This window comes from Streptomyces sp. NPDC034084 (assembly GCF_055575535.1).
Genome location: NZ_JBVISK010000002.1, coordinates 670,156 through 727,826 on the forward strand (window position 1 = coordinate 670,156; position 57,671 = coordinate 727,826).

Consider the following 57,671-nt stretch of genomic DNA (forward strand, 5'->3'; position numbering starts at 1 on the left):
CGAGGACGTGCGCCGGGTTCTTCAGGTAGTGGGCGCGGCGGGGCGGCAGGATCTCGGTCCAGTCGCCGTAGCGCTGGCTCCAGAAGTCGGTGCCCCAGGCGGTGTTGAGCGCGTCGAGGGTGCCGTACCGGTCCTCGAGCCAGCGCCGGAAGGTGCGGGCGGCCTCGTCGCCCCAGTCGTAGGTGCAGTATTCGTTGTTGATGTGCCACATGGTGAGGGCCGGGTGGCCGGCGTAGCGGGCGGCGAGGTCCTCGGTGAGGGCCGCCGCGTGGTGCCGGTAGGCCTCGCTGGAGTGGGAGAAGTGCTGGCGGGAGCCCCACCACTCGGTCCTGCCGTCCTCGTCGCGGGGCAGCGTCTCGGGGTGGAGGCGGCCCAGCCAGGGCGGGGGCGAGGAGGTGGGGGTGGCCAGGACGACGCCGACGCCGTGCTCGTGCGTCAGGTCCATGAGCCGGTCGAGCCAGCCGAACTCCCGCGATCCGGGGGTCGGTTCGAGCCGTGACCAGGAGAAGACGCCGAGGGTCACGGAGTTGACCCCGGCGCGTCGCATGAGCCGGAGGTCCTCGGCCCAGGTGTCCTCGGGCCACTGCTCGGGGTTCCAGTCCCCGCCGTACAGGAGGCGGGGCGGGTGGCCGGGCGGGCGGGTCAGGTCGTCGAGGCTCGGCATCGGACTCTCCGGTAGGGGGTGTCTTTCGGGTGCTGGGGGGTCAGCCCTTGACGGCGCCGGTGAGCATGCCCTTCCTGAAGTGCTTCTGGACGAAGGGCGAGAGGACGGCGACCGGGAGCAGGGCGAGGACCATGACGGCCATCTGGACGGCGAGCCCGGAGAGGTTCCCGGCCTTGACCGCCTGGCCGAGGCCGACCGGGATCTCCTGCTTCTGGACGAGCTGGATGAGGACGTTCTGCAGCGGCATCATGTTCTGGTCGCTGAGGTAGAGGGAGGCGTTGAACCAGGCGCTCCAGTAGCCGACGGCGTAGAAGAGGGTGATGACGGCGATCACCGCTCTCGACAGCGGCATCACGATCTGCCAGAGGATGCGCAGGTCTCCGGCACCGTCGATGCGGGCGCTGTCGACGAGTTCGGGCGAGATGCCCATGAAGAAGCCGCGCAGGACCAGGATGTTGAAGACGCTCACGGCGCTCGGCAGGATCAGCGCGAGATAGGTGTCGGTGAGCCCCAGGGTCTGCACGAGGAGGTACGTGGGGATCAGTCCGGCGCCGAAGAACATGGTGGCCATGAGGGCCAGCAGGATGAAGCGGTGTCCGAGCGAGCCGGGCCGGGAGAGACCGTAGGCGCAGAGGACCGACACGGTCATCGAGAACAGGGTGCCGGTGACCGTGACGGCGACGCTGACGACCGCCGCCCGGGTGACCTGGCCGCCGCTGAGGAGCTCCTGGTAGGCGACGAGGGTGAGGTCCCTGGGAATGATGACCAGGCCGCCGGTCTCCGTGATCGTCTTCTTGGACGAGAGGCTGGTGACGACGACGATCCAGAGGGGGAAGAGGACGGCGAGGCAGGCGAGGGCGAGGACGGTTCCCTTGGCGGCGAGCCCGGCGCGGCCGGGCGGCTCCTCCCAGACGGGGCGGGTGGGGGCGGTCCACCGTGAGGTGCGTGGTCGGGTCACTTCCGGTACACCCCCTGCTCGCCCATCAGGTGGGCGGCCTTGTTCGCGGAGAGGACGAGCGCGAGGCCGACGACTCCCTTGACGAGCCCGGCGGCGGCCGCGTAGCTGAAGTCCTGGCTGCGCAGTCCGGTCCACCACACGAAGGTGTCGAGGACCTCGGCGGCCCCGGGGCCGACCGCGTCGCGCTGGAGCAGCAGCTGCTCGAAGCCGACGGTCAGCGCGTCGCCGACGCGCAGGACGAGGAGCAGCGCGATGACGGGCCGCAGCGCGGGCAGGGTGATGTGCCACATCCTGCGCCACCGCCCGGCGCCGTCCATGGCGGCGGCCTCGTACAGGTCCGGGTTGACGGCGGCGAGCGCGGCGAGGAAGACGATGAGGCCCCAGCCGGCGTCCTTCCAGATGCCCTCGGCGGTGACGAGGAACTTGAAGATCTCCGGGTCGGTCATGAGGTCGAAGCCCTCGTGGCCGTGTTCCCTGAGGGTCTGGGCGATGATGCCGGCGCCGCCGAGGATCTGCTGGAAGACGGTGACGACGAGCACCCAGGAGAAGAAGTGCGGCAGGTAGAGGACGGCCTGGACGACCGCGCGGACGCCGGGGCGCAGCACGCTGTTGACGAGCAGGGCGAGCGCGATGGGCACGGGGAAGAACAGCAACAGCTGGAGGAGGAAGAAGACGAGGGTGTTCTCGACGGCGTGCCAGAACCCGGGGTCGGAGAAGACCCGTTCGAACTGGGCGAACCCGACCCAGGGGCTTTCCAGGATGGCGGTGACGCCGTTGGTGGAGACGTACGGGTCGTAGTCCTGGAAGGCGACCACGTTCCCGAGGATCGGGACGTAGTTGAAGACCACGACCAGGGCGAGGGCCGGCAGGGTCATGAGGAGGAGGGCGCGGTCGCGGCGGAACCGGCGACCGAGGGGGATCCTGCCGGCCTTGCGGGCGCGATCCTGTGCGGACCGGCGGGCCGGGCCGGCGTCGGGGGGACCGACGGCCGGGCCCTTCGTCCTGGTGTCGAGCGTGCTCACGGTCAGCTCGCCGCGGAGCCGGTGGTGTCGAGGAGCTTGCGGTACCAGTCGCGCAGCTGGTCCCCGCCCTTGCTCCTCCACTCGGAGACGGCCTGCTGCATGTCGGAGACCTTCTTGCGGCCCCGGACGATGTCCTTCTCCAGCTGCTCGAAGTCGTTCATGAGGCCGGTCCACCGGGCGGGTTCGGTGACGGTCATCCCGTAGAAGGCGGACTTGGCGGTGACGGCGCCCATGCGCTGCTGCCACTCGACCATGGCCCGGGTGACCTCGGGGGTGTCGGGGTGGGCCACGTACGGGGCGGGGCTGGCGATGAACATCCAGGAGCTGTTGACCTCCAGGTTCCCCGCGTCGGTCTTGACGGGCAGCCCGTCCTTCACGGTGTGGTGGACGCCCTCGACGCCGTAGTCGGTGAGCATCCGCTCCTTGGTGCCGTAGGGCGCGGCGGTGAAGTCGGCGATGGCGAGGACGTCCTCGACGACCGCCTGGGAGCTGCCCTTCTTCACGAAGGCCCAGATGTTGGCGGGGTTGGTGGCCCAGAGCTTCGGGGCTCCGCCGGCGTGCCCGGGGATGTCCATGGCGGCCATGGCGAACGCCGGGTTCTGCGCGGCCTGTTCGGCGGTCTTGGCGTACCAGTGGGAGAGGTCGTTGTTGTAGATCATGACCTGTCCGGCGGTGAAGCGGTTGCCGGCGTCGCCCTGGTTCTGGGCCTTGGCGTCGGGGTGGACGACCCCGGCGTCGAACAGCTTGCGGGTCCACTCCAGGGCTTCGAGGTACTCCTGCGTCTCGATGCGGTTGACCAGCTTGCCGTCGACGAGGTTCCAGCCGAGGGCCTTGTCGCTGCCGGAGAGCACGCCGAACATGTTGTACGCGGTCCAGGTCAGGTCGTCGCAGGCCCAGACCTTCGCCTTGGCGCTGGTGATCTCCTTGGCGAGGGCCAGGAACTCGTCCGCGCTCTGCGGCAGTTGCCAGCCCTTCGCCTGGAAGAGGTCCTTGCGGTAGAAGGGCGCGATGTTGGTGACGTACGAGGCGGGCATGGGCAGGCCGCGGAGCTTCCCGCCGAAGATCGAGCGCTGCCAGGCGTCGGTGGGGATCGCGGCGAGGTTCGGGTAGGCCTTGACCTTGTCGCCGGAGAGGTACGGGCCGAGGTCCTCGAACTTGGCGTCGATCGCGCTCGGGATCTTGCCGCCGAGGTTCCAGCCGGGCACGACGACCACGTCGGGGATGTCGCTGGAGGCGAGGACGGCGCCGAGCTTCTGGTCGTAGGTGTTGCCGTCCTGGTTCTGCCAGGTGACGTGGGTGCCGATGGCCTCGTTCATGGCCTTGTAGTACGGGTTCCCGGGGGAGGGCGGGGTGCCCCAGAGCGGCGCCATGACGGTGAGCGGGGTGCCCTTGCCCCTCTTCGCGGTCACGGAGGCCTTGAGCCGGCCGACGGGGATGGCGCGGGTGAAGCCCGCGGCGGAGCCGTTCTTCGCGGCGATGTCGGGCGCGACGACCGTGCCGGCGACGAAGGCGGGGAGGAGCTTCGCCGCGTCCTTGCCGGTGGTGGTGCCGTCCTTCTTCCCGGTGTCGGTTCCTCCGTCGCAGGCCGTGAGGAGGGGCACGCCACCGGCCACGGCCGCCACGGCGACGGCGGAGGAGGCGAGGAAGCCCCGGCGGCTCTGCCCGGAGGTGCTGCTCGGGGTGGATCTCCGGGAGCCCGTGGAGACGGCGTTCGGCGTCATTGCGTCAACCCTTCATGGCCGCGCCGGACAGACGGCGACCGAGCGGGTCGCCGGGCGGCTGCGGTGGTGGAGGTGGAGCGGCTGCGGTGGGGGGAGCGGGCGGGACGGAGCCCCGCGGTGTCGAGCGGGCACTGTCGACCATCGAGTCGAAGCGCTTCGATATTGCTGCGAGGTTAAGTGAACGGCACAGGCGCGGCAAGGGCCGCTCCCGAGTTTCTCGGGTCTCGGACCGTTTTGCCGCGCTACCAACGTCCCCCGGGCATAGGGGAAGTGGCTTATCACCATGCCTTGACACCCCTGCTCTGCCCGCAGAGCATCGAAGCGCTTCGAAATCCTCTCCCCTCCTCTCTGCCAAGGGACTCGCACGTGACCGCAGACCGGCCGCCCTTCCGTGACCCCGCCCTCCCCGTGGCCCGCCGGGTCGACGACCTGCTCGACCGGCTCACCGCCGACGAACGTCTCGCGCTGCTGCACCAGTTCACGCCCGGTGTCGAACGCGTCGGGCTCGCCGCCTTCCGCACCGGTCAGGAGGCACTGCACGGTGTCGCCTGGATGGGCCCGGCGACCGTGTTCCCGCAGTCCGTGGGCCTCGGCGCGACCTGGCATCCGGAGCTGGTGCGCCGGATCGGCGAGGCGGTGTCCCGGGAGGCGCGGGCGATGCGCGCCAAGGACGACCGGGTCGGGCTCAACGTCTGGGCGCCGACGGTGAACCTGCTGCGCAACCCGCTGTGGGGGCGCGGCGAGGAGGGATACGCGGAGGACCCGGCGCTGACCTCCGCGATCGCGACCGCGTACACCCGGGGACTGCGCGGCGACCACCCGGTGTACTGGCGCACCGCGCCCGTCCTCAAGCACTGGCTCGCGCACAACAACGAGGCCGCGCGGGACACGTCCTCGGCGTCCGTACGGCCCCGGGTGCTGCACGAGTACGACCTGCGGGCCTTCCGCGGGGCCGTGGAGGCGGGCGCTGTCGCCGGGGTGATGCCCGCGTACAACCTGGTCAACGGCCGGCCCAACCACCTCTCCCCGTACCTGGAGGAGGAGTTGCGCCGCTGGACGGACCAGGACCTCCTGGTCTGCTCGGACGCGGGCGCCCCGTCCAACCTGGCCGACTCGCAGGGGTACTTCGCCACGCACGAGGAGGCGGTGGCGGCGGCGCTGCGGGCGGGCGTCGACTCCTTCACCGACCACGGCACGGACTCCTCCGTCATCCTGGGCCGGCTGCGCGGGGCCCTGGAGCGCGGCCTGATCGACCAGACGGACGTGGACCGGGCGGCGCGGCGGCAGTTGACCGTACGGTTCCGGCTCGGCGAGTTCGATCCGGAACTCGATCCGTACGCGGGCGAGGAACGGTTCGACAGCCCGGAGCACCGGGAGCTGGCCCGCGAGGCGGCCGAGGGGGCGATCGTCCTGCTGCGGAACGAGCCCCGGGGCGACGGGAGTCCGGGCGGGGAGGGTCCGCTGCTGCCGCTCGGTCCCCGGCCGGGCCGGATCGCCGTGGTCGGTCTCCTCGGCGACGCCTGCAAGCTGGACTGGTACAGCGGGGCGCTGCTCCACCGTTCCTCCCCGCTCGACGGGCTGCGGGAGCGCTTCGGGCCGGACCGGGTGGACTTCGCCGAGGGCGTGGACCGGATCCGGCTGCGTACCGCCTCCGGCACCCGGCTGCGCGTCCCCGAGGCGGGCGCCGGGGAAGCCGTACGGGACACCGGGGGCGCGCTCGATCCGGCGCTGGTCGCGGGCCGGACCGACCTGCCGCCGCTGACCGCCGACGCCGAGGGCTCGGAGCTGGCGCTGATCGACTGGGGCGGCGGGGTGCTGACGCTGCGGGCCCCCGACGGGAGGTATCTGTCGGTCGCCGAGGACGGCTTCGTCCGCGCCTCGGCGGACGAGCCCGGTGGCTGGGTCGTTCAGGAGACCTTCCGTCTCGAAGCCCACGACGGCGGTCACCTCCTTCTGCACCTCGGGACGGGGAGCTACGTCTCTGTCGCCGCCGACGGCGTGAAGGTTGCCGCCGACCGGGAATCCGCCGAGGTGTTCTCCGTGGAGACGGCCGAGCGGGGCGAGGAGGCGGTCGCGCGGGCCGCGGCGGCGGCGGACGTGGTGGTGGTGGTCGCCGGGAACGACCCGCACATCAACGGGCGCGAGACCGAGGACCGCACGACGCTCGCCCTGCCGGCGCAGCAGGACCGGCTCTGGCGGGCCGCGCACGCGGCGAACCCGCGTACCGTCCTCGTCCTCGTCTCCTCCTACCCGTACGCCGTGCCCGAGGCGGCCGCCGCGCTCCCGGCCGTGCTGTGGACCGCGCACGGCGGGCAGGCGGCGGGCACGGCGCTCGCCCAGGTCCTGGCCGGCGACGTCTCCCCGGCGGGCCGGCTCCCGCAGACCTGGTACGCGGCCGACGCGGACCTGCCCGGAATGCTCGACTACGACGTGATCGGTGGCCGTCAGACGTACCTGTACTTCGACGGGACGCCGCTCTTCCCGTTCGGACACGGCCTGTCGTACACGACCTTCGCGTACGGCGAGCTGTCGGCGGCCGTCGACGGGGAGACGGTACGGATCGGCTGCACGGTCACGAACACCGGCGCCGTGGCCTCGGACGAGGTGGTCCAGGTGTACGCGCGGGCCGTGGCGCCCTCCGTCCCGCGCCCCCACCGCGAACTGATCGCGCACGAGCGGACACCGCTCGCCCCGGGCGCGTCCGCCGTCCTCTCCTTCGACGTCCCCGTCTCGGCCCTCGGGTACTGGGACGTGGCGCACGGGCGGTGGACGGTGGAGCCCGGGGAGTACGAGATCCAGGCGGGCGCGTCCAGCGCGGACGTCCGGCGCACGGTCCGCGTCGAGGTGGCCGGCGAGGCGCCGGGCCCGCGCCCGGTCCTGGTCGACGGCCTCGCCGCGGCCGACTACGACGAGCAGTCCGGCACGGTCATCGTGGACCGCACGAAGGCCACGGGAGACGGGGTGGCCCCGGCCGAGCCGGGCATCGCGGGCGAACTCCTGTACAGCTCCTGTGACTTCGCCGGCGGTGCCACGGAGACGGCGGTGACGGTCGCGGGCGAGGGCACGGTCGAACTGGCCCTCGGCGACGGCACCGTCCTGGCCCGGATCGAGGTCGCGCCGACGGGCGGCCCGTACGCCTACCGCACGCTGGGCGCCTCGCTGCACCTCCGGGACGCGAGGGACCTCCGCGTCCGCCTGCACGGACCCGTGCGCCTCGCGCACATCGGCTTCGCCGGCTGAACGTCCCACCGGCGGGGGGCCCGGCACCGGAGCGATCCGGTGCCGGGCCCGCGTCACGTCAGGCGCCCGCGACCACCTGCCCGCGTTCCGAAAGCCGCGCCTCACACCCCCGGCATCTCCCCGGGCCCCCTCCCCAGCGTCCGTACCTCGTACGGCAGGGTCGTGCCCGTCGCCGTGGCCGTGGGCCCGTCCGGGGTGCGCGTCACCGCGTACGTCGCCGCCGGGGTGCCGTCGTGGGCCGGCACCGTGAGGGGCGTCCGCACGGGGCCCGGGGTCACGAGCAGTGTCAGGCCGTTCAGCCAGTCGCCGTCCGGGCGGGTGTCGTCGGCGCTCAGGGGGAGGACGGCGCCGGGGCGGACGTAGAGGGGGAGGCTGTCCAGGGCGTGGGTCTCGCGGCGCCATCCGGGGCCGGTGACCGTCTCGCCGGTGAGGAGGTGCGTCCATTCCCCTTCGGGGACGTACAGCTCGACCTCGCCGCCCGGGGTCAGGACGGGGGCGACGAGGAGGTCCGGACCGAGCATGTACTGCCGGTCCAGGGTCCGGCAGGCGGGGTCCTCGGGAAACTCCAGGAGCATGGGCCTCATCACGGGGACGCCCGTCGTGTGGGCCTCGGCGGCGGCCCCGTACAGGTAGGGCATCAGGCGGTGCTTGAGGCGGGTGAATCGGCGCGCGACCTCGACGGCCTCCTCGCCGAACTCCCACGGCACGCGGTACGAGTCGCTGCCGTGCAGCCTGCTGTGCGAGGAGAGCAGCCCGAAGGCCAGCCACCGGGTGAACACCTCCGGCGACGGCGTGCCCTCGAAGCCGCCGATGTCATGGCTCCAGAAGCCGAAGCCGCTGAGCGAGAGCGACAGGCCGCCGCGCAGCGACTCGGCCATGGCCTCGAAGGAGGCCCAGCAGTCGCCGCCCCAGTGGACGGGGAACTGCTGGCCGCCGGCGGTCGCGGAGCGGGCGAAGAGGACGGCCTCGCCGCTGCCGCGCTCCTTCTCCAGGAGTTCGAAGACGGTCCGGTTGTAGAGCTGGGCGTAGTAGTTGTGCATGCGCTCGGGGTCCGAGCCGTCGTGCCAGACGACGTCGGTGGGGATCCGCTCGCCGAAGTCGGTCTTGAAGCAGTCGACGCCCTGCGCGAGGAGCGGGCGCAGCTTGTCCTGGAACCAGGTGCGGGCCTCGGGGTTCGTGAAGTCGACGAGGGCCATGCCGGGCTGCCACAGGTCCCACTGCCAGACGTCGCCGTTCGGCCGGCGGACGAGGAGGCCGCGGTCGGCGCCCTCCGCGAAGAGTTCCGACTTCTGCGCGATGTACGGGTTGATCCACAGGCCGACCCGCAGGCCCCTGGCCTTGAGGCGGGTGAGCATGCCGTCGGGGTCGGGGAAGGTCTCGGGGTCCCAGCGGAAGTCGGACCACTGGTACTCGCGCATCCAGAAGCAGTCGAAGTGGAAGACGGAGAGCGGGATGTCCCGGTCGGCCATGCCGTCGACGAAGGAGGTGACGGTCTCCTCGTCGTACGGGGTGGTGAAGGAGGTGGTGAGCCACAGGCCGAAGGACCACGGGGGCGGGAGCGCGGGTCGGCCGGTGAGGGCCGTGTAGCGGCTGAGGACCTCCTTGGGGGTGGGGCCCGCGACGACGAAGTACTCGACGGTCTGGTCCTCGACGCTGAACTGGACCTGGCCGACGGCCTCGGAGCCGAGCTCGAAGGAGACCCGGCCGGGGTGGTTGACGAAGACGCCGTAGCCGCGCGAGGAGAGGTAGAACGGGATGTTCTTGTAGGCCTGTTCGCTGCTGGTGCCGCCGTCGGCCTGCCAGATGTCGACGCTCTGGCCGTTCTTCACGAAGGGCGTGAAGCGTTCGCCGAGGCCGTAGAGCTGCTCGCCGACGGCGAGCGCCAGCTGGACGGCCATGTGGTGGGCGCCGTCGGGGGTGGTGACGAAGGCGGTGCCCTTGCGGCCGGCCTCGGTGAGCGTCCGTCCGCCGGCCTCGAGGAACTCCAGGGTCCAGGGCTTCGAGCGGTCCAGGCGCAACCGGAGCGGGCCCGAGGCCAGTTCGACGACGGGGCCGTCCTGGTGGACGGTGCCGTGGCCGGGTCCGCCGGTGGAGAGGGCGAAGTCGGGGCCCCGGTGGGCCTTTCCCGCGTGGTGGGTGACGCGGACCCCGATCACTCCCTCGGCGGGTGCGTGGCACTCCACCGTCAGCAGGGCCGAGTTCAGGGTGTCGCCGCGGGTGGCGACGCGCTTGACGGAGGCGTGGGCGGTGAAGCCGTCGGCTTCCGAACGCAGATCGCGGACTTCGGTGGCGTACGAGGCGTGGACGCCCTCGCGCATCAGCCAGAAGCCGTCGGTGAACTTCATACGGGTCCTCGGGACGGGGTGGGGACGGGGGCTGCTCCCAGCCCCAATAGTTATCCCAGAAAACAAATCGGGGGGCCAGCCCCACGGGGGCGTCGGCCCCGTGTTTCCAGAAAGCGCTTGCGCGATCCATTGACGAAACACGAACGCCCCCTTAGCTTCATGCCCGTTGCACTTCGTACGTCATATATGAGACGCGATACATGAGATCTGAGAGTGCTCCATGGCCTTCGCCCCCAGCCCCATCCCCTCCAGGACCCAGTACGTCCTGGAGGCGATCAAGCACGACATCCTCACCGGGGGTCTCAGACCCGGCCAGGCCCTCGTGGAGACCGAACTCGCCGCGCGCTTCGGGGTCTCGAAGACCCCGGTCCGCGAGGCGCTCAAGACCCTCGCGGGCAGCGGGCTCGTGGTGATGAGCCAGTACAAGGGCGTCACGGTCCGGATGGTCGACGCGGACATGGCCCGCGCGGTCTACGACGTCCGTCTGCTCCTGGAGCCCGAGGCCGTCCGCCGGGCCGTCGCCTCCCGCGCCCCGCTCGACGCGGCGGACGAGGCCCTGCGCCGCGCCGCCTCAGCCGAGGACCCGGCCGAACGGTCCCTGGCCAACCGGGACTTCCACCGGGCGCTCTACCTGCCCTGCGGGAACCCGCTGCTCGGCCGGATGCTCGACGAGGTCCGCGACCAGGCGGCCCTGGTCTCCACGGTCGCCTGGGCCGCCATCCCCTCCTGGGAGCGCGAGGCCGCCGAGCACGAGGAGATCCTGCGCCTCGCGGTCGCCGGCGACGTCGACGGGGCCGGCCGGGCCGTGCACGACCACATCGCCTCGTTCGTCGAGCGCGCCTTCCCCTCATCCCCCCTGGACAGCGAGTGAGCATGGAATTCGAGACGATGAGGGCCGCCCTCGCCGACGTCGTGGCCATCCCCGTCACCCCGTTCGCCGAGGACGGCTCCGTGGACACCGCCGCGCACCGCGCGCTCCTTCGCCGGCTGCTCGACGCGGGGGTCCGCACCCTCACGCCGAACGGCAACACCGGCGAGTTCTACGCCCTCACCCCGGAGGAGCGCCGCTCCCTCACCGAGGTGACCGTCGAGGAGGCAGGCGGCCGCGCCGCGATCCTGGTCGGCGTCGGACACGACGTGCCGACCGCCGTGGAGGCCGCCCGGCACGCCCGCGCCACCGGCGCCCACATGGTGATGGTCCATCAGCCCGTCCACCCGTACGTCTCCGAGAGCGGCTGGGTCGACTACCACCGGGCCATCGCCGAGGCCGTGCCCGAGCTGGGCGTCGTCCCCTATGTCCGCAACCCGCTCCTGAGCGGGGCCCGGCTCGCCGAACTCGGCACCGCCTGCCCCAACGTCGTCGGCGTGAAGTACGCCGTCCCGGACGCGGCCCGGTTCGCCGGCTTCGCGCGCGACGCGGGGCTCGACCGGTTCGTGTGGGTGGCGGGCCTCGCCGAGCCGTACGCGCCCGCGTACTTCGCGAGCGGCGCGACCGGCTTCACCTCCGGCCTGGTCAACGTCTCCCCCGCGCTCTCCCTGGAGATGCTGGGCGCCCTGCGGACGGGCGACTACCCGACCGCGATGAAGGTGTGGGAGCGGATCCGCCGCTTCGAGGAGCTGCGCGCGGCCAACGCGAGCGCCGACAACGTGACCGTCGTGAAGGAGGCCCTCGCCTCGCTCGGCCTGTGCCGCCGCGACATCCGCCCGCCCAGCCGGGAGCTCCCGGAGGCGGAGCGGGCCGAGGTCGCGGCGATCGCCGCCGGGTGGCCGATATGAGCAGGCGCCCGGAGGAGCTCCGCAGCCACCAGTGGTACGGCACGGACGGGCTGCGCTCGTTCAGCCACCGCGCCCGCACCCGGCAGCTCGGCTACCTGCCCGAGGAGCACCTCGGCAAGCCGGTGATCGCGATCCTCAACACCTGGTCCGACATCAACCCCTGCCACGTCCACCTGCGCGACCGGGCGCAGGCCGTGAAGCGGGGCGTGTGGCAGGCGGGCGGCTTCCCGCTCGAGTTCCCCGTCTCCACCCTGTCGGAGACCTTCCAGAAACCGACGCCGATGCTCTACCGCAACCTCCTCGCGATGGAGACGGAGGAGCTGCTGCGCTCGTACCCGGTGGACGGCGCGGTCCTGATGGGCGGCTGCGACAAGACGACCCCGGCGCTCCTGATGGGCGCGGCCTCGGTCGACCTGCCGGCCGTCTTCGTCCCGGCCGGTCCGATGCTGCCGGGGCACTGGCGGGGCGAGACCCTCGGTTCCGGCACGGACATGTGGAAGTACTGGGACGAGAAGCGGGCCGGGACGATCGGCGACTGCGAGATGGCCGAGCTGGAGAACGGCCTCGCCCGCTCCCCCGGCCACTGCATGACGATGGGCACGGCGTCCACGCTGACCGCCGCCGCCGAGACCCTGGGCGTGACGGTTCCGGGTGCCTCCTCGGTGCCCGCGGTGGACTCCGGGCACGACCGGATGGCCGCCGCGTCGGGGCTTCGGATCGTGGAGCTCGTCCGCCAGGACCTGCGCCTCTCCCGGATCCTCACGAGCGAGGCGTACGAGGACGCCGTGGCCGCCGTCCTGGCCCTCGGCGGCTCCACCAACGCCGTCATCCATCTGATCGCGATGGCCGGCCGGTCGGGGGTGAAGCTGACCCTCGACGACTTCGACCGGATCGCGCGGACCGTGCCGGTGCTCGCGAACCTGCGGCCCGGCGGGCGCTATCTGATGGAGGACTTCCACTTCGCGGGCGGCATGACCGGCTTCCTGTCCCGGCTCACGGACGTGCTCCATCTGGACCGGCCGACCGTCTCGCACGCCACCCTGCGCGAGCAGCTCGCCGGCGCCCTCGTCCACGACGACGAGGTGATCCGGGAGCGGTCGAGGCCGCTGGCCGCGGAGGGCGGGGTCGCGGTCCTGCGGGGCAACCTGTGCCCGGACGGCGCCGTCATCAAGCACATCGCGGCCGAGCCGCGGCTGTTGCAGCACACCGGCCCGGCGGTCGTCTTCGACGACTACCGGACGATGCAGCGGACCATCGACGACCCGGCGCTCGGGATCACGGCCGAGCATGTGCTCGTGCTGCGCGGCGCGGGCCCGAAGGGCGGGCCGGGGATGCCGGAGTACGGGATGCTGCCGATCCCCCGGTACCTCCTGGAGCAGGGGGTGCGGGACATGGTCCGGATCTCGGACGCCCGGATGAGCGGGACGAGTTACGGGGCGTGCGTGCTGCACGTGGCGCCCGAGTCGCATGTGGGCGGACCCCTTGCCCTCGTCCGTACCGGCGATACGATCACTCTCGACGTCGCGGCACGCTCCCTCCACCTGCACGTCACGGACGAGGAGCTGGACAGCCGCAGGGCGGCGTGGACACCGCCTCCCGCCCGGTACGAGCGCGGCTACGGCGCGCTCTACATGGAGCAGATCTCCCAGGCCGACACCGGCTGCGACTTCGCCTTCCTGGCCAGGCCGGGGACCACCCCCGATCCGTACGCGGGCTGAGCCCCGCCCGAACCTCTTCTCGCCCGCCCGCACTCTCCTCACCGCGCCTGCCCGAAATCTCGAACGTCGTTCGCGAAGCGCTTCACCGAGAACGGAGCCGCCGTCATGGCCTCAGCTGTGACCCCCTCACGCCGAGCCGCCCTGCCGTACCTGCTGATCGCCCCCGCGGGCCTCCTGATGCTGGGGTTCATCGCGTACCCGGTGCTCAGCGTCTTCTACTACAGCCTGCGGAACCACAACCCCACCAAACCGTGGCGGAACGGTTTCGCCGGCCTGGACAACTTCACCCGCATCTTCACCGACGACCCGCACTTCTGGGGCACGCTGACGTTCAGCCTCAAGTGGGTCGTCGTGGAGGTGACGCTCCAGCTCCTCTTCGGGCTCGCGCTCGCCCTCATCGTGAACCAGACGTTCGCCGGCCGCGCCCTCGGCCGGGCCCTGGTCTTCTCGCCCTGGGCGGTGTCGGGCGTCCTCACCTCGGCGATCTGGGTCCTGCTCTACAACTCCCAGACCGGTATCAGTCGTTACCTCGCGGATTTCGGCATGGGCACGTACGGCACGTCCTGGCTCTCCGACACCGCGACCGTCTTCCCGGCGGCGATCGTCGCCGACCTGTGGCGCGGGGTGCCCTTCTTCGCGATCCTCATCCTGGCCGACCTCCAGTCCGTCCCCCGGGAGTTGTACGAGGCGGCCGAGGTCGACGGGGCGAGCAGGGTCCGGCAGTTCCTGCACATCACGCTCCCCCACCTGCGGGACGCGATCGTCCTGTCCACGCTGCTGCGCGCGGTGTGGGAGTTCAACAACGTCGACCTGCTGTACACGCTGACCGGCGGCGGCCCCGCGGGCGAGACGACGACCCTGCCGCTGTACATCGCCCACACCAGTGTCGACGCCCACAACTTCGGTTACGCCTCCGCCCTCACCACGGTGGCGTTCGTGATCCTTCTCTTCTGCTCGATGGTCTATCTGCGCCTGAGCAAGTTCGGAGGCGACGGCAAGTGACTGCCGCGATACCCCTGATCGCCGTCCCCGGCCGCCGCAGCCGGGCCTGGGACGAAGTACCCCGCTGGCAGATCTATCTGCCGCTCGGCATCTACCTCCTCTTCACCCTCGTCCCCTTCTACTGGATCCTCCTCTTCGCCGTGCGTCCCGCGGGGTCGACCTCGCTGCTGCCGTGGCCGATGACGACGGCGCACTTCGAGAAGGTGTGGACCGAGCGGAACTTCGCCGTCTTCTTCCAGAACAGTCTGCTGATCGGCGTCGCCGTCCTCGTGATGACCACCGTCGTCGCCCTGGCCGGCGGTTACGCCCTCGCCCGCTTCGACTTCCGGATCAAGAAGGGCTTCCTGCTGGCCCTGCTCTGCTCCCAGTTCGTGCCGGGGGCCCTGCTCCTCGTACCCCTCTTCCAGATCTTCGCCGAACTGCGGATGATCAACTCCCTCGGCAGCGTCATCATCGCCGAGACCGTGTTCCAGCTTCCGCTGTCGATGATCCTCATCAGCGGATTCATCCGGAACGTCCCGTACTCCCTCGAAGAGGCGGCCTGGGTCGACGGCTGCAACCGGTTCCACGCCTTCCGGATCGTCGTCCTCCCGCTGCTCCGGCCCGGCCTGGTCGCCGTCGGTTCCTTCGCCTTCGTGCACGCCTGGAACCACTTCCTCTTCGCCCTGATGTTCCTCAGCAGCCAGGACAAACAGACCATCCCGGTCGGCCTCAACACCCTCATGGGCGCCGACAGCGTCGACCTCGGCGCGCTCGCCGCCGGCGGCGTCATCGCCGCCGTCCCCGTGGTCGTCGTCTTCGCCTTCATACAGAAGTGGCTGGTCACCGGCTTCAGCGCGGGGGCGGTGAAGGGATGAGCGGCCTCCCCACGAACAAGGAAGACATGAACACCCCACGCACCCCGCTGCCCGTCGTCCTCGCCGGCGCCCGCGGCCACGGCCGCAGCCACCTCCTCAACATCCGCCGTCTCGAAGAGCGCGGTCTCGTCCGTCTCGCCGGGGTCTGCGAGCTCCGCCCGCTGGACGCCGTCGAACTCGACGGCATCGGCGACCCCGAGCAGTCCGCCGACTTCGAGGCGCTGCTCGTCTCCACCGGCGCCCGGATCGCCGTGCTCTCCACCCCGATCCAGACCCACACCGACATGGCGCTGACCGCCGCCCGGCACGGGGCGCACATCCTCCTGGAGAAGCCGCCCGCCCCCTCGTACGCCGAGTTCCGCCGGATGGCCGACGGTGTCGAGGCCGCCGGGGTGGCCTGCCAGATCGGTTTCCAGTCGCTCGGCTCGCACGCGGTGCCCGCGATCCGCCGAATGGTGGAGGAGGGCGCGATCGGCGAACTCCTCGGCGTCGGCGCGGCCGGGGCCTGGGTCCGCGACGAGGCGTACTTCCGGCGCGCGCCCTGGGCCGGTCACCGGCGGCTCGACGGCGTGGACGTGGTCGACGGGGCCCTCACCAACCCGCTCGCGCACGCCGTCGCCACGGCGCTCGCGCTCTCCGGCTCCACCCGCGCCGAGGACGCCCCGCACATCGAGACGGAGCTGCTGCGCGCCCACGCCATCGAGTCCGACGACACCTCGGCCGTACGGATCGTGACCTCCGCCGGCACCCCGGTCACGGTCGCGGCGACGCTGTGCGCCGAGAAGCCGGCGGAGCCGTACGTGATCGTGCACGGCAGCCAGGGCCGGATCACCTTCTGGTACCGGCAGGACCGGGTCCTGGTGCAGCGTGCCGGGCACGGGCCGGTGGAGACCGAGTACGGCCGCACCGACCTCCTGGAGAACCTGGTCGCGCACGTCACCGAGGGCGAGGGCCTGTGGGTGCCCCCGGCGGAGACCGGTGCGTTCATGCGGGTCGTCGAGGCGGTACGGACCGCTCCCGAGCCCGTGGACGTCCCCGCCGCCCACTGGCACACCGAGCCCGGCGAGAGCGCGCCGCGCCGGGTCGTCGACGGCGTCGACGCCCTCGTCGACGCGAGCGCCGACACCCTCCGGCTCTTCTCCGAACTCGGCGCCGCCTGGGCGCCGTCGAGCCAGGCGGAGGCCCGATGACCCCCGAAGCCCCCACGGTCCTGCGCTGCGCGGGCCGCGCCGTCGCCCGCTACACCACCCGGCCCCAGCTGTCCGCCGGCCACTCCCCACGGCCCTATCTCCACCCCGTCACCACCCTCGCCGGGCTCCCCGTGACCGAGACCCTGCCCGAGGACCACCCGCACCACCTGGGCGCGGGCGTCGCCGTGCCGGACGTCGCCGGCCACAACTTCTGGGGTGGCCGCACCTTCGTCCGCGGCCGGGGCTCCGTAGAAATCGACAACCACGGGACGCAGCGGCACGACGGTTTCAAGCTGTGCGACCCGGACGGCTTCGTGGAGGAGCTGAGCTGGACGGCCGGCGGCGAACGGCTGCTGCGGGAGCACCGCACGGTGGCGGCCACCGCCCTCACCGACACCGCCTGGGCGCTCGACCTCACCTTCTCCCTCGCCAACGTGTCGGGGCGGGAGCTGTCGATCGGCAGCCCGGCGACGAACGGCCGGCCGGGCGCCGCGTACGGCGGCTTCTTCTGGCGCGCGCCGAAGGAGGCGACGGTACCCGCGGTGTTCGGGTCGGAGGGTGGCGACGAAGCATCGGTCCACGGCTCCCCAGCCGACTGGGTCGCCCTCGCCGGGGACGGCTGGACCCTGGTGTTCGCCGGGGTGACCGCGCAGACCCGCCGTGACCCGTGGTTCGTGCGCGCCGCCGAGTACCCGGGGGTCGGGTCCTCCCTCGCGTACGACGCGCGGCTCCCGGTGGCGGCCGGGGAGACCCTCGTACGCCGGGTGGTGACCGTGGTCGCCGACGGCCGGCTCGACCGGGCGGACGCCGCGGCCCTGGTCCGCAAGGCGGTGGCCGCATGAGCGCCACCGCCACCGGCGACCTGGGCGACGGCACGTACCGCAATCCGGTCCTGGCGGCCGACTGGTCGGACCCGGACGTGCTGCGGGTCGGCGAGGACTACTACCTGACCGCGTCCAGCTTCGGCCGCGCCCCCGGGCTGCCCCTGCTGCACTCCCGGGACCTGGTCAACTGGACGCTCCTCGGCCACGCCCTGCAGCGGCTCGAACCGGCCGCCGCGTTCACCGCGCCCCGGCACGACCGCGGGGTGTGGGCGCCCTCGTTCCGCCACCACGACGGCCGCTTCTGGATCTTCTGGGGCGATCCGGACCACGGGATCTTCCAGGTCAACGCCGCCTCGATACGCGGCCCGTGGACGGCGCCGCACCTGGTGAAGGCGGGCCTCGGGCTGATCGACGCCTGCCCGCTGTGGGACGAGGAGTCGGGCGAGGCGTACCTCGTGCACGCCCTGGCCAAGTCCCGCGCGGGCGTCAACAACCGGCTGATCGGCCACCGGATGAGCCCGGACGGCGGCAAGGTCCTCGACGAGGGCCGGATCCTCGTCGACGCCGACCGGATCCCCGGCTGGTTCACCCTGGAGGGCCCGAAGCTGTACCGGCACGACGGCTGGTTCTGGCTCCTGGCGCCGGCCGGGGGCGTGGCCACCGGCTGGCAGGGCGCGTTCCGCTCGCGGTCGTTCTTCGGCCCGTACGAGGAGCGGATCGTCCTCGCGCAGGGCGACACCGACGTCAACGGCCCGCACCAGGGCGGCTGGGTCCGCACCCAGCGGGGCGAGGACTGGTTCGTGCACTTCCAGCAGTCGGGCGCGCACGGCCGACTCGTCCACCTCCAGCCGATGCGCTGGGGCGCGGACGGCTGGCCGGTGCTCGGAGCGGACGGCGCGCCCGTCCGGGTCCACCGGAAGCCGGACCTGCCGGAGCAGCCTCCCGCGCGGCCGGCGGTGGACGACAGCTTCCCCGGCGGGCGCTTCGGCCGGCAGTGGCAGTGGACCGCCAACCCGGCGGAGGGCTGGGCCAGTCAGCACAACGGTGACGGCCTGCGCCTCGACTGTGTGCGTACGGGACACCTGGACGATCTGCGGGGCGTGCCGCACGTGCTCACCCAGCGGCTGCCGGCCGGGGCCCTGACCGTCGAGGTCGGGCTGCGGCTCGACGCCGGGGCGCCGGGGGCCCGCGCCGGCCTGGTCGTCCTGGGCGACGCGTACGCCTGGCTCGGTCTGGAACGCGCCCCGGACGGCTCGGTGCGGCTGGTGCACCGCTTCGCCCCGGCCGGCTCCGATCGGGAACGGGACGCGGCGCACGCGCTGCCCGTGCCCGGCGACCGGGCCCTGCTGCGGATCGAGGTCACGGCGGACGCGCGCTGCCGGTTCTCGTACTCCGTCGACGATGCCGCCGGTCCGGTCCGGCTCGGGCCGGAGTTCGCCGCCACGCCCTGGCGGTGGGTCGGCGCGCTCCTCGGCCTGTTCGCGGGCGCGCCGGCGGGCGCGGGGCACGCCGGGACGGCCGTGTTCTCCGCGTTCCGCGTCACCGCGTCCTGAACTCCCCTACGAACTCCCCCACGTCCCCATCACCCGCAACACCCCGAGAGAAGAGAGCCGACGATGACCATCTTCCCCGGCGGACGGCGCAGAGCCGCCCTCGCCCTCGCCCTCGCCCTGTCCTGTGTCCTCGCCCTGACCGCCACCGCCTGCGGTGACGACGGCAGCGGCGCGGGCGGTGACAAGGGCACGGAGGGATCGGGCAAGGGAAAGATCACCTTCTGGGACAACAACGGCGGTGTCCGCACCGAGGTCTGGAAGGAGATCATCGCGGACTTCGAGAAGGCGAACCCCGACATCGACGTCGAGTACGTCGGGATCGCCTCCAAGGAGGTCCAGTCCAAGTACGACACCGCCATCCAGGGCGGCGGCCTGCCGGACGTGGGCGGCGTCGGCGCGGCGATGCTCGCCGGGATCGCCGCGCAGAACGCCCTGGAGCCTCTGGACGCCCGCGTCGAGGGCAGCTCGCTCAAGGGCAAGCTGAACGCGGGCATGCTCGCGAGCGTGAAGTCCGCGGGCGGCCAGGACAAGCTGTTCACCGTCCCCACCTCCGCCAGCAACGGCGTGCTGTACTACCGCACCGACCTGTTCAAGGCCGCGGGCCTGCCCGCGCCCACCACCTGGTCGAAGTTCTACGCGGCGGCCGACAAGCTGACCGCCACCGACAAGAACCGCTTCGGCTACACGATCCGCGGCGGAGCCGGCTCCATCGCCCAGGCGCTCGACGCCATGTACGGCCAGAGCGGCATCACCAGCTTCTGGAACGGCGACAAGACCACCGTCAACGACCCGAAGAACGTGGCCGCGCTGGAGAAGTACGCCGCGCTGTACAAGAAGAACACCCCGGCCGCCGACGTGAACAACGACTTCACCAAGATGGTCGCCCAGTGGGACAGCGGCGAGATCGGCATGCTCAACCACAACCTGGGCTCGTACCAGGACCATGTGAAGGCACTCGGCACGGACAAGTTCCGGGGCATCCCGAACCCGACGCTCGACGACGGCACCCGGGTCCAGGTCTCCAACCCGGTCGACGGCCTCGGCCTGTTCTCCTCCAGCAGGAACAAGGCCGCGGCCTGGAAGTTCATCGAGTTCGCGGCCTCCCACGCCTCCAACAGCAAGTGGAACAGGTCGGCCGGCGCGATCCCCGCCAACACCGAGGCAGCCGCCGACCCGTGGCTCGCGGAGGCCGAGCCGACCAAGCTGGGCGCCGAGGTCCTCTTCAGCGGCAAGGCCACGATCGTGGAGCTGCCGTACTACCTGCCCGACTGGAACACGATCTCCAAGGCGGACAACGAGCCCGGCTTGCAGAAGGTCCTGCTCGGCAAGTCCACCGCGAAGGAGTTCCTCGACCACCTGGCCGAGCAGCTGAACACCGCCCAGGCCGAGTGGAAGCAGCAGAACAGGTGAGCGTCGGCCGCCGCGCGGTCGTCACGGCCGGGGCGGGCCTCGCGCTCGCCCTGGCCGGGGCCCCCGCCGCCCGAGCCCAAGGACACCCCCGTATGCGCACCGTCTTCCTCGCGGGCGACTCCACGGCCGCCCAGAAGTACGCCGACGCCGCACCGGAGACCGGCTGGGGCATGGCGCTCCCCTTCTTCCTCCACAAGGGCCTGAGGGTCGCCAACCACGCCGTCAACGGACGCAGCACCAAGAGCTTCCTCGACGAGGGGAGGCTCGATCCGATCCTGGCGGCGCTGCGCCCCGGCGACCTCCTCCTCGTCCAGTTCGGCCACAACGACGAGAAGGTCGCCGACCCCACCCGCTACACCGAGCCGTGGACCACCTACCAGGACAACCTGCGGGTCTTCGTCGAGGGCGCGCGCTCCCGGGGCGCCCTCCCGGTGCTCGCCACCTCCGTGGAGCGGCGGAAGTTCGCCGTGGACGGCACCGCCCTGCGCACCCACGGCGCCTACCCGGCGGCGATGCGGGAGGCGGCCGCGGAGTGGGACGTACCGCTGCTCGACATCGAGGCGCTGTCCCTGGCCCTGTGGCAGCGGCTGGGTCCGGAGGCCACGAAGACGTACTTCAACTGGACGGCGACCGAGCAGGACAACACGCACTTCAACCCGCCGGGGGCGATCGAGGTGGCCCGGCTCGTCACCGCCGAACTGCTCGCCACGCACGTCCTCACACCGCGCGAGACCCGTCGCCTCGACGACGCGATCGACCCCGCGCGGATCACCTGGCCCGTTTCCGAAGAGAGCCGCACATGAACCGACGCACGCAGCTGGGAGTGGTGGCCGCGGCCGCCCTCGTCCTCACCGTCACCGCGCCCGTGGCCGGTGCCCACCCCGCCCACCGGCCGGCCGCCGACCCGGCCCGCGCGACGCTGCCGGCCGGTGACGGCTGGGCGTCCGACGGCACCGGCACCACCGGCGGATCGGCCGCCGACGCCTCCCGGGTCTTCACCGTCACCACCTGGGAGGAGTTCCGCGACGCGCTCGCCGTGCCGGGCACCGAGCCCCGCATCGTGAAGGTGGCCGGCGTCCTGAACGCGACCGCCGCCGGCTGCGCCGCCTTCGAGGCCCCCGGCTACGACTTCACCCGCTACCTGGCCGACTACGACCCGGCCGTCTGGGGGTACGAGAAGGAGGTCAGCGGCCCCCAGGAGGAGCTGCGGGCGGCCTCGGCCACGGCACAGGGGCAGGCCATCAAGGTCAAGGTGCCCGCCAACACCACGATCGTCGGGGTGGGACGGCACGCGGGGATCACCGGCGGCAGCCTCCAGGTGCAGGGCGTCGACAACGTCATCGTCCGCAATCTCACCCTGGAGTCCCCGCTCGACTGCTTCCCGCAGTGGGACCCCACGGACGGCGCGACCGGCGCCTGGAACTCCGAGTACGACAGCCTGGTCGTGTACGGCTCCAGCCACGTCTGGATCGACCACGACACCTTCACCGACGGAGCCCACCCGGACAGTTCGCTGCCCTCGTACTACGGGGAGGTGTACCAGCAGCACGACGGCGAGCTGGACGTCGTGCGCGGCGCCGACCTCGTCACCGCGTCCTGGAACGTCTTCACCGACCACGACAAGACGCTGATGATCGGCAACAGCGACAGCGCGGGCGCCACCGACCGGGGCAGGCTGCGGGTCACCCTCCACCACAACCTCTTCGACGACGTGGTGGAGCGCGCGCCCCGGGTCCGCTTCGGCCAGGTCGACGCGTACAACAACCACTTCAGGGTGCCGAGTCCGCGATACGTCTACAGCCTCGGCATCGGCCTGGAGTCGCACCTGGTCGCCGAGAAGAACGCGTTCACGCTCGCCGCCGACGTTCCCGCCGGGAAGATCCTGAAGAAGTGGAAGGACGCGCCGGTCACCACCTCCGGCAACTACGTCAACGGCAGCCCGGTCGACCTGCTCGCCGTGCACAACGCGCAGTACCCCGCCGAGCAGCTCCGCGCGGACGCCGGCTGGACGCCCGTCCTGCGGACCCGCGTCGACCACCCGAAGGCCGTCCCCGCCCTCGTCGGCCACTACGCGGGCGCCGGCCGCCTCCGCTGAGTCCCTGGAGGACCTTCCGATGCCCACGCACCCCACCGCAGCCGGCGGCCCCGGACGCCGGACGCTGCTCACCGCAGGCCTCGGCGCCGCCCTCGCCCTGGCCCTGCCCTCCGGGACCGCCACCGCGGCACCCCGGACTCCTTTCGGCCGCCTCGGCTCGCCCGCCGACCGGCTCACCCCTCGGACGCTCTACGTCCACCCCGGAGGCCTGGGCGACCACACCACGGTCCAGGCGGCGGTCGCCTCCGCCGAGGGACCCGGCTGGACGCTGGTGCTCGCCCCCGGCACGTACCGCGAGACGGTCGCCGTGAGCCCCGCCCGTACGGACATGACCTGGATCGGCGCGAGCGGGGATCCCCGGGACGTCGTCGTGGTGTACGCCAACGCGGCCGGCACGCCCCGGCCCGGGGGCGGCACCTACGGCACGAGCGGCTCCGCGACCACCACCGTCCAGGCCGACGGCTTCACCGCCCACGGGGTCACCTTCGCCAACGACTTCCTCCGTACGGACCTGCCGGGGAACTCCGGCACCCAGGCGGTCGCGCTCAAGGTGCAGGGTGACCGCTCGGCCTTCTTCCACTGCCGGTTCCTCGGCCACCAGGACACCCTGTACGCCGACTCCGCGGCGCTCACGGCCGTGGCCCGCCAGTACTTCGCGCACTGCTACGTGGAGGGCGACGTCGACTTCGTCTTCGGGCGGGCCCGGGCGGTCTTCGAGCACTGCCACTTCCGCACCCTGGTCCGCCCGGACCTGGCGGCGGCGCCGTACGGCTTCGTCTTCGCGCCCTCCACGGCCCGGGACAACCCGTACGGTTTCCTCGCCGCCCGCTGCCGGGTCACCAGCGAGGCCCCGGACGGCTTCTACAAGCTGGCCCGGCCCTGGGTGCCGAGCTCGGATCCCACGGCCTGGCCGTCGCTCGTGGTCCGGGACAGCGTCCTCGGCCCCGGCATCGACGCCGTCGCCCCGTACGCGAACATGCGGGACGCCTGTCCGTGGCAGGAGCAGCGGTTCGCCGAGTACCGCAACACCGGCCCGGGCGCCGTGACCACCGTCCTGGAGAACCGTCCCCAGCTGGACCCCGCCGGGGCGGCCCCGGCGACCAGGACGACCTACCTGGGCGACTGGGCTCCCCGAAGACCCCGCGTCTGACGCGTGGTCGCCGCGCTCACGGGCGCAGGAGGGGGAAGGCGGCCGGGGCCCAGAGCGCACGGAGCTCGGCCGGCTCGGCCCGTTCCTCCCCCTCTCCTTCGGTCCGCCACACCCTCGTCTGCCGGGTGGCGTCGTCGTACGACGGCCAGCCCGGGTCTCCGGTGGCGGTGAAGGCGGCCCAGGCGCGCACCATCCGGCCGGCCAGTTCGTGGTCGGCGGAGGTGGGGGCGCCGCCGATGAGGAAGGCCGAGCAGTCCTTGTCGACGTTGCCGAAGGCGAAGGGGACGTCCGCGTTGTGCCAGGCCCGCACGGCGCCGTGCGGGCCGGTGCGCCGGCGGTCGAACCGCGACAGGAAGGCCCGGCCGCCGCCCCGGGCATGCTGCTCGGCGAGCCGGTGGGTGTACTCCCCGAAGAGGAGGTCGCCGAAGACGGCCAGGTAGACGTCGAGCACCGGGGCGTCGGGCATCACGGCGCGATACCCGGGTACCAGACCCTCGGGCAGTCCGAAGTCGGCCGCGAACCGCCCGAGTTGCGCCTCCGTGGTGACCTTCGCGCTGCTGCCGACGGCGTCGAGCAGCCAGTACTCCTCCGTGGTGTGGCAGACGAGGAGGTCAACGTCCCGGCTCGCCCCGGCGGCAAGGCCCGTGAGGGGGTCGACGGGCAGGACGTCTCCGTCCAGGACGGGGGCGTAGAGGGAGGGGTCGTAGTGGCGGGATCCGGAGGCGGGGTCGCGCCGGTACTCCTCGACGACCTGGTCGGACGCGGTGACCAGGTCCTGCGGGCTCGCCGATGCCAGGCCCTCGGGGGTGGCCGGGCAGCCGGCCGCGGCGGCGACCTCGCGGGTGGTCGCGGCGGCGATGTCGCGCGTGTGGCAGGGACTGGCGGGGCTGTGGGCGATGGCCCGGTGGAACAGGCCGCGCGCCCGGTCCATCACCATGAGGCAGGCGACCGACGCGGCTCCGGAGGACTGGCCGGCGACCGTGACGTTGCCGGGGTGGCCGCCGAACGCGGCGATGTTCTCCCGCACCCAGCACAGGGCGGCGACCTGGTCGAGCAGGCCCCGGTTGTCGGGGTGTTCCCCCGCACCGGCCTCGGGAACATGACCGAACCCCTCGAAGCCGAGACGGTAGTTGAGGGTGACCACGACCAGACCCGCGCGGGCCAGGGCGTCACCGTCGAAGTCGGGCTGGGCCGAGGAGCCGAAGGTGTAGGCACCGCCGTGGATCCAGACCAGGACGGGCAGGGCGCCGCCGTCCGGGGCCGGGGTCCAGACGTTGACGGTGAGGATGTCCTCGTCGCCGGCCGACCACACGGGCGAGCCGGGCAGCTCGGCCGACTGCGGGGCGACGGGGCCGAAGGCCGTGCAGTCGCGCACTCCGGACCACACGGCCGCCGGCGCGGGCGCCCGGAACCGGTGGGAGCCGAACGGCGGTGCGGCGTACGGGATTCCGAGCACGGCGACGACGTCGGCGGACGCCCGGAAGCCCCGTACCGCACCGTTCGTCGTCTTGAAGATGTCCATGGACCTCAGCCTGCCATCACGCCCCTGACCGGCACCAACACCAAGATCATGACGATTCACCCTCCGTCGAGGTCAATGCCGGTCGAACAGCGGCCGGGTTGACCTCAGGGCAACAGGTCCACGCAGTCGATCGAGGTGCCGGGGCTGAGGTAGCCGGTGCCGGAGGAACCACTGACGATGTTCAGCTTGAGCACGTTGTACTGGCTCGGGTCGGTCTTCCAGGCGCTCGCCGGGACGACGTACGTGAAGGTGTGGTTGTTGCCCCGGTAGGAGCCGTTGGTCAGGGACCGGGTCGACGGCTGGGCCGGGGGTGAGGGGATCGCGGAGACCCAGTCGTTGACGGTCACCTGGGGGCGGCCGTTGAGGAAGGCCGTCGTGACGCCGATCCGCAGCGTGTGCGCGGCGGCGGCCTGGGCGGCGGTGAGCCGGAAGTACACGAGGAGCCCGTCGTTGACGTCCTTCCATAGGTAGCAGGGGAAGGCGCTCGCGACGTCCCCGCCGTCCACGACGACGTTCCCGGTCCAGGGCGCGGCCCGCACGTCGCCGGGGTGGGCGGACGTCATGAGGGCCGCGTTCTTGAACGCGCCGGGGGTGCCGTCCCAGTCTCCGATGCGCCAGATCGCGGGGGCGGTGCTCGGATCGTTCGCGAGGGTGATCGTGTGGAGCGCGGCGGCGGCCCCGGCGGTGACGGTCACCGTGCCGGTGTGCACGGCCAGTTCGCCCTTGTACACGGTGAGGGTGTACGTGCCGGGCAGCATCCCCCGGCAGGAGAAGGCGCCGGTGCCGGCGGCCGCGCGGGCCCAGTACTGGGCGTCCGCGCTGGCGAAGCCGACGGTGTACGGGTGGCCCGGGTCCATGCCGGCGAGGCCGACGCCCGCGACCCGGCCGCGACCCGCCGCGCCCACCCAGTTCGGGATCCCGAGGCCGTCCACCCAGGACGTGTCGTGGTTCGCGGCGTGCAGCGCCGGATCGGGAGCGCCGCCGTCGGTGAACGCGAGGACGTACGGACCCTGGAGGCCGAAGCGCATGGCCTCGGTCTGCGACTGGCTGTAGTGGAGGATCTCGTAGAGCCCGACGCCGAGTTCGTTGGAGTGGCGGAGCAGCGACCGGTAGAAAGGCCCGCCGGAGGCCTTCTCGTGGTTCGAGCGGACCATCCAGAGGCCGACGGAGCCGGTGGTGTGGCCGACGTGGGTGTAGTCCATGACGCGGACGCCCGAGTAGTGCTTGGAGCGGGTCTGCCCGTCCGCCCGCCGCCACACGTCCCCGGCCTCGATGACGGTGTCGGCGCCCTCGACCCAGGAGTCGGGGCCCTCGTTCGGGAAGATGCCGGGTTTGAGGCGGGCGATGAAGCGGGTGGCGGTGACGGAGGTGTCGGCCTTGTCGGTCCACAGGTACACGTTGTTGAGTCCGGCGCGGGCGGCCAGGTAGTGGCGGAGGGTGCCGTGGACGACGGTGACGAGGACGGTGGAGCCGGTCTGGGCGAGGGTGACGGTGGAGGCGCCGAGGCCGGACTCGACGTGCGAGTGCTTGCCGCCGTAGCCCTCGTACTCCTTGCCCCGGTAGACGAGCGACGTGACGTCACCGGTCGACTTGGAGACCTTGAAGACGAGTCCGGCGCCGGTGTCGACGACGTACTGGCCGCCGTCGTCGCTCCAGCCGAACCCGGCGGCCGCGGCGGCGGTGCCGACGGCTGTGACGGCGGCTCCGGCGGCGGCCGCGCCGAGGACGGTACGTCGGCGGAGGGTGCGAGGCGGTGTGTCGTACGAGCTCATCGGCGACTCCTTCGATGGGCGGTGCGGTCACCCGTAGGTCGCCGCGGGGTCCCGAAGGGTTGCCGGGGTGGAGGCCCGGACCGCGGTTCGCCTGCCGGGCCGGGCCCCTCCGCCGCGCGGGCGAGAGAGGGCCGGTCCGGAGTCGCGGGGAAACCGTCCTCAGCTCAGCCGGGTGTCCGCGTAGACGTCCATCGCCTGCCGCTGGTACGCGGCGAGGCCCTCGGCGATCTTGTCGAAGTTCTCGCGGAAGCGCGGGTCCTCGACATAGGTCCGGGCCAGGCCCCGGTACGCCTCGGCGTTCGGGGTCCAGAAGCGGCAGACGCTCCGGTAGTGGACGTCCACCTCGGCCTGGACCGCCGGGTCGGCGGCGGGCGTGCCGGCGGCCATGTGCTCGGCGAAGCGGATCATCTGGGCGGTGACCTCGCGCTGCCACTGCTCGGTGGCCTCGGGGGTCAGCCCTTCGACGGCCTGCCGGGACTCCTCGTACGCCTCGGGCCACCGCTCCCGCGCCTCGGCCTCGATCGCCGGGTCGGCCTGGAAGCCCTCGAAGAGGTTCTCGGGACGGTTGATGCTCACCATGTCCTGGCTCTCGCTTTCCTCGAGTTCGGCGATGGTGCGGGCGACCGTACGGGCCAGCGTGCCGAGCCGGTCCTGCTCGGCGAGCAGCCTGGCGTGGTGCTCGCGCAGGACGGTCACGCGGTCGGCCCCGCTGTCCAGGACGTCCCGGATCTCACGGAGGCCGAGGTCCAGCTCCCGCATGAGCAGGATCTGCTGGAGGCGCAGCAACTGGGGCTCCTCGTAGTGCCGGTGCCCGTCGCTCGCGGTCCACGCGGGCGTCAGCAGGCCGATCTCGTCGTAGTGCCGCAGCGTCCGGGAGGTCACCCCGGACATCCGGGCCACATCCGCGATCGACCAGGCCATGACGGTGTCCTTCCCTCGCCGGGGGCCGGCGTCTCCGGCCCCGTACGAGGACCGTACGAGTTGACGTCGCGTCAACCGCAAGTCGTTCAGGACCCGCCGCCGGGACCGAAGCCGCCCCGGAGCGTGGTCCGGCCGCCGTCGGGGGCGGTGAGGAGGACGGTGTACGTGTCGGCCGAGGCGTCGCGTACGCCCTCGGCGTGGTTGTACTGGGCGGCGAAGGTGTGGGGTCCCGGCGGCACCGCGCGGCCCGGCTTGAGCGTCCACGTGTAGACCAGGGCCCCGGGCTTCTCGGTCACCGTGACGGTGAAGTCCTCGGCGGGCCGGGTGCGCCAGTTGCCGGTGCTCACGACGCCGGGTGTGCGGGCGATCCGCAGCTCGACGGTGAGGCCGGCCACAGGTGATTCCGTCGTCACGGCGAGGTCGCTCTGCGCCCACCAGCGGTTGCTGCCGGGGTCGATCGTGCCGGCCGCCCGTGCCCTGGGGCCGGGCGCGGGCAAGGTCGTGGCGGGTCCGGCGGGCCGGTCGGCCAGGGTGGTCACCGCGAGGCCGCCGAGGCCGACGACCCCGGCGACGGTCGCGGTGACCGCGACGACCGCTGTCCAGCGGCGCCGTCCGGTCCATGGGCCCGGCGACCGCGTGCGACGGCCGGCCGGAGCGGGCGCGGCCATGCCCCGCTCGACCCGGGCGAGGATACGGGCGTGGTCGGGCCGGTGCGCGAGCGCTGCCTCCCGCAGCTCGCGGCGGAGCTGTGCCTCGTCCATCAGCGCCTTCTCCCGGCGAGTTCGGTGGCGGCCCGGTCGCCGAGCAGCCGCTGGAGTTCCGCCATGCCCTTGGCGGTCTGGCTCTTGACCGTGCCGACGGAGACGCCGAGTGCGAGGGCGGTGTCGCGTTCGGAGAGGTCGAAGGCGTGCCGGAGCACGACACAGGCGCGCTTGCGGAAGGGCAGGGCGCGCAGCGCGGTGCGGACGTCGAGGACGGCGGGGACGTCCGGACCCTCGGTGTGCTCCGGGCGACGGTCCCAGAAGGCGGCGATGCGGCGCCGTTCGCGGACGGTGCCCCGGATGCGGGTACGGACGAGGTTGGCGACGACGCCCCGGGCGTAGGCGGCGGGGTGGTCGGCGGCGCGGACCCGGTCCCAGCGGTTCCAGAGGGCGAGCATGGCGTCGGCGGCGAGGTCGTCGGCGGCGTCGGTCTCGCCGGTCAGCAGGTGGGCGAGGCGGGCGAGTTCGGCGTAGTGGCGCTCGAAGAAGGCCCGGAACTCCGTCGCGCTGTCGTCGGCCTCAGTGTCCGCCGTGATCACGACGGTCCTCGGTGTGGGAGGCGGGCCCCGTGCTCGCGCGGGACGTCAGGCGGGGCGCGATGAGTTCGGCGCCGCGCGGGGCTCCGCCGGCGAGGCGCGCGACGAGCCGTTCGACGGCCAGGCGGCCCATCTCCTGAGCGGGTACGGAGACGGCGGTGAGCGGTACGGAGGCGTGCACGGCGACCTGGTCGGGGCAGATGGCGACGACGGAGACGTCCTCGGGCACGGCGCGGCCCTGGTGGCGCAAGAGCGCGAGGAGGGGCTCGACGGCGGCCTCGTTCTGGACGACGAGGGCCGTGGTGCCGGGGCGTTCCTCGAACACGCGGGTGACGGCGGCGGCGACGGCCGCGTAGGTGCCCTCGACGGGCCGGTGGAGCAGCCCGACGCCGTGGGCGCCGGCGGCGGCGCGCAGTCCGGTGAGGGTGCGGGCGGCGAAGCCCGTACCCCGTGCGTACACGGCGGGTGGTTCGCCGAGGACGGCGATCCGGGTGTGGCCGAGGCCGGCGAGGTGCTCGACGCAGCGGGCTCCGGCGGCCTCGAAGTCGAGGTCGACGCAGTCGAGTCCGGTGCCGTCGGCGGCTTCACGGGTCTCGGCGGGCAGGCCGATGAGGACGGAGGGCCGGACGGCCTCCTGGAGGAAGGGCAGCCGGGGGTCGTCGAGCCCGACGTCCATGACGATCATGGCGTCGGCGACGGCGCTGCCCTCCACGCGGCGGACGGCTTCGGGGCCTTCCTCGCCGGTGAGCAGCAGGACGTCGTAGCCGTGGGAGCGGGCCGTGGTGGTGACGGCCATCGCCATCTCCATCATGACGGGCACGTAGAGGCCGGTGCGGAGCGGCATCATCAGCGCGAGGATGTTCGTCCGGCTGCTGGCGAGGGCGCGGGCGCCGGCGTGCGGCCGGTAGCCGAGGGTGTCGATGCTGCGCTGGATGCGCTCGCGGGTGGGCGCGGATATGGAGCGCTTGCCGCTGAGCACGTAGCTGACGGTGCTGGCCGAGACGCCGGCGTGGCGGGCGACATCGGCGAGGGTGACCACGTGCGTGCTCCTGGACGGTTCCCGGTGTTCCGGGCGAGAGCCCGAGGATTCGGCTCCCGACCCTAAGCGTCGCCGCGACGACCTGTCCAGACGAGCCCTCTCGCGGTCCGGCGCACCGGGCGCACGCGTGGACACGGCATGGGGCCGTCAGGGGAGCAAGTGCTGGGAGCGGAGTTCGGCGGCCACCAGCGCCGCGTACTCCGTCGCCCCCCGCACCGACGTGTGCGTGTTGTCTCTCTTCTCCGCCGTCAGATAGAGAGCCTTGGACGCCTCCGGGCCCAGCCGTTCGACCCGCGCCTTCGTCAGGGCCGTGAGGTCGATCAGCGGCGTGCCGAGGGAGCCGGCCAGGGCGCGGATCTCGGCCGGGTGGTCCACGCCGAGGCCGTTGACGAGGAGGGCGGTGCCGTTGTTCAGGGTGCCGTCGGCGTTGAACCAGCGACGGACGATCGGCGTGACGAGGACGGGCGTGCCGCCCCTGGCCCGTACCCGCGAGACCAGGGCCGTCAGGTTGGCCCGGTATGTGGCCGCGTCGGTCTGCTTGTCGTTGTGGGCGAGCTGGATCAGGATCGGGTCGCCCGGCCGGATCGCGGCTTCGACCCGGTCGAAGAGCGCGGGGTTCGCCAGGAAGGTGACGGTGCTCTCGCCGGAGTCGGCGTGGTTGGCGACGGCGGTCCCCCGCCTGAGGTGGACGGGCAGCATCTGGCCCCAGCCGGTGTACGGATCGGCCGGCTGGTCGCAGACGGTCGAGTCCCCCACCAGGAACAGGCGCCGGGCGGCGGGGGCCGGAGTGACCCGCAGCGAGGTCACGCGCGGGGCGGACCCGCCGAGGACCAGGTCGAGTCCGGGGCTGCCGGTGGGTCCGGTGGGCTCGCCCTCCGGGTCACGGACGTCCACGGTGAAGGAGCGCCGGAGCCGCTCCCCCGCCCCGGTGGCGGTCTCCGCGAGGAGGGCCCGCCGGGTCTCGCCGGTGACGGCGGTCGCGCCGGCGGTTCCTCCGCCGAGGGTCACGGTCACGTCGTACGTACCGGGGGCGACGTCGAAGTGGCAGGCGAGCGCCCCGTCGGCCCGGGTGGCGCAGTGGTCGCGGCCCTGGCCGAAGGGGCCGTCGGCCTGGGCGGCGGGTGTGGCGGCGAGCGTCCCGAGCAGGGTCGCCGCCGTGGCGAGCAGGGCTGTTGTTCTCATCGTGGGCCTCACTTGGGGAGGTGGTCGCCGACGAGGGCGAGGTTCTGGATGGCGGCGAGGCCGTACAGGGCGGTGGTGTTGGTGCTGATCCACAGGTGCTCGTAGCCGGGTTCGAGGGCGGCGGAGCCCTGGACGGGGGTCTTGTCCCAGACCATGGCCGCCGTGTAGCCGTCGCTCCTGTCGAACTTGGCCCAGGCGCGCTGGGCGAGCTTGGCGTCGTTCAACTGGGCGGCCGCGTAGGCGTCCTGGCGCGAGTGGCCCTGGAAGAGGAGGAGGGTGCCGAAGTTCTGGCCGTAACGGGCGGCCTGTTCGGCCTTGGTGGCGTTGAAGTACCGGCAGTAGTCGAGCCAGGCGCTCCTGAACGCGGGCATGTCGATCAGGTCGATGAGCTCGGCGCACATCTCGACCAGGCCGAACATGGCGGACAGGTGGGAGACGCCGACGACGGGCTTGTCGGCGATCGCGAAGCGGCCGGTGTCGAGGTCGTAGAGGCCGGTGCCCTGCACGAAGCCGTTGGGCTGGGCGGCGATGGTCTCCATGGTGGAGCGCAGGCGGGCCTCGGCCTTGGCGGCCTTGGGGCCGCCGCGTTCCCACTCGGTGAGCCAGGCGGCGGCGAGGCCGCTCCAGTCGGTGCCGAAGCCGACGGAGAGGGCGTGCCGGTCGGGGGTGTAGGGCTCGGTGCGGATCTTGCGGATGGGGTCGAGGACGAGGAACGTCTCGTCGGAGTCGACCTGCTCGTGCATGAGGTCGCCGACGCGTTCGTCGGCGGTGAGGAAGTAGTAGGGGCGGCGGTAGACGGCCGTCGAGATCCGCTGCTGCTTGGCGCTGTCGGCGAAGTGCTGGACGCCGTGGCGGGTGCCGAGGCCGGCCCACTGGCCGAGGTGGTAGACGTCGACCTCGCCGGTGTGGCGGGTCATGGCCTCGGCGAAGCGGAAGATGTCGGCGCGGCCGGAGCGCAGGTAGGCGTACCAGAGCCAGAGGTCGGGCGAGAGTTCGGAGTTGTCCCAGGCGTAGCCGCCGACGTCGTACCGCCACTGGTGCCGGTCCTCGTCGTAGGTGTGCATGATGTCGCCGTAGTCCCAGAAGCCGTACCAACGGCGCTGTTCGGCCTGGTCCTTGTAGTAGGTGAAGAGGTAGTCGAGGTGGTCCTCGATCTTCGCCTTCGCTGGGGTGGAGCGGTCGACGGGCGAGAAGAGGCCGCCGAACACCCGGGCGCGGGCGAGCTCTTCGGGGCTCGCGGCGAGCTGCGGTGGGGTGCGGACGGCGGCGGCCTGGGCGACGAGGGTGTCGGCGGTGGGGGTGGCGGCGTTCGCCCAGAACATCAGCTCGCTGGTACGGGCGATGCCGTAGGGGGTGCCGAAGCCGGGCTCGTGGTCCTCGTAGGTGATGTTGAGGCCTTCGAGCTGTTCGGGGTAGGTGTCCTGGCCCATGCCGTCGTGGTAGAAGCGCAGGTCCATGGGCTGGGCCTCGGGCGACCAGAGCCAGAGGGTGACCTCGGCGGCGTCTCCGGCGGCGCCCCGGATGTCGAGCTGGGCGGGGTGCTTCTGCCAGAAGTCCCTTAGTCCGAAGGAGAGTCCGCCGGTCACTCCGCCGACGTAGCCGAAGCCGCTCGCGCGGCGGCCGCCGCCGGCCGCGATCCAGCCGTGGCCGGGCTTGGTGCGCTTGCGGAGCGCGAAGCCGTCGGCGGAGAGCTGGGACAGCGTGTAGTCGCCCCAGGTGGGAACGTACGGGAGCCGACTGGTGACGCGCTGGTCCCAGGTGGCGGGGTCGGGCAGCTTCTCGCCCTTGACCTGTGCCGTGCGGACGGCGGCGCCGGGGTCGCGGCGCAGGCCGGTGACGCCCTGGACGGCCTCGGTGAGGAAGCCGGCGCCCTCGCCGGCGATGCGGACGTGGCGGTCGTGGGCGGCGTCGCGCAGCGGGACGGTGAATCGGACGCCGAGGCCGCGGATGAAGTCCTTGTTGTGGTCACCGTCGTAGGTGATGGTGTGGACCATGCGGAAGGACTCGGAGCCGGCGTAGAAGTACAGCCGCACGGAGAACGGCAGCCAACTGCGGCTGCCCTTGCGGTGCTTGCCGTCGACGCGGACCACGGCACGGACGGGGCCGCTCTGCTCGACGGTGGCTCCGGAGATCTCGCCGTCGAAGCGCTCCCACTTCGCGTTGCCCTGGTCGCCGTCGTCGAGGTCGCTCTGCCGGAGGAGCACGAGACGGCCGTCCGTGGCGATCTTCACGCCGTCGCGGATGACGGACTCGACGAGCTTCCCGCCGTCCTTGGAGACGACGGCCCGGACGGTGCCGGTGTCGACGGTGATCCGGCGGCCGGTCTCGGTGACGGAGACGGTCTTCGCGGCGGACGCCGGGGTGCCGGGGGCGAGGGTGAACCGCTCGGCTCCGGCGGCCTCGGGGCCGACGGCGTGCGCGGTCCACTTGAGGGAGCCGTCGGGCCAGCGGGCAGTGGTCCACGTCTGTACGGGGACGGCGCTGCCGTCGACGGTTCGGAGGGCGAACGCGGTGTCAGCCGCGTGAACGCCCTTGGGCCAGGCGACGCCGAAGGTGGACCCGCCGGCGGCCCCGAGCCCACCGGGCTCCAGCCAGGTGACGGTCGCGGGCCGGTCGGCTGCGGGCACCTCGGCGCCCGCGGCGGCCCGGGCGTCGCCGCGCCCGAGCGCCCAACTGAACTGCGCGGCGGCCCCGGCGACGGCGGCCGCCCGCAGAAGGGAGCGGCGGGGTATGGCGGACATGGACGATCCTCTCGACGGAAGACGGACAGAGCGGGCGACGGACAGAGCGGAGGACGCGCAGAGCGGGCGACGGACGGAGCGGGCGACGGACGGAGCGAGGGCCGGGCAGGGGCCCGCACGGCACCCCGAGGGGTCACGGCCGGAATTCGGCCGCCGCGGTCGAGGCGACGAGGATGCCGAGGGCCGGGAGGGCGAGCGGGGCGGAGAACCAGGCCGAGGCGGCGATCACGGCCAGGCCGCACACGACGAGGAGGGAGCCCACCGGGTCGCGCAGGGCACGCCGGGCGGCGGGGCCGAGAAGCACCCGCCAGCGCAGCTCCGGGCGCCAGGCCGTGGCCGCCCGCAGGACGGTGACCGTGAGCCAGAGCGCCGCGAGGACCGCGAGGGCCCCCGTCAACCGCCCGCCGGGCACGGGCAGCGCCCGTACGAACGCGAGGTCGGCGCCCACCAGGGCGAGCACGGCGAGATAGCCGAGCCCCACCGACCAGCCCCCGCCCCGCAGGGCGCGGCGCAGGTCGGCGGCGAAGTACCGCAGCCCGGCGCGCTCGTCGCCGGTCCAGCGCCGCAGGTGCGCCGCTCCGGCCGCGAGGGCCGCCGGAAGGGTGACCAGCGGCAGGGCGGCCACGGCGATCCAGACCCCGACCAGCAGGCTCTCGGCGAAGACCCCGAAGGCGGCCCGGAAGCGTTCGCTCCTCATTTGAGCCCCGACGTGGCCATGCCGTCGATCAGGTACCGCTGGAAGGCGAGGAAGAAGGCGATCACCGGGATCAGCGCCACGAGCGACATCGCGATCATGCCGCCGTAGTTGGCGACGCCGTCCTGGTCGACGAACATCTTCAGGCCCAGCGAGACCGTGTACTTCTCGGGCTCGTTGAGGTAGATCAGCGGCCCCATGAAGTCGTTCCACGCGTTGATGAACGTGAAGATCGCGCTGGTGATCAGCGCCGGCCGGCACAGCGGCAGCACGATCGACCAGTACGTCCGCAGGTGCCCGCAGCCGTCGAGGCGCGCCGCCTCGTCGAGTTCCCTCGGCAGTCCGCGCATGAACTGGAGCATCAGGAAGACGAAGAAGGCGTCCGTGGCGAGGTACTTGCCCAGCAGCAACGGCGTGTACGTGTTGATGAGTTCGAGCTTCTGGAAGAGGACGTACTGCGGGATGAGCAGGACGTGGTACGGCAGCAGCAGCGTGCCGATCATCAGGGTGAAGAGCGGTCCGCGTCCGGCGAAGCCGATCTTGGCGAAGGCGTACGCGGCGAGTGAGCTGGAGATCAGCACACCGATCACCGAACCGACCGCGAGGAACAGGGAGTTGCCGAAGAAGGTGGAGACGGGGATGTCGGCGATGCCGTCGGCGAGGCGCCGGTAGTTGTCGGTGATGGGGTCGGTGGGGAGGAGGTTCAGGCTGCCGACGATCTCGTCGTTCGGTTTGAAGGAGCCGCCGATCACCCAGAGCACCGGGTAGAGGATAACCGCGAGGACGGCGAGGGCGCCGAGGTGCCAGGCGATCGAACCCGCCGTGCGCGACCTCCCGGCCGCACGTGTGGTGAGGCTCATCGGCCCGCCTCCTCGTAGTGCACCCAGCGCCGCTGTGACCAGAACAGGACTGCCGTGACCAGGCCGACGGCGAGCAGCAGCATCCAGGCCATCGCCGAGGCCAGGCCCATCCGGCTGTTCTCGAAGCCCTGGACGTACAGGTAGCAGGTGTAGACGAGGGTGCCGTCGGCCGGCCCGCAGGCGTTGCCCTGGCTGCCGATGATGTAGGCGGAGCCGAAGATCTGGAAGGAGTGGATGGTCTCCAGGAGGACGTTGAAGAAGAGCACCGGCGAGATCATGGGCAGGGTGATGTGCCAGAACCTCCGCCAGGGGCCCGCCCCGTCGACCTGCGCCGCCTCGTACAGCTCGCGCGGCACCTGCTTGAGCCCGGCGAGGAAGATGACCATCGGGGCGCCGAACTGCCAGACGGTGAGGGCGACCAGGGCGTAGATGATGCGGTCGGGGTCGCCGATCCAGCCGCCGGCCTCCATCCCGAGGAACTGCTGCGTGCGGTCGACGACGGCGCCGTCGGAGAAGAGGGCGCGCCAAACGATGGCGATCGAGACGCTGGCCCCGATGAGCGAGGGCGCGTAGAACGCGGCCCGGTAGAAGCCCTGTGCGCGCCGGCTCTGGTGGAGCAGCAGGGCGACGCCGAGGGCGGCGGCGAGCTTGAGCGGGGTGCCGATCACCACGTACCAGCCGGTGACCTCGACCGAGGTGCGCCAGCGGGGATCGCCGAACATCTCGGTGAAGTTGTCGAGGCCGATCCACCGCGGGGCGTCGAAGAGGTTGTAGTCGGTGAAGGCGAAGTAGAGCGAGGCGACCATGGGTCCTGCGGTGAGCAGGAGGAAGCCCGCGATCCACGGGGACAGGAAGAGGTACCCGGCGAGGTTCTCCCGGCGGGCCCCGCCCCTGCGGGAGCCGCCGCGCGGGCGCCCGCCGCCCGGGGTGGAGTCCGCGGGTGCGCTCTCCCCCTCGGGGCGGGCCGGGCGCGCGGAACGCGGTACGGAAGTCACGGCGGTGTCCATCAGGAGGACAGCGCCGTCTTCGCCTCGGTGAAGTACTGCTTCACCGCGTCCGCGACGGGCCGCTCGCCCAGGGACATCTCCTCGGCGAGCCGCAGGAAGGCGGCCTCGCAGACGTCGGCGCCGGCCGGGTGCGGGGTGATCGGCTCCAGGACGCGGGACTCGACGAGCTGCTTCTCGTACGCGGCGATCTGCCTGCCGACCTCGTCGGTGGGCACGTACGCCCGGTACTGGGCCTCGGTGGCCGGGACTCCCCGGTCGTAGCCCATGATCTTCCCGACCTCGGGGTCGTGGACCATGAAGTCGATGAACCGGGCGACCTCCTCGGGGTGCTTGGTGCGCTTGGAGCCGCTGAGCATGAGGGAGCCGAGGTACTGGCCGGTCTTGTGGCCGTCGGTGGTGGGGATCGGCGCGAGACCGTACCGGCTCTTGCCCTCGGCGGTGTAGCGGACGGCGAAGTTGTCCCAGGTGAACTCGGCGCCCGCGAGTTCGGCGGTGACCGCCGACTTGGGCTTGGCCTGGATGGTCTTCCGCGGGTCGGCGTAGGCGCCGGACTTCACGCGCTCGAAGGCCTTGGTCCACCAGTCCGTGAGGTCCGCCTCGGTGAAGCCGAGTCCGGAGGTGGTGAAGAAGGCCTTGCCGTGCTGGCGCAGGTAGAGGTCGTACAGGTACATGATCCCGTACGGGCCCGCGTCGCCGGCCCGGCCCTGGCTGTCGTGGATCTTGGCGAGGGCCGCGTGGTACTCGTCCCAGGTCCAGCCGGGCTTCGGGGTGACACCGGCCTTGGTGAAGACGGTCTGGTCGACGACGAGGGCCATCGAGTTGCTGCCGACGGGTATGCCGAGCAGCTTGCCGTCGACCTCGCCGAACTTCTCCAGGCCGGCCCGGAACCCCTGGAGGCGGAGGTGGCCCGCCTCGGCCTGCGCGCGCAGATCGAGGAGGACGTTCTTCGCGTCGTACTTGCGCAGGAAGCCGATGGCGTTCTGGAAGACGTCCGGGGCGTTGCCGCCCGAGGCCTGGGTGTTGAACTTCTTCCAGAAGTCGGCGTAGGGCTGGAAGTCGGTCTTGATCCTGATCTTCGGGTACTTCTTCTCGAAGAGGGCGATCGACTGGTTGATCCGCTTGGCCCGGTCGTCGGAGCCCCACCATGCGTACCGGAGGGTGACGGTGCCGTCCCCGGATCCGGAGCCGGTTCCGCACCCCGCCGCGGTCAGGCCGAGGGCCGCGACGGACCCTCCCGCGAGCTTCAGCAGACCTCGGCGGTCAACAGTGCCTTGAGTACGCACAGTTCGTCCTCCGCGCGTTATTGGAACGTTTCAGGAAAGCGCTTGCTGGGACAAAGTAGGGTCGCCCGCCAGCCACGTCAACGCTTCGGACAGAACCTTTCGAAGCGCTTCGAGGACAGGCTGACGGTCCGCTTCGCTGAAAGGATTCAACAACAGGCGTGTCAGATCAGCCGGATGACGTTCCAGGACATCGGCTCCAGGACCGCCCGCAGCACCCCGTCCGCGACGCGCGCGCCCTCCACCGCGTGGGGCACGACCCGCTCCGGCTCGTCGACGGTGTTGTGGGCCTCGGGGTCCGCGTCGGCGAGCGCGCTGTGCTCCACGACCCGGCTCAGGTCGAGACCGCGCAGCGCCACCTCCAGGGCGAGGGGCGTGTTCCGGCCACGGTTGGCCGCGAAGACCGTCACCCCGCCGTCCTCGCCCCGCACGGCCGTGGCGTGCAGCAGCGGGACGTCCCCGAACCGGTCCGTCGGGTACGTCGGCGAGGCCACGCGCACATCGAGCACGGTCCCCCTGCCGTACCGGGACGCCTGGGCGAAGGGGAAGAAGGTCGTCTGGCGCCAGGCCGGTCCTCCGGGCTCGGTCATGATCGGGGCGATCACGTTGACCAGCTGCGCGAGACAGGCCACGGCGATCCGGTCGGCGTGCCGCAGCAGGGCGATCAGGAGGGTGCCGAGGACGACGGCGTCGGTGACGGTGTAGACGTCCTCCAGGAGGCGCGGCGCCTCCTGCCAGTCCTCCACGGGGTGCGGGTTGGGCCGGCTTTGGTACCAGACGTTCCACTCGTCGAAGGAGAGGGTGAGCTTCTTCGGGGACTTCAGCCGGGCGCCGACGTGGTCGCAGGTGGCGACGACCTCCTCGATGAAGGCCTCCATGTGGACGGCGGAGGCGAGGAAGGAGTCGCGGTCGCCGTCGGTCTCCTCGTAGTAGGCGTGCAGCGAGACGTGGTCGACGACCTCGTACGTCTCCGCGAGGACGGTGGCCTCCCAGGCGGCGAAGGTCGGCAGGTCGCGGGCCGAGCTTCCGCAGGCGACGAGCTGGAGACCGGGGTCGAACCGGCGCAGGGCGCGGGCGGTCTGGGCGGCGAGCCGGCCGTACTCCTCCGCCGTCTTCTGGCCCGTCTGCCAGGGGCCGTCCATCTCGTTGCCGAGGCACCACAGGCGGATGCCGAAGGGGTCCTCGTCGCCGTGCGCGACGCGGCGGTCGGAGAGCTCGGTGCCGCCGGGGTGGTTGGCGTACTCGACGAGGTCCAGGGCCTCGGCGATGCCCCGGGTGCCGAGGTTGAGCGCCAGCATCGGCTCGGCCTGCGGGCCGACCTTCCGCAGGAAGGCCATGAACTCGCTCAGTCCGAAGCGGTTGGTCTCGGTGGACCGCCAGGCGACGTCGAGCCGGCGCGGCCGGTGCTCGACCGGGCCGACGCCGTCCTCCCAGCGGTAGCCGGAGACGAAGTTGCCGCCGGGGTAGCGGATCGCGGTGACGCCCAGCTCGCGGACGAGTTCCAGGACGTCGGTGCGCGTCCCGTCCTCGTCGGCGGCGGGGTGGCCGGGCTCGTGGATGCCGGTGTGGACGCAGCGTCCGAGGTGCTCGACGAAGGAGCCGAAGAGCCGGGGGTCGACGGGGCCGACGGTGAAGTCCGGGTCGAGGGTGAAGCGGGCGGTACGGGTGGCGCGTTCGGCGTGGGACACACGATTCCCTCTCGTTCAAGGCGTTCGACATATCGACCGACGGTCGGCTTTCCGAACGAGAAGGTAGGAGTGGAGTTCGCGCGCGTCAATGGACCCCGGCGGTACCGGTTCGAGAAGCGGCCGGCGGACGGAGGACCGGTGGGCAGCCGGGCGTCCCCGCCGCACCTGAGCGGGCGGCCGGGCGGAGTCACGGCTCGGTCCGGGAGCGGCGGCACCGCCACCGCGACGAGGAGGGCGTCGATCCGGTCCAGCGGGCCGCCGGAGCCGGGAAGCCGGCGTCCGGCGTCCTTCGCGCCGACGCCCCACTTGACCATCGCACGCAGGTCCCCCAGCGGTCCGCCGACCGCCACGGCCACCGCCGTCCGCCACTTCAGGGACGACAGCGCGGCGCGTGCTCAGAGCCCGGCGGCCGCCCGGCGAGCGTGCCGCTCCACCGCTTGGCGGGCGACAGCGGAGGGAGCCGGTGGCCGCCGAGACGGCGACCCGCCGCGCACGCGACGATGTCGGCGATCGACAAGGTCACGTCCCGGCCGCGAAACCGTCGCTCCGCCGCCCCGACGGATCCGCCGGACGCTGCCCCAGCTCCTCCGCGTACAGCCGATGGCGCGACTCGAGGATCCCGTCGTGATCGCGAGACGTGGCAGCACGCAGCGGGCCGAAGGCCGGGCGGACCTCCTCGGAGGAGGGCCGCCCGGCCTCGTCGTACGCGGAGCCCGCTCTCGCGGGGCGGGCTGTTATTCGAGCAGCTCCGCGTACGAGCCCATGGCCAGGGCGATGTCCGCCTGGGCCCAGAACCGGTGGTAGGTGAAGACGGGGGCGGCGCCGCCCGCCAGATAGGCCTCGATCTTCGGCCAGGCCGGGTCGTTCTTGTAGAAGGAACGGATCGAGGCGAAGGTGGACGAGGAGTTCACCGTGTCGCCGTTCGGCATGGTGCCGGTCCAGCCGCTCGGCACGTACACGGGGTCGTCGAAGCGGTTGTAATCGGCGCGGGTCTCCGGGACGGCGATGCCCAGCGGGTCCTGGTGGTGGTCCCACATGCCGTCGAGGAGGGCCTTGGCGACGCGCTTGGCCTCGGCGTGGCCGGACTTGGCCGCGTAGTAGGTGAGCGTCTTGGCGTAGGCGGCGGCGACGCCGACGTCGTCGGTGTAGTCGGCGACGGTGACGTGGAGTCCGGCGTTGGCGCCGGGGCTCGCCGCGTTCCAGGTGTCGGGCGCGCCGGACCACTGGAGGGTGGAGGGGATGCGGTAGGTGCCGTCCGGGTTGATCGTGGTCTTGGAGAGGGCCCAGGAGACCCACTTGTCGAGGACGGTCTTCGCCTTGGCGTCACCGGTCTGCTGGTAGTACTCGGCGACCCGCTCCATGGACCAGGCCTGGAAGCCGAACCACTGGTTGGACGCCGGGTCGTGGTAGACGGGCTTCTCGTCGTAGTACATGCCGTGGAAGGTGGGGGTGCCGGCCGGCGGGGTGGCGTATCGGCCCTGCCAGCTATTGGTGGCACCGCCCGCGATGGCGCCCTCGTTCGACTGGAGCCACCGGTAGAACCCCAGCTGCCGGTCGAGGCTGGTCGCCCAGTCCGCCGCGCCCGTCGCCGACTTGGGCTTGAGCGGGGCGTAGGAGCTCAGCGCGTAGGCGGCGAGGGGGTTCTGGTAGCCGCCGTGGGCGTGGCTGGAGCCGATGCGCCAGGACCAGCCGGCCGAGGTGTCGGTGGCGCCGCCCCACGCGTAGTACCAGGACAGCAGGTAGTGCGCGCTGTCCTTGCCGGTGCCGGCCGGGCAGGCGCTCGGTCCGACGCAGTCGCCGACCTTCTTGAAGTACTTGTCGAACATGGCGTACCGCAGGTAATCGCCCATCTTGGCGGCCTTGCCGACGGTCGCGGACACCTGGCCGCCCTTGCCCTGCTGCTTGGCCCAGAGGTCGGCCCAGTAAGCGGCCTGGACGGCGCGGGCGTCGGCGTCGGGGGCGTCGGTGAACTTCCACTGCTTGGCGTAGGAGGCGTCGCCGGTGAAGAGGTCCAGGTAGCCGTTCCTGCCGCCGTACGAGAAGTTGTCGCAGGTCGGGTGGGTGACGGTCTCCCAGACGGACTCCTGCGGGCCGCGCTGGAAGGTGTTGATGTACGAGGGGCCGGTCGCCGTCGGTCCCGCGGAGCACTTGCCGGGCTCGTTGCCGTAGCCGTAGACGTTGTCGACGTCCTGGATCCAGTGCATGCCGTAGATGTCGGAGGTGCCGTAGGCGGTCTTCAGCTCGCCGGCGATCGGGTCGGATCCCGAGGTCACGCCGGAGTCGAGCCGCGCCGGGTACTGGGAGGGGAGGTCCCACTCGGGGGCGTACGTCGCCGGCTTGGAGGCGTTGTACGAACCGGTGGTGGGCGTGTCGGCGTGGGTGGGGATCATGAATTTCTCCATGGTCTCCCAGGCGCCGTTGAACTTGGTCCAGTCGCCGGTGATCTTGCCGTACATGGCCTGGAGCCAGATGAGGTAGCTGTACGCCTCCGAGGTCGTCTCGTGCCCGTGGTCGGGGGCCTCGACGATCAGGGTCTCCACGGAGTGGTACGGGATGCCCTCGGGCGAGAAGTAGCCGTTGGCCGGGTTGGTGATCTTCCCGTGCAGGTCCAGGAAGCGGGCGTCGTACGTGGAGTTCGCGGCCAGTTGGGCCACGGTGACCTCGGCCTTGGCGTGGCCGGGGGCGGTCGCGGTGAAGACGGCGGAGCCGGTGCCGGTGGCCGCGGCGGCGACGGTCACCTTCTGGGCGGTGTTCCAGTTCGCCGGGGTGAAGGTGAGGGTGGCCGGGGTCGCGGTGAGGTTGGTGTTTCCCGAGGTACGGGCGACGCTCACGGTGACGTTGGCGGTCGGGGCCGTGGAGAGCTTCAGGTCGAAGGTGCCCGTGCCGCCCTGGCGTACGCCCAGCTGGCTCGGGGAGGCGACGAGAGCGGGACCGGCGGCGACGGTGATGCCGACGGGCGCCGACTCGGCGGAGGCGCCGAGGCTGTCGTAGGCCTTGGCGTAGAGGGAGTGCGCACCGGTGGCGAGACCGCTCGCGCTGTAGGTGAAGGGGGCGGTGGTGTCGGTGCCCAGGAGGGTGGTGTCGCTGTAGAACTCCACCTTGTTCACGGTGGCGCTGTCGGCCGCGGCGGCGGTCGCGGCGAGCGGCACCGCGTCGCCCTGGCTGTAGACGGCCCCCGGGGCCGGGCTGGTCAGCACCGCGACCGGGGCCTGATGGGCGCCGGCGCACCGCGTGCCGTTGACGGCGAAGCCGGTGGGGGCGGCGTTGGCCCCGCTGTAGGTGAACTGGGCGCCGGTGGTGGTGGCGGCGCCCGCGGCGAGGGTGCCGTTCCAGGACGCGTTGGTCACCGTGACGTTCTTGCCGGACTGCGACCAGACGCCGTTCCAGCCGTTGGTGAGCTTCTGGTCGCCGGCGTAGGAGTAGGTCAGTGTCCAGCCGTTCAGCGGCTCGGCGGCCCGGTTGGTGAGGGTGAGTTCGGCGGTGAAGCCCGAACCCCAGTCGTTGGTCTTGTAGTCGACGCTGCACTGGACGGCGGCGGCCTGGGCGGTGGTGGCGCCGACGGCGGTGAGGCCGAGGGGGAGGGAGAGCGCCGCGGCCAGCGCGGTCAGCTGCCGGCGTGGGCGCGTTCCCGGTCGGATTCTCGGCCGGATCATCGATCCGGCTCTCGGTCGGAGGGGTGACATGCGGGTGGTTCTCCTCGCGGCTCGGAGGTCGGGGATGCGAAGAGCTCGAAGGTGCGACAGTCAAGCTTTGAACCAGTGGGAGCGCTCCCACTGTGCAGTTGGGGCCCTACGCCGTCAAGGTGTGTGAGGAAGTCGACGTCAAAAGCCGGGGAATTTGCCCAACTCCTCTTTTGCTTGGCGCTCGTTGGCGCTACGGTCTGCCCCGACCCAGTGGGAGCGATTCCATCCAGTCGGCACACCGTCAGGGGTGTGCCCTCGCTGTGAGGACTCGCTCATGCGACATCCCCCACGTCTGTCCGCGCTGTTCGCAGGAGCAGCGCTCACGATGGCGAGCACCGCTCTCGCCGTCGTGGGTACGGCCGCCGGAGCCTCGGCCGCACCCGCCTGCACGGTGGAGTACTCGGTCGTCGGCCAGTGGTCCGGCGGCTACCAGGGCGCCGTGACCGTCACCAACAACAGTGCCGCGCTGAACGGTTGGAGCCTCGCCTTCGACTTCCCGGCCGGCCAGGTGGTGAGTCAGGGCTGGGGCGGGAAGTGGTCCCAGTCCGGGACGTCCGTCACGGTCGTCAACGAGAGCTGGAACGGCGCGCTCGGCACGGGCGCGAAGGTCTCGGGCGGCTTCATCGCCTCCTGGACGGGCTCCAACACGGCACCCACCGCGTTCACGCTCAACGGCACCCCGTGCACCACGGCCGGGCCGACGCCCACCCCCACTCCGACCACCCCGACGACCCCACCCACCACACCACCGACCACCCCGCCCACGACTCCCCCGACGACACCCCCGACCCCCGTCACCGGCGCACCCGAACTCAGCGTGTCCGGCAACAGGTTCACCGACCAGAACGGCGCCACCCGGCGCCTCCTCGGCGTCAACCGCTCCGGCGGCGAGTTCATGTGCGTCCAGGGCTACGGCTTCTTCGACGGTCCCGTCGACGACGCCTCCGTCAAGGCGATCGCCGACTGGAAGGCCAACACCGTCCGCATCCCCCTCAACGAGGAGTGCTGGCTCGGCCTCGACAACATCAAGCCCGAGTACCGGGGCGCCGACTACATCGCCGCCGTCAAGGACCTGGTGGCCAAGGTGCTCGCCCACGGCATGACCCCCGTGGTCGAACTGCACTGGACCCACGGCCAGTACACCGGGAACTCCGCGGGCTGCTCCGACGTGCACGCCTCCTGCCAGAAGCCGATGCCGGACGCCCAGTACACCCCGGCGTTCTGGACCTCGGTGGCGAACACCTTCAAGAACGACAAGCGGGTCGTCTTCGACCTGTTCAACGAGCCCTACCCGGACCGGGCCACCTCCACCGCGGCCCAGGCCTGGTCCTGCTGGCGCGACGGAGGCACCTGCCCCGGCATCGGCTACGAGGTCGCCGGCATGCAGGACCTGGTGGACGCCGTCCGCGCCACGGGGGCGAAGAACCTCGTCCTCGTCCCGGGCCTCGCGTACTCCAACGACCTGAGCCAGTGGCTCACGTACCGCCCCACGGACCCGGCGGGCAATCTGGCCGCCGCCTGGCACGTCTACAACTTCAACACCTGCTCCGACGAGACGTGCTGGAACAACACCCTCGCCCCGGTGGCCGCCGAGGTACCCCTCCTCGCGGGCGAGATCGGTGAGAACACCTGCGGACACGCGTTCATCGACCGCGTCATGAAGTGGTTCGACGACCGCGGCCTGTCGTACCTGGGCTGGACCTGGAACACCTGGAACTGCAACACCGGCCCCTCGCTCATCACTTCGTACGACGGCACCCCCACCGCCTTCGGCATCGGGCTGCGCGACCACCTGCGCGCCCTCGCACCCTGACCGCACCCCCGAAAGGAACACCCACTCGCATGAGCCGCACCAGTCGCACCAGCCGCACCGCCCTTCTGGCGGCACTCGGCCTGATCACCGCCACCGGCGCCACCGCCACCGTCTTCGGCACCGCCACCGCCGGCGCCGCCACCCCCGGCTGCAAGGTCGACTACCAGATCACCAACCAGTGGAACACCGGCTTCGGCGCCAACGTCACCGTCACCAACACCGGTGACCCGGTGGCCGCCTGGACCCTCGAGTGGTCCTACGCCGGCAACCAGCAGGTCACCCAGGGCTGGAACGCCACCCTCACCCAGTCCGGCGCCGCCGTCACCGCCAAGAACGTCTCCTACAACGGGACCCTGGCCACCGGCGGTTCCACCTCCTTCGGCTTCAACGGCTCGTACAGCGGCACCAACGCCGTGCCCGCGACCTTCAAGCTGAACGGGGTCGTCTGCAACGGCGCCACCCAGCCGACGACGCCCCCGACCACCCCGCCCACCACTCCCCCGACGACACCGCCGACCACGCCTCCCACCACCCCGCCGGCCGGCACCAAGGCGGACAACCCGTACGCCGGCGCCAAGGTGTACGTGAACCCGGAGTGGTCCGCGAAGGCGGCGGCCGAGCCCGGCGGCACCAAGGTCTCCAACCAGCCCACCGGCGTCTGGCTGGACCGGATCGCCGCCGTCAACGGTTCGAGCACCTCCATGGGCCTGCGCGCCCACCTCGACGAGGCCCTGAAGCAGAAGGGCTCCGGCGAGCTCGTCGTCCAGCTGGTCATCTACAACCTGCCGGGCCGCGACTGCGCCGCCCTCGCCTCCAACGGCGAGCTCGGCCCGACGGAGATCGGCCGCTACAAGACCGAGTACATCGACCCGATCGCCGCGATCCTCGCCGACTCCAAGTACGCGGGCCTGCGGATCGTCACCACGGTCGAGATCGACTCGCTGCCCAACCTGGTCACCAACGTCTCCGGGCGTCCCACGGCCACCCCCAACTGCGACGTCATGAAGGCGAACGGCAACTACATCACCGGCGTCGGCTACGCGCTCAGGAAGCTCGGCGCGATCGCCAACGTCTACAACTACGTCGACGCCGGCCACCACGGCTGGCTGGGCTGGGACGACAACTTCGGCGCCTCCGCCGAGCTGTTCAAGCAGGCCGCCACGGCCGAGGGCTCCACGGTCTCCAACGTCCACGGCTTCATCGTCAACACCGCCAACTACAGCGCCCTGAAGGAGGACCACTTCAAGATCGAGGACTCCGTCAACGGCGTCTCCGTACGCCAGTCCAAGTGGGTGGACTGGAACCGCTACACCGACGAGCTGTCGTACGCCCAGGCCATGCGCGCCAAGCTGGTCTCCATCGGCTTCGACAGCAACCTCGGCATGCTGATCGACACCTCCCGCAACGGCTGGGGCGGCACCGCCCGGCCCACCGGCCCGGGCGCGACGACCAGCGTCGACACGTACGTCAACGGCGGCCGCTACGACCGGCGCATCAACCCCGGCAACTGGTGCAACCAGTCCGGGGCGGGCCTCGGCGAGCGGCCCCAGGCGGCCCCGGCCGCGGGCATCGACGCGTACGTCTGGATGAAGCCCCCGGGCGAGTCCGACGGCGCCTCCAAGGAGATCCCGAACAACGAGGGCAAGGGCTTCGACCGGATGTGCGACCCGACGTACACGGGCAACGTCCGTAACGGGAACAGCATGTCGGGCGCGCTGCCGAACGCCCCGCTCGCGGGCCAGTGGTTCTCGGCCCAGTTCCAGGAGCTCCTGAAGAACGCCTACCCGGCGCTGTAACACCCGGCGCACCACGCGACCCCGAGGGATCCGGATCCCTCGGGGTCGCCCATCTGCGCGACGTCAGGACGAGTCGCGCACCACCAGCTCCGTCGGCAGCACGTGCCGGGACGGTTCCGCGGGAGCGGCCGCCGTGCCGTCGTGGATCTCCCGGAGCAGCATCCGGGCCATCGTGCGGCCCATCTCCTCGATGGGCTGCCGCACGCTCGTCAGCGGCGGGTCCATGAGCCGCGCCACCGGCGAGTCGTCGACGCCGACGAGGGCCACGTCTCCGGGCACCCGGCGGCCCGCCTCCCGCAGGGCTCCCCGCGCGCCGGCCGCCATCACGTCGGAGGCGGCGAAGACGGCGTCCAGGTCCGGTCTGCGGTCGAGCAGCAGCCGCATGGCCCGCCGGCCGCCCTCCTCGGTGAAGTCGCCGACCGAGACCAGGGATTCGTCGGGCGGGAGCCCGGCCTCCGTGAGCCCGGCCCGGTAGCCACCGAGCCGGGCGCGCGCCACGTACATGTCGAGGGGCCCGGTGACGGTCGCGATACGGCTCCGGCCGCGCCCGACCAGGTGGGCGACGGCCGCCCGCCCGGCGCCGATGTTGTCGGAGTCCACGTACGGCACGGGTTCGGCCTCCGCCCGGCGGCCGTTCATCACGACCGGGAGGCCCAGTTCCCTGATGCGGTCGGGCAGCGGGTCGTCCCCGTGGACCGAGGCGAGCAGCACCCCGTCGACGCGCTGGGCGGCGAGGTACTGCTCGAAGCGCTGCCGCTCCTGCTCGCTGCGGACCAGGGTGAGCAGGAGCTGTTTGTCGGCCTCGGCGAGTTCGGCGCTGACCCCGCGGATGAGGTCGAGGAAGTAGGGCTCGGCGAAGAGGCGGGCCTCGGCCTCGGGGATCACGAGCGCGATCGCGTCGGTGCGGCTGCCCGCCAGGGCGCGGGCGGCCTGGTTGGGTACGTAGCCGAGTTCGGCGACGGCTCGGGCGACGGCCGTTCTGGTCTGCTCGCTCACCCGGGGGGAACCATTGATGACCCGGGAGACCGTGCCCCGGCCGACCCCGGCCCTGGCCGCGACCTGCTCCAGGGTGGGTCTGCCGCTCTGCCGTCCGCTCACGACTGCCGAACTCCCCTCGTAGGACTGCACGCCGCTCACCTGCCCGGACGGACAGCCACAGGCATGGGAGCGCTCCCACACTAGTCCACGACGACCTTCCCGCGCCACGCGTCCGCGTTCAGGAGATGACGGCCGGATGACCGCCGGGCGGCCCGAAACCCCCGGAAAACCTTCTGGTAACGAATCCGCGTTCATGTCTTGACACCCGCACCCGCCAGGCAGCAACCTTCCGGCAACGACGTGGGAGCGCTCCCATCGGGACGCGACACAGCATCAGGTCCTGGCAGGCGCCGCCGAGCCGCGATCAGCCGGCCGGGCCTCTTGGCGCACAAAGAGCACCACCTTGGACGAGGAGAGTGGAATGCGCACTTCCAGCAGCAGACGCGGACGCCGGGCGGCGATCGCGGCGGTCGCCGTCGTCGTGACCGGTACGACCCTGCTCACCGGTTGCGGCAGCGACGACGACAACGGCGCCGGCAAGGACGGCCAGGGCGCCGGGAAGATCACGCTGCGGATCGGGACCTTCGGTTCCTTCGGCTACGACGACAAGACCGGCGCCAAGCTCTACGCCGAGTACGAGCGGCTCCACCCGAACATCAAGATCGAGGAGTCGAACGTCTCCGACGGCCAGAAGTACTGGGACACGCTGAAGCTGCGTCTCGCCCAGAACAGCGGCGTCGCCGACATCCAGGCCGTCGAGGTGGGGTACATCGCCGAGGCGACCGGCCCGGCCATGGCGAACAAGTGGGTCGACCTCGGCAAGGAGGGCGGCGCCGACCTCGGCGACTTCCTCGACTGGAAGGTCAAGCAGGCGACGACGGCCGACGGCAAGGTCATCGGCCTCGGCACCGACATCGGCCCCATGGCCATCTGCTACAACAAGGACCTCTTCGCCAAGGCCAAGCTGCCCACCACCCGCGAGGAGGTCGCCAAGCTGTGGACCGGTGACTGGTCCAAGTTCCTCGCGGTCGGGGAGAGGTACAAGGCGGCCGCCCCCGCCGGCACCGCCTTCCACGACTCCGCGAGCGGCCTCTTCAACGCCGTCGTCTCCAGCGACCCGGTCCAGTACGCCAACGCGAGCGGCGAGCTCGACTGGGAGAACAGCCCCGGTGTGAAGAAGGCCTGGGAGACCGCCGTGAAGGCGGCCCAGGGCGGACTCACCGCCAAGCTGCGCCAGTTCGACGAGAAGGGCACGTGGAACGCGGCCTTCAAGAACTCGAGGTTCGCCACCGTCGCCTGCCCGAGCTGGATGACCGGCATCATCAAGGACCAGGCCGGACCCGCCAACAAGGGCAAGTGGGACATCGCCGCGCCGCCGGTCGCCGGCAACTGGGGCGGCTCCTTCCTCGCCGTGCCGAAGGCCGGCAAGCACACCAAGGAGGCGGCCGAGCTCGCCGCCTGGCTGACCGCCCCGGAGCAGCACGCCAAGGTGTTCGCGGTCAACGGCAACATCCCCTCCTCCAAGGACACGCTCCTCTCCTCGGCGGTCCAGGAGGCGAAGCTGCCGTACTTCGGGGACACGCCGGTCGGCAAGATCTTCTCCAGCGCGGCGAACGGCATCACCCCCGCCACGATCAGCCGCTACGACGGCCAGGTGAAGACCTTCCTCACCGACAACGGCATCCTCGACATCGAGCAGCGCGGCACCGCCCCGGCGAAGGCCTGGGAGAACGTCAAGAAGCTGGTCGACGACAAGATCGACCAGTAGCGGGGGCGCCTGCCGGTCCGCCGCCGCCTGCGGGCGGCGGACCGGCACCGTCCGCACCACCGCACGCATCGACCTGGAAGGACGCCCCCGTGGCCACCTCCGTTCGGGCGGAGCGGGCCGGCTCCCCGCCGCCCGCCGTACCGCCCTCCTCCCCCGGCCGGCCCCGCGGCCGCCGCGCCGGCCCGACCGGCCTGCGCAGCACGCTCTACCGCTGGGACATCAAGGCGATCCCGTACGTCTTCATCGCCCCCTTCTTCCTCACCTTCGCGGCCTTCGGCCTCTTCCCGCTGATCTACACCGGCTGGCTGTCGCTGAACCGGGTCGAGCTCGGCGGCGACCCGACGTGGAAGGGCCTGGAGAACTACACCGACCTCGCGACCAGCGAGTTCTTCTGGAACGCGCTGCTCAACACCTTCACCATCGGGGTGATCTCGACCGTTCCGCAGCTGCTCATGGCCCTGGGCCTGGCGCATCTGCTCAACTACAAGCTCCGCGGTCGCGGCTTCTTCCGGGTCGCGATCCTCGCCCCGTACGCCACCTCCATCGCGGCCGCGACCCTGGTCTTCGCCCAGCTGTTCAACACCGACTACGGGATGATCAACAGCCTTCTCGGCTGGATCGGCTTCGACCCGGTGGACTGGGAGTCGTCCAAGTGGCCGGCGCAGATCGCGATCTCGGTGATCGTCACCTGGCGCTGGACCGGCTACAACGCGCTGATCTACCTGGCCGCGATGCAGGCCGTGCCGCAGGACCTGTACGAGGCGGCGTCCCTCGACGGCGCCTCGCGCTGGCGCCAGTTCATCAGCGTCACCATCCCGTCGATCCGGCCGACGATCCTCTTCACGATCATCGTCTCCACCATCGGTGCCACCCAGCTGTTCGGCGAGCCGATGCTCTACGGCGGCAGCGTCGGCATCAGCGGCGGCAGCGGCAACCAGTTCCAGACGCTGAGCCTGTTGATGTACGAGAAGGGCTGGGTGACCGGCGCCCTGGGACAGGCCTCGGCGATCGCCTGGGTCATGCTCCTGCTCCTCCTCCTGGTCGGCGGCGTCCAGGCGCTCGTCTCCCGCCACAACCGCACGAAGCTGGGGGGATGACCTCATGGCCCGCACTCTCGACACGACGCCCGCCGTCGAGGCCAGGACCCCGGCCGGGAGCCGCCGCTTCCGCCAGACGGCCGGCCGGCAGCACCACGCGGGACCGCTGACGTACGTCCTGCTCGCCGTCGCCGCGTTCGTCTCGCTCTTCCCGCTGTACTGGAACGTGGTCGCCGCCTCCCACACCGGCGAGCGGGTCGTGGAGGCCCCGGCGCCGCTGCTGCCCGGCAAGCGGCTCCTGGACAACCTCAGCTTCGCCTGGAACCAGGTCGACATGGGCGAGGCGCTGGTCAACACCACGGTCGTGGCGAGCCTGGTGGCGCTGTCCACCGTGCTCTTCTCCACGCTCGCCGGCTTCGCCTTCGCCAAACTGCCCTTCCGCGGCCGGGGCATGCTGCTCTCGCTCGTGGTCGCCACGATGACGATCCCGCCGCAGCTCAGCGTCATCCCGCTCTACCAGATCATCACGGACCTCGGCTGGTTCGACCAGCTCCAGTCGGTCGTACTGCCCTCGCTCGTCGCCGCCTTCGGCGTCTTCTTCATGCGCCAGTTCCTGGTGGAGGCGCTGCCGATGGAGCTCGTGGAGGCCGCCCGGATGGACGGGGCGCACAGCCTCCGGATCATCTGGCACGTGGTCTTCCCCGTGGCCAGGCCGGCCATGGCCGTCCTCGGCATGCTGGTCTTCGTCCAGGCCTGGAACGACTTCTTCTGGCCGTTCATCGCGCTCACCCCGGACGGCAACCCCACCCTTCAGGTGGCGCTCGCCGGTCTGGGCGCGGGCAACCACACCGTGGACCACGCCGTGGTGCTGACCGGCGCCCTGATCTCCACCGTGCCGCTGCTCCTTGTCTTCGCCTTCCTCGGGAAGCACATCGTCGGCGGCATCACGGCCGGCGCCGTCAAGAGCTGACCGACCGCTCGTCTCCGTATCCCCGTACCCGTGTTGGGAGCCCTCTCCTATGACCGCGTCCGAAACCCGGCCGCTCACCGCCACCCGTTCGTTCCCCGCCGACTTCCTGTGGGGCGCCGCCACCGCCGCGTACCAGATCGAGGGAGCGGCGGCGGAGGACGGCCGTACCCCCTCCATCTGGGACACCTTCTCGCACACGCCCGGCAAGGTCTTCGAGGGCCACACCGGTGACGTGGCCGTCGACCATTACCACCGGTTCCGCGAGGACGTCGGGATCATGGCCGAACTCGGCCTGAACGCCTACCGGTTCTCCGTCTCCTGGTCCCGCGTCCAGCCCACCGGCCGGGGTCCGGCCGTGCAGAAGGGGCTCGACTTCTACCGGCGGCTCGTCGACGAGCTGCTCGCCGCCGGGATCGAGCCGGCCCTGACCCTCTACCACTGGGACCTTCCGCAGGAGCTGGAGGACGCGGGCGGCTGGCCGGAGCGGGCGACCGCCGAGCGGTTCGCCGAGTACGCGGGGATCGTCGCCGGCGCCGTCGGCGACCGGGTGAAGCGGTGGACGACGCTCAACGAGCCGTGGTGCAGCGCCTTCCTGGGGTACGGCTCCGGGGTGCACGCGCCGGGCCGCACCGATCCGGTGGCCTCGCTGCGCGCCGCCCACCACCTCAACCTCGGGCACGGTCTCGCGGTGCAGGCGCTGCGCGCCGCGCTGCCGGCGGACCGGCAGCTCGCGGTCTCGCTCAACCTGCACGAGATCCGGCCGCTGACCGGTTCGGCGGAGGACCTGGACGCGGCCCGCCGCATCGACGCCGTCGGCAACCGGATCTGGCTGGGCCCGATGCTGGAGGGCGCCTACCCGGAGGACCTGTTCGCCGACACCGCGCACCTGACCGACTGGTCCTTCGTCCAGGACGGCGACACCACGGCGACGAACCAGCCGCTGGACCTGCTCGCGATCAACTACTACACGCCGACGGTGGTCTCGCAGGTGCCGGAGGGCGCGGAGAAGCCGCAGGACGACGGTCACGGCAACAGCGAGCACTCGCCGTGGCCGGGCGCGGACGCGGTCGCCTTCCACCGGGCGCCCGGCGAGCCGACGGCGATGGGCTGGGCGGTCGACCCGAGCGCGCTGTACGACCTGCTGACCCGGGTCTCCGCCACGTACCCGGGGCTGCCCCTCGTGATCAGCGAGAACGGGGCGGCGTACGAGGACGTGGTCGGCCCGGACGGTTCGGTGCACGACCCGGAGCGCGCCGCCTATGTGCACGCGCATCTGGAGGCGGTGCACCGGGCGATGTCGGACGGGGTGGACGTGCGCGGCTACTTCCTCTGGTCGCTGCTCGACAACTTCGAGTGGGCGTACGGCTACGCGAAGCGGTTCGGCGCGGTCCGGGTGGACTACGACACCCTGGAGCGCACCCCGAAGTCCAGCGCCCGCTGGTACGCGCGGGTCGCGCGCTCGGGCGAGCTGCACGCGCCCGACGGGGACTGACACGCGACGCGGGAAGGGCCGTGCCGGTCGCCCGGCACGGCCCTTCCTCATGTGCTGTTCATCTGTCAGATGTCGACGACCCGGTAGCCGATGACGTACACGCCGCCGGAGCCCTCGACGGTGCGCCACTGGGTCTCGGCGCCGACCTCGCTGCCGGTGACGAGCGTGGCGCCCAGCTTGTCGTCGCCGCCGAAGGTGTCGAGGTCCCAGAGGGTCAGGGTGCGGGCCTGCTCCTTGCCGAGGACGAGGGCGGCGTTGCCGTTGCCGTCCGCCATGGAGCGGACGTAACCGCTGCCCATCGTCTGGTACTTGATGCCGTTGCCGGGCCACACCTTGACGGCGTTGCCGTTGGCGTCGGTGATCTTGAGGTAGGCCTCGTCGTGGTCGCCCTCGCTGTTCTGCTGGCAGTGCAGCTCGACCAGCTCGATCCTCACGTAGTCGATCGGCTCGGCGTGCGCGGTGCCGGCGAAGGCGCCGAGGCTGCCGAGTCCGAGCAGGGCGGTGGCGGCGATTCGGACGGCTCGGTTCTTGCGCATGTGGTCCCCCCACACATCGGGTCACGCGTGTGACGTGGTGTCCGGTCCGCCTTCCCCGGCGGTCCCGGTGTGCCTTTTCCCCCGGCACGACACCCACTGTGCCCGGCGGGCCCGCCTCTGCTCTACGCGCGTTCCACTGGGCGGAACAGCCCCTGAAGCAGCGCGGCTAGAGCACGAGTGCGGCCGGCGGGACCGGTCTTCGCTGTCCGCTCCGGGCGAGCGCGCGCGTGATCGCGGCGCCCGCCCCGGCGACTGCCTGGGCGAGCGCGTCGAGTCCGCGGCCCGCCGGGACCATGGCGGCGAGCGCGGCGATCGTACGGCCGTCCGGGGCGCGGACCGGCAGCGAGGCGCAGCACACCCCCTCCATCACGTCCTCCCGGTCGAGCACCGGGCCACCCCTGAGCGGTCCTCGCAGCGCTTTGCCGGCGGCGGTGTCGAGGCGGAAGGTGATGCCGTCCCGTACGGGGAGCAGCGGCTCCAGGTCGCCCGGCACGGAGCTCACCGTGATCGCCATGTCCTCGCGCATGACGGTGAGGACGACGCTGGCGCCGGTGACGGCCCGGAGGCGCTGGAGCGGCAGCCGGGCGGCGGGGCGCAGGCCGGGGTGTGGTTCCCAGGCCTGGCCGAGGCGGTAGAGCTGCGGGCCGACCCGGTAGCGGTTGCCCGTGCGTTCGACGGCGCCGACCGCGACCAGCTGGTCGAGCAGCCGGTGGACGCTGCCCTTGGGCACCCCGCAGGCGAGCGCGAGTTCGGTCACGCCGGCCTCGTCGCCGTTCCGGCGCAGGGCGTCGAGGAGCGCGAACGCTCCTTCCAGTACGCCCCGGCCGCGCTCCTGCCGCCCCGGCGCGGCCGGCTCCGCGACGCCGCCCGTTCCGCGTGCCGTTCCGGTGTCCATGAGTCCCCCTGACTCCGTAGGCCCGGCCGTGGCCCCCCGATGGCACGGCTCCGGGCGCACGTCCCACGATGCCGCAGACCGGACGATTCGGTGAAAGGGTTGCGCGACCGGTCGTGTCGCGGCGTGTCGGTCGTAGGCGTCCAGGATTTGTCGACTCGTCACGTCCCGTCCGGTGTGGGGCCCCGGCAGGGCCGCCGTCCGTACCTAAGCTCTGCGTCCATGAACCACCTCCCGCCCCGCGCGCCCCGGCCCTGGATCCGCCGGCGCTTCGGTTACGGCCCGGCGGTGCTCGCCGCGGCCCTGGTCCTCGCCGCTCCGCCCACGCTGACCGCCGAGCCGGCCGCGTACGCACCCCACCCCGCGGCGCCGCGGCACGCGCCGGCGGGCCCGCCCGCGGCGCGCCACTGGATCCGCGCGGCCGGGGCTCCGCTCACGGTGTTCGCCCACCGGGGCGCGTCGTCGGCGGCGCCCGAGAACACGCTGGTCTCCGACGAGGTGGCCCGGCGGGGCGGGGCCACGTGGATCGAGAACGACGTCCAGCCCAGCAACGACGGCGTGCCGTACATCCTGCACGACGGGACCGTCGACCGGACGACCGACGGGACGGGCACGCTCCGCTCCCTGACCTCCGCCCAGGTGGACGCCCTCGACGCCGGCTCCTGGTTCGCCCCCGTCTTCGCCGGTACGCGCGTCCCGACGCTGGCCGCCCAGCTGGCGGACCTCCGGACGCGCGGCGGCAACCTGCTCCTGGAGATCAAGGGCCGGCAGACCGTGGCCGAGATCGCCCGGATCGTGGGGGAGGTCCGTGACCAGGGCATGACCGACCGGGTCTTCGTGCAGAGCTTCGACGTCACGTCCCTGCAGCGCGCCCACGCGCTGGCGCCCGAGCTGCCGCTGGGTCTGCTGCGCGACAGCCTGGACGCCGATCCGGTCGCCGTCGCCGGGGACCTGCACCTGGCCGCGTACAACGTCTCGGACAAGGGGCTCTCCGTGCGTCCGGCCGCCGTCGACGAGCTGCACGCGGCGGGTGTGGCCGTGAACGTGTGGACGGTCAACGGTCCGGCGCGCTGGAAGGTCCTGGACGAGCTGGGCGTGGACGGTGTCATCACGGACCGTCCCACGGAACTCACGGGCTGGATCGCCGGCCGCCGGTCGTGAGGTCCGCGGGGGCGGTCAGGCCCGGACATCCCTCCGCCCGGTCAGGCCGTCCCCGTCAGTTCGTCGAGCAGTCCCGGGTTCACCACCCGGAGGATCGTCGCGATGTCCCCGGGGTCGGCCGCCGGCCACAGGACGGCCCTGGCGGCGCGGTACTTGGCGGCGAGCCGCTCGCGTTGCGCGGGCGGCAGGGCGGCGGCGCGGTCCGGGCGGCTGTTGTGCGCATTGTCGGCGATCTTCACGAGGGTGGCGTCGGGGTCCTCGGTGATGCGCCGGAGCATCTCCTCGTAGGACGTGTCCGGGTGGTGGGTGACGGCTTCGACGAGGGCGACGACCCTGTCGGGGATCCCGGCGGCTCGCAGCCTCCGGGCCGTCCACCCGGTGTCCTCGATGACGTCGTGCAGCAGTCCGGCCATGGCGAGGTGCGGGCCGAGCGGCTCCAGTCCCGCGGCGACGGCTCGGACGTGGGCCACGTAGGGGGCGCCGGTCTTGTCGACCTGCCCCGCGTGCGCGCGGTCGGCCAGTGCGTCCACTTCGGCGAGCGTCTTCATGGGCCCCATCATCCCTGCCACACGCTGTTCACACGGAATCGGGAATGACGGTCCCGTGGCCGCCGGTTGCCGGGTGCATGACTCTTGGAGTGACGCTCGGTTCGACCTCCCGGCAGCTCCCGATCGACGACACGGTGCGGCTGGCGCGGGAGGCGTACGACGCCGGTCTGCACTCGGCGTGGTTCGGCCAGTCCTTCGCGTACGACTCGCCCTCGCTCGCCGCGATCGTCGGGCGCGAGGTGCCCGGCCTGCACGTGGGGACCTCCGCGATCCCCGTCTTCGGCCGCCATCCGCTGCTCGTCTCCAGCCAGGCGCAGACCGCCCAGGCCGCCACGGGCGGCCGCTACCACCTGGGGCTCGCCCTCGGCACCCGGCATCTGACGGAGACCGGGTTCGGTCTTCGGTACGAGCGGCCGATCGGGCTGCTCAGGGAGTTCCTCACCGCTCTGCGGCCGCTCCTGGAGACGGGTGAGGCGGACTTCCACGGGGAGCTGCTGACCGCGACGACGCCGTACTCGGCGGCCGTTCCCGGGGCGCGGCCGCCGGTGCCGGTGCTCGTCGCCGCGATGGGCCCGCAGGCGCTGCGGGTCAGCGGTGAACTGGCCGACGGCATCCTGCCGTTCCTCGCGGGCCCGCGTGCGCTGGCCGAGCACGTCGTCCCGGCGGTGACCGCCGCCGCGGAGGCGGCGGGCCGGCCCGCGCCCCGGGTCGTCGCCCTCGTGCCGGGGGTGGTGACGGCGGACGCCGAGGGCGTACGGCGGAAGGCGGCGGAGGCTCTGGCGCTCTACGAGCGGATCCCCTCGTACCAGCGCGCGATCGAGCTCTCGGGCGCCGACGGGGCGGCCGGTCTTGCGGTGATCGGTGACGAGGAGACGGTCGCCGCCGAGGTGCGGCGTTATCGCGAGGCGGGGGCGACGGAGGTGGTGTTCACCGCGACGGACCTGGGCGGCGAGGACGACCGCCGCCGCACCTGGAAGCTGCTGGGCGAGCTGTCGCGCGGCTGAGCCGGCCGGCCGGCATCGCGTTCCGGCGTCCCGGCCGGTGGGAAGCCGGCGGGAAGCGGGTAGGAAGCCGCCCGGGACGGGCGGCCGGCCCGTGCCTGGCGCGAAAGGGGAGCAGCATGCGGGACGAGGGTTCCGGGCGGAAGCCGCTGTCGGCGGCGGAACTGTTCGACGATCTGGGCATGTCGTACGAGCGGGCCTTCGGGCGTCTGCCGGAGCAGTCGGCGGCGGTGGACTGGCTCACGGAGCGCCTGGGCGCGGGAGCCCGGGTCCTCGACGTCGGCAGCGGCACCGGGCGGCCGGTCGCCGACCGCCTGGTGCGGGCCGGGTGCGCGGTGACGGGCATCGACGTGTCCGGGGAGATGATCGGGCTGGCCCGCGCGCAGGTGCCGGGGGCCACGTTCGAGC

45 protein-coding genes (2 of these 45 only partly in view) are annotated in these 57,671 nt (G+C 72.0%); 22 read left to right on the forward strand and 23 right to left on the reverse strand.

Features of this window, described 5'->3' with window-relative positions; genetic code table 11:
• The 4 genes in view from ACZ51I_RS08420 to ACZ51I_RS08435 are tightly spaced (at most 40 nt apart) and all read right to left on the reverse strand, a layout consistent with a single transcriptional unit that may run on beyond the window.
• Nucleotides 1–664 carry the start of a beta-galactosidase gene (locus tag ACZ51I_RS08420; protein WP_468872673.1) on the reverse strand. 1,328 nt of this gene lie to the left of the window's left edge, so 664 of the gene's 1,992 nt are visible here — the first part of the coding sequence; its start codon is at nt 662–664; its stop codon lies beyond the left edge, outside the window.
• 40 nt (nt 665–704) lie between these two features.
• Nucleotides 705–1,622: a carbohydrate ABC transporter permease gene (locus ACZ51I_RS08425; RefSeq protein ID WP_468872676.1), complete on the reverse strand. Its 918-nt coding sequence runs from the start codon at nt 1,620–1,622 to the stop codon at nt 705–707.
• Entirely contained in the window at nt 1,619–2,644 is a 1,026-nt protein-coding gene (locus tag ACZ51I_RS08430) for an ABC transporter permease (RefSeq protein ID WP_468872678.1), read from the reverse strand. Before ACZ51I_RS08430 ends, ACZ51I_RS08425 begins: the two co-directional genes overlap by 4 nt.
• A gap of 2 nt (nt 2,645–2,646) precedes the next feature.
• Nucleotides 2,647–4,365 (reverse strand): extracellular solute-binding protein, encoded by a 1,719-nt coding sequence (locus ACZ51I_RS08435; RefSeq protein WP_468872681.1) that lies wholly within the window; start codon nt 4,363–4,365, stop codon nt 2,647–2,649.
• Nucleotides 4,366–4,731: 366 nt separating this feature from the next.
• Between ACZ51I_RS08435 and ACZ51I_RS08440 the strand changes: the two genes are divergently transcribed.
• On the forward strand, nt 4,732–7,605 hold the full coding sequence (locus ACZ51I_RS08440; protein WP_468872683.1) for a glycoside hydrolase family 3 C-terminal domain-containing protein: 2,874 nt from the start codon (nt 4,732–4,734) through the stop codon (nt 7,603–7,605).
• A 101-nt stretch (nt 7,606–7,706) separates the two neighbouring features.
• Here the strand turns inward: ACZ51I_RS08440 and yicI are convergent, their stop codons facing one another.
• Nucleotides 7,707–9,950: an alpha-xylosidase gene (gene yicI / locus ACZ51I_RS08445; RefSeq protein ID WP_468872686.1), complete on the reverse strand. Its 2,244-nt coding sequence runs from the start codon at nt 9,948–9,950 to the stop codon at nt 7,707–7,709.
• 220 nt (nt 9,951–10,170) lie between these two features.
• On the opposite strand from yicI, the gene ACZ51I_RS08450 reads away from it, so the two are divergent.
• The 12 genes from ACZ51I_RS08450 (at nt 10,171) to ACZ51I_RS08505 (ending at nt 23,525) form a co-directional block, all read left to right on the forward strand.
• Entirely contained in the window at nt 10,171–10,821 is a 651-nt protein-coding gene (locus tag ACZ51I_RS08450) for a GntR family transcriptional regulator (RefSeq protein WP_468872689.1), read from the forward strand.
• Nucleotides 10,818–11,726 (forward strand): dihydrodipicolinate synthase family protein, encoded by a 909-nt coding sequence (locus tag ACZ51I_RS08455; RefSeq protein ID WP_468872692.1) that lies wholly within the window; start codon nt 10,818–10,820, stop codon nt 11,724–11,726. Before ACZ51I_RS08450 ends, ACZ51I_RS08455 begins: the two co-directional genes overlap by 4 nt.
• Nucleotides 11,723–13,444, forward strand: coding sequence for an L-arabinonate dehydratase (gene araD / locus ACZ51I_RS08460; RefSeq protein ID WP_468872695.1), 1,722 nt, complete (start codon nt 11,723–11,725; stop codon nt 13,442–13,444). The genes ACZ51I_RS08455 and araD overlap by 4 nt, the downstream gene beginning before the upstream one ends.
• A 105-nt stretch (nt 13,445–13,549) precedes the next feature.
• On the forward strand, nt 13,550–14,446 hold the full coding sequence (locus tag ACZ51I_RS08465; RefSeq protein ID WP_468872698.1) for a carbohydrate ABC transporter permease: 897 nt from the start codon (nt 13,550–13,552) through the stop codon (nt 14,444–14,446).
• Nucleotides 14,443–15,303: a carbohydrate ABC transporter permease gene (locus tag ACZ51I_RS08470; protein ID WP_468872700.1), complete on the forward strand. Its 861-nt coding sequence runs from the start codon at nt 14,443–14,445 to the stop codon at nt 15,301–15,303. Before ACZ51I_RS08465 ends, ACZ51I_RS08470 begins: the two co-directional genes overlap by 4 nt.
• A 26-nt stretch (nt 15,304–15,329) precedes the next feature.
• A complete protein-coding gene (locus ACZ51I_RS08475) occupies nt 15,330–16,493 on the forward strand; it encodes a Gfo/Idh/MocA family protein (RefSeq protein WP_468872702.1) in 1,164 nt (387 codons plus the stop codon).
• Nucleotides 16,490–17,335, forward strand: a complete 846-nt coding sequence (locus tag ACZ51I_RS08480) for a DUF6807 domain-containing protein (protein WP_468872704.1) — start codon at nt 16,490–16,492, stop codon at nt 17,333–17,335. Before ACZ51I_RS08475 ends, ACZ51I_RS08480 begins: the two co-directional genes overlap by 4 nt.
• A complete protein-coding gene (locus ACZ51I_RS08485; RefSeq protein WP_468872707.1) occupies nt 17,332–18,870 on the forward strand; it encodes a glycoside hydrolase family 43 protein in 1,539 nt (512 codons plus the stop codon). The genes ACZ51I_RS08480 and ACZ51I_RS08485 overlap by 4 nt, the downstream gene beginning before the upstream one ends.
• A 63-nt stretch (nt 18,871–18,933) precedes the next feature.
• Nucleotides 18,934–20,280: an ABC transporter substrate-binding protein gene (locus tag ACZ51I_RS08490; protein ID WP_468872711.1), complete on the forward strand. Its 1,347-nt coding sequence runs from the start codon at nt 18,934–18,936 to the stop codon at nt 20,278–20,280.
• A complete protein-coding gene (locus ACZ51I_RS08495; protein ID WP_468872713.1) occupies nt 20,277–21,083 on the forward strand; it encodes a rhamnogalacturonan acetylesterase in 807 nt (268 codons plus the stop codon). The genes ACZ51I_RS08490 and ACZ51I_RS08495 overlap by 4 nt, the downstream gene beginning before the upstream one ends.
• On the forward strand, nt 21,080–22,375 hold the full coding sequence (locus ACZ51I_RS08500; protein ID WP_468872715.1) for a pectate lyase family protein: 1,296 nt from the start codon (nt 21,080–21,082) through the stop codon (nt 22,373–22,375). Before ACZ51I_RS08495 ends, ACZ51I_RS08500 begins: the two co-directional genes overlap by 4 nt.
• Nucleotides 22,376–22,394: 19 nt before the next feature.
• Nucleotides 22,395–23,525: a pectinesterase family protein gene (locus ACZ51I_RS08505; protein ID WP_468872717.1), complete on the forward strand. Its 1,131-nt coding sequence runs from the start codon at nt 22,395–22,397 to the stop codon at nt 23,523–23,525.
• A 16-nt stretch (nt 23,526–23,541) separates the two neighbouring features.
• Here ACZ51I_RS08505 and ACZ51I_RS08510 read toward each other — a convergent pair whose 3' ends face one another.
• The 14 genes from ACZ51I_RS08510 to ACZ51I_RS08575 form a co-directional block, all read right to left on the reverse strand.
• Complete coding sequence (locus ACZ51I_RS08510) at nt 23,542–25,047, reverse strand: carboxylesterase/lipase family protein (RefSeq protein ID WP_468872720.1); 1,506 nt, start codon at nt 25,045–25,047, stop codon at nt 23,542–23,544.
• 104 nt (nt 25,048–25,151) lie between these two features.
• Nucleotides 25,152–26,819 (reverse strand): rhamnogalacturonan lyase B N-terminal domain-containing protein, encoded by a 1,668-nt coding sequence (locus ACZ51I_RS08515; RefSeq protein WP_468872723.1) that lies wholly within the window; start codon nt 26,817–26,819, stop codon nt 25,152–25,154.
• Nucleotides 26,820–26,978: 159 nt separating this feature from the next.
• Nucleotides 26,979–27,740: a MerR family transcriptional regulator gene (locus tag ACZ51I_RS08520; protein WP_468872725.1), complete on the reverse strand. Its 762-nt coding sequence runs from the start codon at nt 27,738–27,740 to the stop codon at nt 26,979–26,981.
• Nucleotides 27,741–27,826: 86 nt separating this feature from the next.
• Nucleotides 27,827–28,501 carry a hypothetical protein gene (locus tag ACZ51I_RS08525; RefSeq protein WP_468872727.1) on the reverse strand — a complete coding sequence of 225 codons (675 nt, stop codon included), beginning with the start codon at nt 28,499–28,501 and terminating at the stop codon, nt 27,827–27,829.
• Nucleotides 28,501–29,040: a SigE family RNA polymerase sigma factor gene (locus tag ACZ51I_RS08530; protein ID WP_468872730.1), complete on the reverse strand. Its 540-nt coding sequence runs from the start codon at nt 29,038–29,040 to the stop codon at nt 28,501–28,503. Before ACZ51I_RS08530 ends, ACZ51I_RS08525 begins: the two co-directional genes overlap by 1 nt.
• Nucleotides 29,021–30,076, reverse strand: coding sequence for a LacI family DNA-binding transcriptional regulator (locus ACZ51I_RS08535; protein ID WP_468872732.1), 1,056 nt, complete (start codon nt 30,074–30,076; stop codon nt 29,021–29,023). Before ACZ51I_RS08535 ends, ACZ51I_RS08530 begins: the two co-directional genes overlap by 20 nt.
• Before the next feature lie 147 nt (nt 30,077–30,223).
• The gene (locus ACZ51I_RS08540; protein ID WP_468872735.1) at nt 30,224–31,258 is read right to left on the reverse strand and encodes a rhamnogalacturonan acetylesterase; all 1,035 of its coding nucleotides are present in this window, start codon (nt 31,256–31,258) and stop codon (nt 30,224–30,226) included.
• Nucleotides 31,259–31,266: 8 nt separating this feature from the next.
• Nucleotides 31,267–33,999 (reverse strand): exo-rhamnogalacturonan lyase family protein, encoded by a 2,733-nt coding sequence (locus ACZ51I_RS08545; RefSeq protein ID WP_468872737.1) that lies wholly within the window; start codon nt 33,997–33,999, stop codon nt 31,267–31,269.
• Nucleotides 34,000–34,132: 133 nt separating this feature from the next.
• Nucleotides 34,133–34,696 carry a hypothetical protein gene (locus ACZ51I_RS08550; RefSeq protein WP_468872739.1) on the reverse strand — a complete coding sequence of 188 codons (564 nt, stop codon included), beginning with the start codon at nt 34,694–34,696 and terminating at the stop codon, nt 34,133–34,135.
• Complete coding sequence (locus ACZ51I_RS08555) at nt 34,693–35,553, reverse strand: carbohydrate ABC transporter permease (RefSeq protein ID WP_468872742.1); 861 nt, start codon at nt 35,551–35,553, stop codon at nt 34,693–34,695. The genes ACZ51I_RS08550 and ACZ51I_RS08555 overlap by 4 nt, the downstream gene beginning before the upstream one ends.
• Entirely contained in the window at nt 35,550–36,560 is a 1,011-nt protein-coding gene (locus tag ACZ51I_RS08560; RefSeq protein ID WP_468872745.1) for a carbohydrate ABC transporter permease, read from the reverse strand. The genes ACZ51I_RS08555 and ACZ51I_RS08560 overlap by 4 nt, the downstream gene beginning before the upstream one ends.
• Nucleotides 36,560–37,843 carry an ABC transporter substrate-binding protein gene (locus ACZ51I_RS08565; RefSeq protein WP_468872747.1) on the reverse strand — a complete coding sequence of 428 codons (1,284 nt, stop codon included), beginning with the start codon at nt 37,841–37,843 and terminating at the stop codon, nt 36,560–36,562. The genes ACZ51I_RS08560 and ACZ51I_RS08565 overlap by 1 nt, the downstream gene beginning before the upstream one ends.
• Nucleotides 37,844–38,004: 161 nt before the next feature.
• On the reverse strand, nt 38,005–39,528 hold the full coding sequence (gene arfA, locus ACZ51I_RS08570) for an arabinosylfuranosidase ArfA (RefSeq protein WP_468872750.1): 1,524 nt from the start codon (nt 39,526–39,528) through the stop codon (nt 38,005–38,007).
• Between the two features lie 734 nt (nt 39,529–40,262).
• Entirely contained in the window at nt 40,263–43,181 is a 2,919-nt protein-coding gene (locus ACZ51I_RS08575) for a glycoside hydrolase family 48 protein (RefSeq protein WP_468872752.1), read from the reverse strand.
• A gap of 304 nt (nt 43,182–43,485) precedes the next feature.
• Here ACZ51I_RS08575 and ACZ51I_RS08580 point away from each other — a divergent pair, with 304 nt between their 5' ends.
• Complete coding sequence (locus ACZ51I_RS08580) at nt 43,486–45,024, forward strand: cellulase family glycosylhydrolase (protein ID WP_468872755.1); 1,539 nt, start codon at nt 43,486–43,488, stop codon at nt 45,022–45,024.
• A 29-nt stretch (nt 45,025–45,053) separates the two neighbouring features.
• Entirely contained in the window at nt 45,054–46,820 is a 1,767-nt protein-coding gene (locus ACZ51I_RS08585) for a glycoside hydrolase family 6 protein (RefSeq protein ID WP_468872758.1), read from the forward strand.
• A gap of 63 nt (nt 46,821–46,883) precedes the next feature.
• Here the strand turns inward: ACZ51I_RS08585 and ACZ51I_RS08590 are convergent, their stop codons facing one another.
• The gene (locus ACZ51I_RS08590; RefSeq protein ID WP_468872760.1) at nt 46,884–47,918 is read right to left on the reverse strand and encodes a LacI family DNA-binding transcriptional regulator; all 1,035 of its coding nucleotides are present in this window, start codon (nt 47,916–47,918) and stop codon (nt 46,884–46,886) included.
• A gap of 361 nt (nt 47,919–48,279) precedes the next feature.
• Here ACZ51I_RS08590 and ACZ51I_RS08595 point away from each other — a divergent pair, with 361 nt between their 5' ends.
• The 4 genes from ACZ51I_RS08595 (at nt 48,280) to ACZ51I_RS08610 (ending at nt 53,125) form a co-directional block, all read left to right on the forward strand.
• Nucleotides 48,280–49,626 (forward strand): ABC transporter substrate-binding protein, encoded by a 1,347-nt coding sequence (locus tag ACZ51I_RS08595; RefSeq protein WP_468872763.1) that lies wholly within the window; start codon nt 48,280–48,282, stop codon nt 49,624–49,626.
• A gap of 89 nt (nt 49,627–49,715) precedes the next feature.
• Nucleotides 49,716–50,723 carry a carbohydrate ABC transporter permease gene (locus ACZ51I_RS08600; protein WP_468872766.1) on the forward strand — a complete coding sequence of 336 codons (1,008 nt, stop codon included), beginning with the start codon at nt 49,716–49,718 and terminating at the stop codon, nt 50,721–50,723.
• 4 nt (nt 50,724–50,727) lie between these two features.
• Entirely contained in the window at nt 50,728–51,633 is a 906-nt protein-coding gene (locus ACZ51I_RS08605; protein WP_468872769.1) for a carbohydrate ABC transporter permease, read from the forward strand.
• A gap of 49 nt (nt 51,634–51,682) precedes the next feature.
• Entirely contained in the window at nt 51,683–53,125 is a 1,443-nt protein-coding gene (locus ACZ51I_RS08610) for a GH1 family beta-glucosidase (protein ID WP_468872772.1), read from the forward strand.
• Between the two features lie 65 nt (nt 53,126–53,190).
• On the opposite strand, the gene ACZ51I_RS08615 is transcribed toward ACZ51I_RS08610, so the two are convergent.
• Both ACZ51I_RS08615 and ACZ51I_RS08620 read right to left on the reverse strand, forming a co-directional pair.
• Nucleotides 53,191–53,661, reverse strand: coding sequence for a hypothetical protein (locus tag ACZ51I_RS08615; protein ID WP_468872774.1), 471 nt, complete (start codon nt 53,659–53,661; stop codon nt 53,191–53,193).
• A 166-nt stretch (nt 53,662–53,827) separates the two neighbouring features.
• Nucleotides 53,828–54,556, reverse strand: coding sequence for an IclR family transcriptional regulator (locus tag ACZ51I_RS08620; protein WP_468872776.1), 729 nt, complete (start codon nt 54,554–54,556; stop codon nt 53,828–53,830).
• Nucleotides 54,557–54,775: 219 nt separating this feature from the next.
• Here ACZ51I_RS08620 and ACZ51I_RS08625 point away from each other — a divergent pair, with 219 nt between their 5' ends.
• Nucleotides 54,776–55,714, forward strand: coding sequence for a glycerophosphodiester phosphodiesterase (locus tag ACZ51I_RS08625; RefSeq protein WP_468872778.1), 939 nt, complete (start codon nt 54,776–54,778; stop codon nt 55,712–55,714).
• Nucleotides 55,715–55,755: 41 nt separating this feature from the next.
• Here the strand turns inward: ACZ51I_RS08625 and ACZ51I_RS08630 are convergent, their stop codons facing one another.
• Nucleotides 55,756–56,262: an HD domain-containing protein gene (locus tag ACZ51I_RS08630; RefSeq protein ID WP_468872780.1), complete on the reverse strand. Its 507-nt coding sequence runs from the start codon at nt 56,260–56,262 to the stop codon at nt 55,756–55,758.
• Between the two features lie 77 nt (nt 56,263–56,339).
• On the opposite strand from ACZ51I_RS08630, the gene ACZ51I_RS08635 reads away from it, so the two are divergent.
• The gene (locus ACZ51I_RS08635; protein WP_468872782.1) at nt 56,340–57,266 is read left to right on the forward strand and encodes a TIGR03564 family F420-dependent LLM class oxidoreductase; all 927 of its coding nucleotides are present in this window, start codon (nt 56,340–56,342) and stop codon (nt 57,264–57,266) included.
• A gap of 116 nt (nt 57,267–57,382) precedes the next feature.
• Nucleotides 57,383–57,671, forward strand: the start of a protein-coding gene (locus ACZ51I_RS08640; protein WP_468872784.1) for a class I SAM-dependent methyltransferase. Its footprint extends 383 nt past the window's final position; 289 of the gene's 672 nt are visible here — the first part of the coding sequence; the start codon lies at nt 57,383–57,385; its stop codon lies off the right edge, out of view.

What these genes read in the sequence shown, in the direction of transcription:
- ACZ51I_RS08490 (WP_468872711.1), top strand. Translation starts at nt 18,934, where the DNA reads ATGACCATCTTCCCCGGCGGACGGCGCAGAGCCGCCCTCGCCCTCGCC.
- ACZ51I_RS08525 (WP_468872727.1), bottom strand. Translation starts at nt 28,501, where the DNA reads ATGGACGAGGCACAGCTCCGCCGCGAGCTGCGGGAGGCAGCGCTCGCG.
- ACZ51I_RS08550 (WP_468872739.1), bottom strand. Translation starts at nt 34,696, where the DNA reads ATGAGGAGCGAACGCTTCCGGGCCGCCTTCGGGGTCTTCGCCGAGAGC.
- ACZ51I_RS08450 (WP_468872689.1), top strand. Translation starts at nt 10,171, where the DNA reads ATGGCCTTCGCCCCCAGCCCCATCCCCTCCAGGACCCAGTACGTCCTG.
- ACZ51I_RS08540 (WP_468872735.1), bottom strand. Translation starts at nt 31,258, where the DNA reads ATGAGAACAACAGCCCTGCTCGCCACGGCGGCGACCCTGCTCGGGACG.
- ACZ51I_RS08575 (WP_468872752.1), bottom strand. Translation starts at nt 43,181, where the DNA reads ATGATCCGGCCGAGAATCCGACCGGGAACGCGCCCACGCCGGCAGCTG.
- ACZ51I_RS08545 (WP_468872737.1), bottom strand. Translation starts at nt 33,999, where the DNA reads ATGTCCGCCATACCCCGCCGCTCCCTTCTGCGGGCGGCCGCCGTCGCC.
- ACZ51I_RS08610 (WP_468872772.1), top strand. Translation starts at nt 51,683, where the DNA reads ATGACCGCGTCCGAAACCCGGCCGCTCACCGCCACCCGTTCGTTCCCC.
- ACZ51I_RS08605 (WP_468872769.1), top strand. Translation starts at nt 50,728, where the DNA reads ATGGCCCGCACTCTCGACACGACGCCCGCCGTCGAGGCCAGGACCCCG.
- ACZ51I_RS08480 (WP_468872704.1), top strand. Translation starts at nt 16,490, where the DNA reads ATGACCCCCGAAGCCCCCACGGTCCTGCGCTGCGCGGGCCGCGCCGTC.
- araD (WP_468872695.1), top strand. Translation starts at nt 11,723, where the DNA reads ATGAGCAGGCGCCCGGAGGAGCTCCGCAGCCACCAGTGGTACGGCACG.
- ACZ51I_RS08630 (WP_468872780.1), bottom strand. Translation starts at nt 56,262, where the DNA reads ATGAAGACGCTCGCCGAAGTGGACGCACTGGCCGACCGCGCGCACGCG.
- ACZ51I_RS08475 (WP_468872702.1), top strand. Translation starts at nt 15,330, where the DNA reads ATGAACACCCCACGCACCCCGCTGCCCGTCGTCCTCGCCGGCGCCCGC.
- ACZ51I_RS08615 (WP_468872774.1), bottom strand. Translation starts at nt 53,661, where the DNA reads ATGCGCAAGAACCGAGCCGTCCGAATCGCCGCCACCGCCCTGCTCGGA.
- ACZ51I_RS08485 (WP_468872707.1), top strand. Translation starts at nt 17,332, where the DNA reads ATGAGCGCCACCGCCACCGGCGACCTGGGCGACGGCACGTACCGCAAT.
- yicI (WP_468872686.1), bottom strand. Translation starts at nt 9,950, where the DNA reads ATGAAGTTCACCGACGGCTTCTGGCTGATGCGCGAGGGCGTCCACGCC.
- ACZ51I_RS08560 (WP_468872745.1), bottom strand. Translation starts at nt 36,560, where the DNA reads ATGGACACCGCCGTGACTTCCGTACCGCGTTCCGCGCGCCCGGCCCGC.
- ACZ51I_RS08465 (WP_468872698.1), top strand. Translation starts at nt 13,550, where the DNA reads ATGGCCTCAGCTGTGACCCCCTCACGCCGAGCCGCCCTGCCGTACCTG.
- ACZ51I_RS08555 (WP_468872742.1), bottom strand. Translation starts at nt 35,553, where the DNA reads ATGAGCCTCACCACACGTGCGGCCGGGAGGTCGCGCACGGCGGGTTCG.
- ACZ51I_RS08625 (WP_468872778.1), top strand. Translation starts at nt 54,776, where the DNA reads ATGAACCACCTCCCGCCCCGCGCGCCCCGGCCCTGGATCCGCCGGCGC.
- ACZ51I_RS08620 (WP_468872776.1), bottom strand. Translation starts at nt 54,556, where the DNA reads ATGGACACCGGAACGGCACGCGGAACGGGCGGCGTCGCGGAGCCGGCC.
- ACZ51I_RS08515 (WP_468872723.1), bottom strand. Translation starts at nt 26,819, where the DNA reads ATGAGCTCGTACGACACACCGCCTCGCACCCTCCGCCGACGTACCGTC.
- ACZ51I_RS08580 (WP_468872755.1), top strand. Translation starts at nt 43,486, where the DNA reads ATGCGACATCCCCCACGTCTGTCCGCGCTGTTCGCAGGAGCAGCGCTC.
- ACZ51I_RS08520 (WP_468872725.1), bottom strand. Translation starts at nt 27,740, where the DNA reads ATGGCCTGGTCGATCGCGGATGTGGCCCGGATGTCCGGGGTGACCTCC.
- ACZ51I_RS08585 (WP_468872758.1), top strand. Translation starts at nt 45,054, where the DNA reads ATGAGCCGCACCAGTCGCACCAGCCGCACCGCCCTTCTGGCGGCACTC.
- ACZ51I_RS08505 (WP_468872717.1), top strand. Translation starts at nt 22,395, where the DNA reads ATGCCCACGCACCCCACCGCAGCCGGCGGCCCCGGACGCCGGACGCTG.
- ACZ51I_RS08595 (WP_468872763.1), top strand. Translation starts at nt 48,280, where the DNA reads ATGCGCACTTCCAGCAGCAGACGCGGACGCCGGGCGGCGATCGCGGCG.
- ACZ51I_RS08435 (WP_468872681.1), bottom strand. Translation starts at nt 4,365, where the DNA reads ATGACGCCGAACGCCGTCTCCACGGGCTCCCGGAGATCCACCCCGAGC.
- ACZ51I_RS08635 (WP_468872782.1), top strand. Translation starts at nt 56,340, where the DNA reads ATGACTCTTGGAGTGACGCTCGGTTCGACCTCCCGGCAGCTCCCGATC.
- ACZ51I_RS08510 (WP_468872720.1), bottom strand. Translation starts at nt 25,047, where the DNA reads ATGGACATCTTCAAGACGACGAACGGTGCGGTACGGGGCTTCCGGGCG.
- ACZ51I_RS08500 (WP_468872715.1), top strand. Translation starts at nt 21,080, where the DNA reads ATGAACCGACGCACGCAGCTGGGAGTGGTGGCCGCGGCCGCCCTCGTC.